The sequence below is a fragment of the Streptomyces sp. NPDC093149 genome (assembly GCF_044754145.1).
Lineage (GTDB): Bacteria > Actinomycetota > Actinomycetes > Streptomycetales > Streptomycetaceae > Streptomyces.
Genome location: NZ_JBIVON010000006.1, coordinates 383,245 through 439,458 on the forward strand (window position 1 = coordinate 383,245; position 56,214 = coordinate 439,458).

The 56,214-nt window shown below is 70.5% G+C and carries 52 protein-coding genes and 2 pseudogenes (1 of these 54 only partly in view); 24 read left to right on the forward strand and 30 right to left on the reverse strand.

Going from position 1 to position 56,214, the window contains the following annotated elements; genetic code table 11:
• Positions 1-1,549, reverse strand: a 1,549-nt coding sequence (locus ACIQCZ_RS20960; protein ID WP_402284197.1) for an SH3 domain-containing protein, incomplete at its 3' end; no start/stop codon positions are given.
• A gap of 263 nt (positions 1,550-1,812) precedes the next feature.
• Here ACIQCZ_RS20960 and ACIQCZ_RS20965 point away from each other — a divergent pair.
• Entirely contained in the window at positions 1,813-2,988 is a 1,176-nt protein-coding gene (locus ACIQCZ_RS20965) for a glycosyltransferase (protein WP_402284017.1), read from the forward strand.
• Positions 2,989-3,174: 186 nt separating this feature from the next.
• Here the strand turns inward: ACIQCZ_RS20965 and ACIQCZ_RS20970 are convergent, their stop codons facing one another.
• A complete protein-coding gene (locus ACIQCZ_RS20970; RefSeq protein ID WP_402284019.1) occupies positions 3,175-5,079 on the reverse strand; it encodes an AMP-dependent synthetase/ligase in 1,905 nt (634 codons plus the stop codon).
• Positions 5,080-5,168: 89 nt separating this feature from the next.
• Positions 5,169-6,437, reverse strand: coding sequence for an acetyl-CoA C-acetyltransferase (locus tag ACIQCZ_RS20975; RefSeq protein ID WP_402284021.1), 1,269 nt, complete (start codon positions 6,435-6,437; stop codon positions 5,169-5,171).
• 71 nt (positions 6,438-6,508) lie between these two features.
• Between ACIQCZ_RS20975 and ACIQCZ_RS20980 the strand changes: the two are divergent.
• Together ACIQCZ_RS20980 and ACIQCZ_RS20985 are read left to right on the forward strand one after the other, a co-directional pair.
• Positions 6,509-7,827, forward strand: a pseudogene (locus ACIQCZ_RS20980) (3-oxoacyl-ACP reductase).
• 6 nt (positions 7,828-7,833) lie between these two features.
• Positions 7,834-8,694 carry a MaoC/PaaZ C-terminal domain-containing protein gene (locus ACIQCZ_RS20985; protein ID WP_402284022.1) on the forward strand — a complete coding sequence of 287 codons (861 nt, stop codon included), beginning with the start codon at positions 7,834-7,836 and terminating at the stop codon, positions 8,692-8,694.
• 121 nt (positions 8,695-8,815) lie between these two features.
• On the opposite strand, the gene ACIQCZ_RS20990 is transcribed toward ACIQCZ_RS20985, so the two are convergent.
• The gene (locus ACIQCZ_RS20990; RefSeq protein WP_402284200.1) at positions 8,816-9,451 is read right to left on the reverse strand and encodes a TetR/AcrR family transcriptional regulator; all 636 of its coding nucleotides are present in this window, start codon (positions 9,449-9,451) and stop codon (positions 8,816-8,818) included.
• A gap of 282 nt (positions 9,452-9,733) precedes the next feature.
• On the opposite strand from ACIQCZ_RS20990, the gene ACIQCZ_RS20995 reads away from it, so the two are divergent.
• The 4 genes from ACIQCZ_RS20995 to ACIQCZ_RS21010 all read left to right on the forward strand — a co-directional run bounded on the left by ACIQCZ_RS20995 (position 9,734) and on the right by ACIQCZ_RS21010 (position 13,364).
• Positions 9,734-10,921, forward strand: a complete 1,188-nt coding sequence (locus tag ACIQCZ_RS20995; RefSeq protein ID WP_402284024.1) for an alpha/beta hydrolase family protein — start codon at positions 9,734-9,736, stop codon at positions 10,919-10,921.
• Between the two features lie 140 nt (positions 10,922-11,061).
• On the forward strand, positions 11,062-11,403 hold the full coding sequence (locus tag ACIQCZ_RS21000) for a PadR family transcriptional regulator (RefSeq protein WP_402284025.1): 342 nt from the start codon (positions 11,062-11,064) through the stop codon (positions 11,401-11,403).
• On the forward strand, positions 11,400-12,362 hold the full coding sequence (locus ACIQCZ_RS21005; protein WP_402284027.1) for a hypothetical protein: 963 nt from the start codon (positions 11,400-11,402) through the stop codon (positions 12,360-12,362). The genes ACIQCZ_RS21000 and ACIQCZ_RS21005 overlap by 4 nt, the downstream gene beginning before the upstream one ends.
• Before the next feature lie 93 nt (positions 12,363-12,455).
• A complete protein-coding gene (locus ACIQCZ_RS21010) occupies positions 12,456-13,364 on the forward strand; it encodes a phosphatase PAP2 family protein (protein WP_402284029.1) in 909 nt (302 codons plus the stop codon).
• Between the two features lie 154 nt (positions 13,365-13,518).
• Here ACIQCZ_RS21010 and ACIQCZ_RS21015 read toward each other — a convergent pair whose 3' ends face one another.
• The 5 genes from ACIQCZ_RS21015 to ACIQCZ_RS21035 all read right to left on the reverse strand — a co-directional run bounded on the left by ACIQCZ_RS21015 (position 13,519) and on the right by ACIQCZ_RS21035 (position 18,084).
• Positions 13,519-14,865: a dicarboxylate/amino acid:cation symporter gene (locus tag ACIQCZ_RS21015; RefSeq protein ID WP_402284030.1), complete on the reverse strand. Its 1,347-nt coding sequence runs from the start codon at positions 14,863-14,865 to the stop codon at positions 13,519-13,521.
• 433 nt (positions 14,866-15,298) lie between these two features.
• Positions 15,299-15,595, reverse strand: a complete 297-nt coding sequence (locus ACIQCZ_RS21020; RefSeq protein ID WP_376273059.1) for a DUF4229 domain-containing protein — start codon at positions 15,593-15,595, stop codon at positions 15,299-15,301.
• Positions 15,596-15,731: 136 nt separating this feature from the next.
• Positions 15,732-16,256: a GNAT family N-acetyltransferase gene (locus tag ACIQCZ_RS21025; RefSeq protein WP_402284032.1), complete on the reverse strand. Its 525-nt coding sequence runs from the start codon at positions 16,254-16,256 to the stop codon at positions 15,732-15,734.
• 111 nt (positions 16,257-16,367) lie between these two features.
• The gene (gene mqnE / locus ACIQCZ_RS21030) at positions 16,368-17,531 is read right to left on the reverse strand and encodes an aminofutalosine synthase MqnE (RefSeq protein WP_335937079.1); all 1,164 of its coding nucleotides are present in this window, start codon (positions 17,529-17,531) and stop codon (positions 16,368-16,370) included.
• Between the two features lie 97 nt (positions 17,532-17,628).
• The gene (locus tag ACIQCZ_RS21035; protein ID WP_351080104.1) at positions 17,629-18,084 is read right to left on the reverse strand and encodes an Lrp/AsnC family transcriptional regulator; all 456 of its coding nucleotides are present in this window, start codon (positions 18,082-18,084) and stop codon (positions 17,629-17,631) included.
• Positions 18,085-18,216: 132 nt separating this feature from the next.
• Between ACIQCZ_RS21035 and ACIQCZ_RS21040 the strand changes: the two genes are divergently transcribed.
• Positions 18,217-18,351 (forward strand): hypothetical protein, encoded by a 135-nt coding sequence (locus ACIQCZ_RS21040; RefSeq protein ID WP_376214175.1) that lies wholly within the window; start codon positions 18,217-18,219, stop codon positions 18,349-18,351.
• Between the two features lie 8 nt (positions 18,352-18,359).
• On the opposite strand, the gene ACIQCZ_RS21045 is transcribed toward ACIQCZ_RS21040, so the two are convergent.
• Positions 18,360-19,034: a UbiX family flavin prenyltransferase gene (locus ACIQCZ_RS21045; protein ID WP_402284202.1), complete on the reverse strand. Its 675-nt coding sequence runs from the start codon at positions 19,032-19,034 to the stop codon at positions 18,360-18,362.
• A 191-nt stretch (positions 19,035-19,225) separates the two neighbouring features.
• Between ACIQCZ_RS21045 and ACIQCZ_RS21050 the strand changes: the two genes are divergently transcribed.
• Positions 19,226-19,789 carry a rhomboid family intramembrane serine protease gene (locus ACIQCZ_RS21050; protein ID WP_402284203.1) on the forward strand — a complete coding sequence of 188 codons (564 nt, stop codon included), beginning with the start codon at positions 19,226-19,228 and terminating at the stop codon, positions 19,787-19,789.
• Between the two features lie 54 nt (positions 19,790-19,843).
• Here ACIQCZ_RS21050 and ACIQCZ_RS21055 read toward each other — a convergent pair whose 3' ends face one another.
• The 3 genes from ACIQCZ_RS21055 to ACIQCZ_RS21065 all read right to left on the reverse strand — a co-directional run bounded on the left by ACIQCZ_RS21055 (position 19,844) and on the right by ACIQCZ_RS21065 (position 23,284).
• Positions 19,844-20,509, reverse strand: a complete 666-nt coding sequence (locus ACIQCZ_RS21055) for a DUF4232 domain-containing protein (protein ID WP_402284034.1) — start codon at positions 20,507-20,509, stop codon at positions 19,844-19,846.
• 400 nt (positions 20,510-20,909) lie between these two features.
• Positions 20,910-21,830 (reverse strand): menaquinone biosynthesis prenyltransferase MqnP, encoded by a 921-nt coding sequence (gene mqnP, locus ACIQCZ_RS21060; protein ID WP_402284035.1) that lies wholly within the window; start codon positions 21,828-21,830, stop codon positions 20,910-20,912.
• Positions 21,827-23,284, reverse strand: a complete 1,458-nt coding sequence (locus ACIQCZ_RS21065; RefSeq protein ID WP_402284037.1) for a menaquinone biosynthesis decarboxylase — start codon at positions 23,282-23,284, stop codon at positions 21,827-21,829. Before ACIQCZ_RS21065 ends, mqnP begins: the two co-directional genes overlap by 4 nt.
• A gap of 247 nt (positions 23,285-23,531) precedes the next feature.
• On the opposite strand from ACIQCZ_RS21065, the gene ACIQCZ_RS21070 reads away from it, so the two are divergent.
• The 3 genes from ACIQCZ_RS21070 to ACIQCZ_RS21080 all read left to right on the forward strand — a co-directional run bounded on the left by ACIQCZ_RS21070 (position 23,532) and on the right by ACIQCZ_RS21080 (position 27,937).
• Complete coding sequence (locus tag ACIQCZ_RS21070; protein WP_351080096.1) at positions 23,532-23,936, forward strand: PLD nuclease N-terminal domain-containing protein; 405 nt, start codon at positions 23,532-23,534, stop codon at positions 23,934-23,936.
• Positions 23,937-24,216: 280 nt separating this feature from the next.
• Positions 24,217-26,385 (forward strand): hypothetical protein, encoded by a 2,169-nt coding sequence (locus ACIQCZ_RS21075; protein WP_402284038.1) that lies wholly within the window; start codon positions 24,217-24,219, stop codon positions 26,383-26,385.
• Positions 26,378-27,937 (forward strand): hypothetical protein, encoded by a 1,560-nt coding sequence (locus ACIQCZ_RS21080; protein ID WP_402284040.1) that lies wholly within the window; start codon positions 26,378-26,380, stop codon positions 27,935-27,937. The genes ACIQCZ_RS21075 and ACIQCZ_RS21080 overlap by 8 nt, the downstream gene beginning before the upstream one ends.
• A 7-nt stretch (positions 27,938-27,944) precedes the next feature.
• Here ACIQCZ_RS21080 and ACIQCZ_RS21085 read toward each other — a convergent pair whose 3' ends face one another.
• From ACIQCZ_RS21085 to hemL, 8 genes are all read right to left on the reverse strand, one after another.
• On the reverse strand, positions 27,945-28,472 hold the full coding sequence (locus tag ACIQCZ_RS21085; protein WP_402284042.1) for an SRPBCC domain-containing protein: 528 nt from the start codon (positions 28,470-28,472) through the stop codon (positions 27,945-27,947).
• Positions 28,473-28,527: 55 nt separating this feature from the next.
• Entirely contained in the window at positions 28,528-29,613 is a 1,086-nt protein-coding gene (gene ccsB / locus ACIQCZ_RS21090; RefSeq protein ID WP_351080088.1) for a c-type cytochrome biogenesis protein CcsB, read from the reverse strand.
• Positions 29,610-31,388, reverse strand: a complete 1,779-nt coding sequence (locus ACIQCZ_RS21095) for a cytochrome c biogenesis protein ResB (protein WP_402284044.1) — start codon at positions 31,386-31,388, stop codon at positions 29,610-29,612. The genes ccsB and ACIQCZ_RS21095 overlap by 4 nt, the downstream gene beginning before the upstream one ends.
• Before the next feature lie 5 nt (positions 31,389-31,393).
• On the reverse strand, positions 31,394-32,158 hold the full coding sequence (locus ACIQCZ_RS21100; protein ID WP_402284046.1) for a cytochrome c biogenesis CcdA family protein: 765 nt from the start codon (positions 32,156-32,158) through the stop codon (positions 31,394-31,396).
• A gap of 4 nt (positions 32,159-32,162) precedes the next feature.
• Entirely contained in the window at positions 32,163-32,774 is a 612-nt protein-coding gene (locus ACIQCZ_RS21105; protein WP_402284047.1) for a TlpA family protein disulfide reductase, read from the reverse strand.
• A 67-nt stretch (positions 32,775-32,841) separates the two neighbouring features.
• On the reverse strand, positions 32,842-34,095 hold the full coding sequence (locus tag ACIQCZ_RS21110) for a hypothetical protein (protein WP_402284048.1): 1,254 nt from the start codon (positions 34,093-34,095) through the stop codon (positions 32,842-32,844).
• Positions 34,096-34,667: 572 nt separating this feature from the next.
• Positions 34,668-35,360, reverse strand: coding sequence for a histidine phosphatase family protein (locus ACIQCZ_RS21115; RefSeq protein ID WP_376214152.1), 693 nt, complete (start codon positions 35,358-35,360; stop codon positions 34,668-34,670).
• Positions 35,357-36,664, reverse strand: coding sequence for a glutamate-1-semialdehyde 2,1-aminomutase (gene hemL, locus ACIQCZ_RS21120; RefSeq protein ID WP_376214180.1), 1,308 nt, complete (start codon positions 36,662-36,664; stop codon positions 35,357-35,359). Before hemL ends, ACIQCZ_RS21115 begins: the two co-directional genes overlap by 4 nt.
• A 327-nt stretch (positions 36,665-36,991) precedes the next feature.
• Here hemL and ACIQCZ_RS21125 point away from each other — a divergent pair, with 327 nt between their 5' ends.
• The 5 genes from ACIQCZ_RS21125 (at position 36,992) to ACIQCZ_RS21145 (ending at position 41,396) form a co-directional block, all read left to right on the forward strand.
• Entirely contained in the window at positions 36,992-37,582 is a 591-nt protein-coding gene (locus tag ACIQCZ_RS21125; protein ID WP_365691220.1) for a hypothetical protein, read from the forward strand.
• Positions 37,583-37,750: 168 nt separating this feature from the next.
• The gene (locus ACIQCZ_RS21130; protein ID WP_376214150.1) at positions 37,751-38,263 is read left to right on the forward strand and encodes a hypothetical protein; all 513 of its coding nucleotides are present in this window, start codon (positions 37,751-37,753) and stop codon (positions 38,261-38,263) included.
• Between the two features lie 211 nt (positions 38,264-38,474).
• On the forward strand, positions 38,475-39,008 hold the full coding sequence (locus ACIQCZ_RS21135; RefSeq protein WP_376214148.1) for a hypothetical protein: 534 nt from the start codon (positions 38,475-38,477) through the stop codon (positions 39,006-39,008).
• Between the two features lie 22 nt (positions 39,009-39,030).
• Positions 39,031-40,044, forward strand: coding sequence for a hypothetical protein (locus ACIQCZ_RS21140; RefSeq protein ID WP_402284051.1), 1,014 nt, complete (start codon positions 39,031-39,033; stop codon positions 40,042-40,044).
• A 17-nt stretch (positions 40,045-40,061) separates the two neighbouring features.
• The gene (locus tag ACIQCZ_RS21145; protein WP_402284052.1) at positions 40,062-41,396 is read left to right on the forward strand and encodes a Dyp-type peroxidase; all 1,335 of its coding nucleotides are present in this window, start codon (positions 40,062-40,064) and stop codon (positions 41,394-41,396) included.
• A 96-nt stretch (positions 41,397-41,492) separates the two neighbouring features.
• On the opposite strand, the gene ACIQCZ_RS21150 is transcribed toward ACIQCZ_RS21145, so the two are convergent.
• From ACIQCZ_RS21150 to ACIQCZ_RS21175, 6 genes are all read right to left on the reverse strand, one after another.
• A complete protein-coding gene (locus tag ACIQCZ_RS21150) occupies positions 41,493-42,026 on the reverse strand; it encodes a hypothetical protein (RefSeq protein ID WP_402284054.1) in 534 nt (177 codons plus the stop codon).
• Positions 42,027-42,165: 139 nt separating this feature from the next.
• Positions 42,166-43,416 (reverse strand): mannosyltransferase family protein, encoded by a 1,251-nt coding sequence (locus ACIQCZ_RS21155; RefSeq protein ID WP_402284055.1) that lies wholly within the window; start codon positions 43,414-43,416, stop codon positions 42,166-42,168.
• A gap of 77 nt (positions 43,417-43,493) precedes the next feature.
• Positions 43,494-43,967, reverse strand: a complete 474-nt coding sequence (locus ACIQCZ_RS21160) for a hypothetical protein (protein WP_402284056.1) — start codon at positions 43,965-43,967, stop codon at positions 43,494-43,496.
• Positions 43,960-44,457 (reverse strand): SigE family RNA polymerase sigma factor, encoded by a 498-nt coding sequence (locus ACIQCZ_RS21165; RefSeq protein WP_402284058.1) that lies wholly within the window; start codon positions 44,455-44,457, stop codon positions 43,960-43,962. Before ACIQCZ_RS21165 ends, ACIQCZ_RS21160 begins: the two co-directional genes overlap by 8 nt.
• Positions 44,458-44,866: 409 nt before the next feature.
• Positions 44,867-47,428 carry a glycoside hydrolase family 65 protein gene (locus ACIQCZ_RS21170; protein ID WP_402284060.1) on the reverse strand — a complete coding sequence of 854 codons (2,562 nt, stop codon included), beginning with the start codon at positions 47,426-47,428 and terminating at the stop codon, positions 44,867-44,869.
• A complete protein-coding gene (locus tag ACIQCZ_RS21175) occupies positions 47,425-48,189 on the reverse strand; it encodes an HAD family hydrolase (RefSeq protein ID WP_402284062.1) in 765 nt (254 codons plus the stop codon). The genes ACIQCZ_RS21170 and ACIQCZ_RS21175 overlap by 4 nt, the downstream gene beginning before the upstream one ends.
• Positions 48,190-48,479: 290 nt before the next feature.
• Here ACIQCZ_RS21175 and ACIQCZ_RS21180 point away from each other — a divergent pair, with 290 nt between their 5' ends.
• From ACIQCZ_RS21180 to ACIQCZ_RS21195, 4 genes are all read left to right on the forward strand, one after another.
• Positions 48,480-49,481: an Acg family FMN-binding oxidoreductase gene (locus ACIQCZ_RS21180; protein WP_402284063.1), complete on the forward strand. Its 1,002-nt coding sequence runs from the start codon at positions 48,480-48,482 to the stop codon at positions 49,479-49,481.
• Between the two features lie 79 nt (positions 49,482-49,560).
• Positions 49,561-50,475 (forward strand): universal stress protein, encoded by a 915-nt coding sequence (locus ACIQCZ_RS21185; protein ID WP_402284064.1) that lies wholly within the window; start codon positions 49,561-49,563, stop codon positions 50,473-50,475.
• Positions 50,476-50,612: 137 nt separating this feature from the next.
• On the forward strand, positions 50,613-51,443 hold the full coding sequence (locus ACIQCZ_RS21190; RefSeq protein ID WP_402284066.1) for a DUF6597 domain-containing transcriptional factor: 831 nt from the start codon (positions 50,613-50,615) through the stop codon (positions 51,441-51,443).
• 128 nt (positions 51,444-51,571) lie between these two features.
• On the forward strand, positions 51,572-52,108 hold the full coding sequence (locus ACIQCZ_RS21195; RefSeq protein WP_402284067.1) for a GNAT family N-acetyltransferase: 537 nt from the start codon (positions 51,572-51,574) through the stop codon (positions 52,106-52,108).
• 18 nt (positions 52,109-52,126) lie between these two features.
• Here ACIQCZ_RS21195 and ACIQCZ_RS21200 read toward each other — a convergent pair whose 3' ends face one another.
• Positions 52,127-52,564 (reverse strand): GNAT family N-acetyltransferase, encoded by a 438-nt coding sequence (locus ACIQCZ_RS21200; RefSeq protein WP_402284069.1) that lies wholly within the window; start codon positions 52,562-52,564, stop codon positions 52,127-52,129.
• A gap of 259 nt (positions 52,565-52,823) precedes the next feature.
• Between ACIQCZ_RS21200 and ACIQCZ_RS21205 the strand changes: the two genes are divergently transcribed.
• On the forward strand, positions 52,824-53,702 hold the full coding sequence (locus tag ACIQCZ_RS21205; protein WP_402284072.1) for an NAD(P)H-binding protein: 879 nt from the start codon (positions 52,824-52,826) through the stop codon (positions 53,700-53,702).
• A 147-nt stretch (positions 53,703-53,849) separates the two neighbouring features.
• On the forward strand, positions 53,850-54,593 hold the full coding sequence (locus ACIQCZ_RS21210; RefSeq protein WP_376214112.1) for a Mut7-C RNAse domain-containing protein: 744 nt from the start codon (positions 53,850-53,852) through the stop codon (positions 54,591-54,593).
• Between the two features lie 135 nt (positions 54,594-54,728).
• Here ACIQCZ_RS21210 and ACIQCZ_RS21215 read toward each other — a convergent pair.
• Together ACIQCZ_RS21215 and ACIQCZ_RS21220 are read right to left on the reverse strand one after the other, a co-directional pair.
• A pseudogene (locus tag ACIQCZ_RS21215) lies at positions 54,729-55,196 on the reverse strand (MarR family winged helix-turn-helix transcriptional regulator); the annotation flags it as partial.
• A gap of 176 nt (positions 55,197-55,372) precedes the next feature.
• The gene (locus tag ACIQCZ_RS21220) at positions 55,373-55,945 is read right to left on the reverse strand and encodes a TetR family transcriptional regulator (RefSeq protein WP_402284075.1); all 573 of its coding nucleotides are present in this window, start codon (positions 55,943-55,945) and stop codon (positions 55,373-55,375) included.
• A gap of 124 nt (positions 55,946-56,069) precedes the next feature.
• Here ACIQCZ_RS21220 and ACIQCZ_RS21225 point away from each other — a divergent pair, with 124 nt between their 5' ends.
• Positions 56,070-56,214, forward strand: partial view of an FAD-dependent oxidoreductase gene (locus tag ACIQCZ_RS21225; RefSeq protein ID WP_402284077.1) — the 5' portion only. The gene runs 1,313 nt beyond the window's last position; only the first 145 of its 1,458 coding nucleotides appear in the window; it begins with the start codon at positions 56,070-56,072; the stop codon falls past the right edge of the window.

Sequence of the window (56,214 nt, forward strand, 5' to 3'; positions counted from 1 at the left end):
CCGTGGCACCCGTCGGGCCGGCAGGACCCGTAGCACCATCAGCACCATTGGTACCAGCCGCACCCGTGGCACCCGTCGGACCCGTCGGACCCGTAGCGCCATCAACACCATTGGTACCAGCCGCACCCGTGGCACCCGTCGGACCCGTCGGACCCGTAGCGCCATCAGCACCGTTGGTACCGGGCTCACCCGTGGCACCCGTCGGGCCGGCAGGACCCGTAGCGCCGTCGGCACCGTTGGTACCAGCCGCACCCGTGGCACCCGTCGGACCGGTCGGACCCGTAGCGCCGTCGGCACCGTTGGTACCAGCCGCACCCGTGGCACCCGTCGGGCCGGCAGGACCCGTAGCACCATCAGCACCATTGGTACCAGCCGCACCCGTGGCACCCGTCGGACCCGTCGGACCCGTAGCACCATCAACACCATTGGTACCAGCCGCACCCGTGGCACCCGTCGGACCCGTCGGACCCGTGGCGCCGTCGGCGCCCGCCGCGCCGGTGGCACCGGTCGCGCCCTGCAGACCCGTCGCACCCGTCGGACCGGTCGCACCGGTCGCACCGTGAGCGCCAACAGCACCCGACGCGCCCGTGGCACCGGTCGCACCCTGCAGACCCGTCGCACCCGTCGGACCGGCAGGACCCGTCGGACCGGTGGCGCCCGTGCCGCCGTTCGCGCCGTTGGCACCAGCCGGACCCGTGGCACCGGTCGCGCCCTGCAGACCCGTCGCACCCGTCGGACCGGTGGCGCCCGTAGCACCGTTCGCACCCGTCGGACCGGCCGGACCCGTGGCACCGGTGAGACCCGTCGCACCTGTCGCACCCGTCGGACCTGTCGGCCCCGTCGACCCGTGAGCACCGGTCGGACCCGTGGGACCCGTGGCACCGGTCGCGCCCTGCAGACCCGTCGCACCCGTCGGACCAGTGGCGCCCGTGGCACCGTTCGCACCGTTGGCACCAGCCGGACCCGTGGCACCGGTGAGACCCGTCGCACCCGTCGGCCCCGTAGGACCGGTCGAACCGTGAGCACCGGTCGGACCGGTCGGACCCATGGGACCCGTAGGTCCGGTCGGACCGGTGGAACCCACACCGCCTTCACAGAACGGCACGCTGCCATGGGCGACGATGTAGCGGGCGCTCATCCAGCCGCTGCCGTTGGACAGCAGGTACCACAGCGGGTTCCCGCCGACGAACTCGCCTTCCACCTGGCAGGCGATGGACACCGTGCCGCCGGACGGCACGCTGCCCACGATCGCCGACTGGGTGTCGGGACCGCTGCGGATGTTCTGAGAGATCTGGGAGATCACCGTCCCGGACACACTGGCCGCCACCCGGGCGGCCATCGCTCGGTTGACCGCCTGCGTGTACGTGGGACCTGGCGCACCGTGAGCGACGTCCATGGGGCACAGAGCCAGGGTCAGTCCCAGCGACATGGCACCCAGGGTCGAACGGGACAGGATGTCCCAGCTTCTCGATTTGTGCATCTCGGATTCCTTAGCGGATCTACGTGGATCGGAGCCGCGACTGTGACAGGCGCAACATAGGAACGGCATATGCGCCACGCCGTTGATCTACCGACCGGGTGCAGACAGCCCCCTGTGCGGAGGAGAAATCATTCGGCCATCTGCCCCCGGGAAATGACCGGTTGATCCGTTGAGCATTCCGGACAGGCCACTCCGGGAACACCGTGTCGCGTCGCGGCCACCGGATTCCGGCGCACTAGCGTCGCTCTCCGCGGTGACCGGATCGGCTGATCCCGCACCGTGCCAATTCCCCGTGGAGTGCTACTCCATCGAAGCCAGATCGGGAAATGCATATGACAAATCTGATCGACCGTTCCACTGAAGAACGGTCACCCGCCCTGCACGGAAAGCCGTCGATCTGCCTGTGCATGATCGTCAAGGACGAGGCGAAGGTCATCGAGCGATGCCTGAACTCGCTGCTCGACCTGGTGGACACATGGGTCATCTCCGACACCGGCTCAAGTGACGGAACACAGGAACTGATCCGCGCCACGATGGAGGGGATTCCAGGGGAACTCCACGAGGACCCATGGACCAACTTCGGCCACAACCGGACCCTCAACATCCAGCGCGCACGCGGCAAGGCCGACTATCTCCTGCTCGTCGACGCCGACATGGCCGTCCGACGGGACGGCCCGCTGTCCGAACTGTCCGAACTGAGCGCCGACTCCTACATGGTGCGCCATCTCGGCCCCCTCGAGTACCGCATCCCCAGGCTGGTCAGAGGCGACCTCCCGTGGCGCTACGAGGGCGCGACCCACGAGTACCTGACCGCCGATCAGCAGCACATCGTCGCCAATCTCTCGGCGCTCAGCATCGAGCACTTCGCCGACGGCGGCTCGCGCGGGGACAAGTTCACCCGGGACGTCCGCCTGCTGCGCGAGGACCTCAAGCGCGACCCGGACAATCCCCGCACGGTCTTCTACCTCGCACAGACGCTGCGTGACATGGGCGAGACCCGAGAAGCGATCGCGACCTACGAGCGCCGGGCCGGCATGGGCGGGTGGGACGAGGAGGTGTACTACGCCCTGCTGCAGGTGGGTGTGCTCAAGGCCGACCACGGTGACTGGCCGGACGCGATGGACGCTCTCACCCGTGCGTGGGAGAACCGGCCACAACGGCTGGAGGCCTGCTACGAACTGGCCTCCCGGCTGAGGAAGATGGGCCGATATCAGGCGGCTCACGCCGTCGCCACCGCCGGCCTGGGCCGCCCCGCCCCCGAGGACTGGCTGTTCATGGAGCCCTGGGTCTACAGCTGGGGCCTGCTCTTCGAGCACTCCATCACCGCGTACTGGACCGGCGACCCGCGCGGCTCGCTGGCCTCCTGCGACCGTCTCCTCACCCTGCCCGACCTTCCGACCGCCCATCGCGATCAGACCCTCATGAACCGCAAATTCGCGGCCGACCGTGTCGCCGAACTCTCCCGCCGGTCGACGCCCGCCACTTTCGCCCGCACGAAGATCGCGTGACACACGCGCGGGACTGCCGGGCGGAATCCCCGCCGGGGCCCTTCGTTCGGATCAGACCGGATCGGGGACCGGAACACGCGAGCCCGGCCTGATCCGAACGGCAGGACCTGGGGACCGAAGGACCGGAGGACCGAAGGACCGGAGGACCGAAGGACCGGTCTCGGCGACGCCGTGCCGAGACCGCGGTCACTTCCGGTACAGCGCGTCGATCTCCGCGTCGAAGTCCCGCGCGATCACGTCGCGCTTCAGCTTCAGCGACGGCGTCAGATGCCCGCCCTCCTCGGTGAAGTCCACCGGAAGCACGGTGAACCTGCGGATCGACTCGGCGCGGGAGACCAGCCGGTTGGCCTCGTCGACCGCGCGTTGCAGTGCCGCGCGCAGTTCGTCGTCGACGACGAGATCCCGGATCGGCACGTCCTGCTTCTTCGTCATCCGCCGCCAGTGGGCGAGTCCGTCCGGCTCCAGGGTGATCAGGGCGGCGATGAACGAGCGGTTGTCGCCGACCACCATGCACTGGCTGATCAGGGGGTGGGCACGCAGCCAGTCCTCCAGGGGGGCCGGGGCGACGTTCTTGCCGCCGGAGGTGATGATGATGTCCTTCTTGCGGCCGGTGATCGTGAGGTAGCCGTCCTCGTCGAGGGCGCCGAGGTCACCGGTGGCGAACCAGCCGCCGTCCGGCACCGGTACGGCCTCGCCGCGTTCGGCGTCCCAGTAGCCCTGGAACACCTGGCCGCCGCTGAGCAGCACCTCGCCGTCGTCCGCGATCCGCACGGCGGTGCCGGGCAGCGGCCAGCCGACGGTGCCGAGGCGCGGTTTGAGCGGTGGGGTGACGGTGGCGGCCGCGGTGGTCTCCGTCAGGCCGTAGCCCTCGAAGATCTCGATGCCCGCGCCCGCGTAGAACGAGGCGAGCCGGCTGCCCAGCGGGGAGCCGCCGCAGATCGCGTACCGGACGTGTCCGCCGAGTGCGGCCCGGATCCTGCGGTAGACCAGGGGGTCGTAGAGCGCGCGGGCCGCCCTCAGGACCGGCCCGGGTCCGGGGCCCGTGCCGTGCTCGGCGGCCTCGACGGCCCGGCCGTACCGCTGGGCGATCCGCGCGGCACGGTCGAACGACGAGGCGCGGCCCATCTTCTCGGCCGTGGCGCGGCCGGTGTTGTAGACCTTCTCCAGCACGTACGGGATGGCCAGCAGGAACGACGGCCGGAACCCGGCCAGATCGGCGAGGAGGTCCTCGGTCCGGATGGACGGGGCGTGGCCGAGACGGACCCTGGCCCGCAGACAGCCGATCGCGACCATGCGCCCGAAGACATGGGAGAGGGGGAGGAAGAGGAGCGTCGACGCCGGGTATTCGCTGACCGACTTGAAGACCGGGTGGAGGAGCTCGATCGCGTTGTCGACCTCGGCGAAGAAGTTGCCGTGGGTGAGGACGCAGCCCTTGGGGCGGCCCGTGGTGCCCGAGGTGTAGATGAGGGTGGCCGGGGTCTGAGGTTCCAGTGTGGCGCGACGGGCGGTGACCGCTTCGTCGGGGACGTCCCGGCCGAGCTTCTTCAGCCGGCCGAGCGCGCCCGTGTCGAACTGCCACAGATGGGCGAGGGCGCCGAGCTGCTTGCGTTCCTGACTGATCAGCCGGCCCTGGTCCGCGGTCTCGACGGCGCACGCGACGGCGCCGGAGTCCTGGAGGATCCAGCGGGCCTGGAAGGCGGAGGAGGTCGGGTAGATGGGGACGGTGACGAGTCCGGCGGCCCAGGCCGCGAAGTCGAGCAGCGTCCATTCGTAGGTCGTCCGGGCCATGATCGCGATCCGGTCCCCGGCGCCGAGCCCCTCCGCGACGAGGCCCTTGGCGACGGCGAGCACTTCGTCGGCGAACTCGGCGGCCGTCACGTCCTGCCAGCTGCCGTCCGGCCGCTTCCGGCTGAGCACGGCGTCGGACGGGGCTTCCCGGGCGTTGTCGAACGGGATCTCGGCGAGTGAGCCGCGGCGGACGGGGGGCGCGAAGGGGGGTACGGAGACCTGTCGCACCGAGCCGTCCGCGGATCTGACCTTGGCCGGCTCGACGAGGGCGGGGACGGCGTCGGAAGTGGGTGGCGTGGACATGTGCGGCTCCTGAACGTGGGGTCGGGCGGCTTTGCCGGGTCCGTCCGGCGGCCGTTTCGTCCGGTGGCTCGTGTCGGTTTTCCGGGGTGTCACACGCGTTCGAGGATGGCGGTGACGCCCTGGCCGCCGGCTGCGCAGATGGAGATCAGGCCCCGGCCCGGCCCCTCGCGCTCGGCGAGGAGTTCGGCCAGGGTGGCGACGATTCGTGCGCCCGTCGCGGCGAACGGATGGCCGGTGGCCAGTGAGGAGCCGGCGACGTTGAGCTTCGCCCGGTCGACGGGGGCCAGGCCCTGTTTCTCCCAGGCCGCGAGGGTGGCCAGCACCTGGGAGGCGAAGGCCTCGTGGATCTCGAACAGGTCGAAGTCCTCGATGGTGAGCCCGGCGCGCTCCAGCATGCGCGGTACGGCGTACGCGGGGGCCATCAGGAGGCCGTCCTCGCCGCCCACGTGATCGACGGCCGCGGTCTCGTACAACGAGAGGTGGGCCAGCGGCTCCAGGCCGTGGGCGCGAGCCCAGTCCTCGCTCGCGAGCAGTACGGTCGCGGCGCCGTCCGTGAGCGGGGTGGAGTTGCCCGCGGTCATCGTCGCGTCGGGGTGGTCGGTGCCGAACACCGGCTTCAGCGTGGCGAGTTTCTCCACCGTGGAGCCGGGACGCAGGTTCTGATCGCGGGTCAGGCCCCGGAACGGGACGACGAGGTCGTCCAGGAAGCCCCGCTCGTACGCGGCCGCGAGCCGTTGATGGCTGGTGGCCGCGAGGAGGTCCTGGTCCTCGCGGGCGATGCCCCAGCGGCGGGCGGTGATCGCCGCGTGCTCGCCCATCGAGAGGCCGGTGCGCGGTTCGGCGTTGCGCGGGATGTCCGGGACGAGATGCCGGGGGCGTATCCCGGCGAGTGCCTTGAGCCGGGCACCTGTCGACGTGGCCCGACGGGCGGAGAGCAGCAGGGTGCGCAGCTCGTCGTTGACGCCGAGGGGCGCGTCGCTCGCGGTGTCCGTACCGCCCGCGATCGCCGAGTCGACCGCACCGAGCATGATCTTGTCGGCGGCGGTGATGACGGCCTGGAGGCCGGTGCCGCAGGCCTGTTGGATGTCGTACGCGGGGGTGCGCGGGTCGAGCTCCGAGCCGAGCACGGTCTCGCGGGCCAGGTTGAAGTCGCGGCTGTGCTTGAGGACGGCTCCCGCGACGAACTCGCCGACCCGCTGCCCCTGGAGCCCGAACCGCTCGACCAGACCGCCCAGCGCGGCGGTGAGCAACTCCTGGTTGGAGACCTGTGCGTACGGGCCGTCGGCGCGCGCGAACGGGATGCGACTGCCGCCGATGACCGCGACCCTGCGGGGCTGCGGGAGTGCGAGGGGGATCATCTCGACCAACTCCTGACTCTTGAGTAACCTTACTCTGGAGTAAATCTACGACCGAGCAGGGAGTCCGGACAATGGCCGACCGCTATCTGTACTTCACCGGCACAGCACCCGGCCGTTTTCTGACCCGGCGGCTCGGCCTTCCGCAGCCCGTCCCGTTGCGCCGCTGGTCGCCGGGGACCCCGTCGCTGGACGGGCCGTTGCTGCACCTCACCGCCGGGGAGTCCGCCGTCACGGAGGAACTCGGCGCACTTCTCACGGCGACCGGGCTCGACGTCACCGCGCACGCCGAACGCCCAGCGGGGATGGTGGTGGACGCGACGGCCGTCGGCACACCCCGCGCACTCGCCGACGTCCACGCCGCCCTGCATCCGGTGATCCGTTCGCTGGCACCGGGCGGGCGCGTCGTGGTGGTGGGGGTGCGGCCGTCGGCCGACGACCATCACCACGCCGCCGCCCAGCAGGCCCTCGAAGGGTTCGTACGCTCGCTGGGCAAGGAGATCGGCAGGGGCGCCACCGTACAACTGCTCCGTGTCGTACCCGATGCCCTCGCCTCGGCCGGGTCCACCCTCCGCTTCCTGCTCTCCCCCGGTCCGCGTACGTCAGTGGTCAGGTGATCGAGCTGACCTCGGCCGCCCCCGACCCCGTGGCCGACTGGGAGGCCCCGCTCGCCGGGCGCACCGCGCTGGTCACCGGCGCCGCGCGCGGCATCGGCGCCTCGGTGGCCTCCGTGCTGGCACGGGACGGCGCCCGGGTCGTCTGCCTCGACGTCCCGCAGGCGAAGGACGAACTGGCCCGCACCGCGGACCGGCTCGGTGCCGCGGCCCTGCCGCTGGACATCACGGCGGACGACGCCGCGGAGCGGATCGCCGCGGCGGTGCCGGGCGGTCTCGACGTCCTCGTCCACAACGCGGGCATCACCCGCGACCGCCGGCTCGCCAACATGCCGGCCGACCGCTGGGCCTCGGTCGTCGACGTCAATCTGGACAGCGTGCTGCGCACCACGGACGCCCTGCTCCAGGCCGGCACCGTCCATCGCGGCGGCCGGATCGTCGCCACCGCGTCCATCGCCGGCATCGCGGGCAACAACGGGCAGACGAACTACGCGGCCGGCAAGGCGGGCATCATCGGCCTGGTCCGTTCGCTGGCTCCGCGCGCCGCCGCCGACCACGGCGTCACGCTCAACGCGGTGGCCCCCGGCTTCATCGAGACGAGGATGACCGCGGCCGTCCCCCTCCTCATCCGGGAGGCGGGCCGCCGGATGAACTCCCTCTCGCAGGGCGGCCTTCCGGTCGACGTCGCCGAGACGACCGCCTGGTTCGCCCAGCCCGCTTCGACGGCCGTCAACGGCCAGATCGTCCGGGTCTGCGGCCAGAGCCTGCTGGGGGCGTGACGTCCGATGACGGCTGCCACCCCTTCCCGGACCCTGACCGCATCACTCGTACGGGGCGCTCTCACGTCCCCGTTCAAGCGCGCCGGCCGGTCCGGTGCCACGCTCACCGCCGACCGGCTGACGGCCGGAAACGTCCGCGTCGCCCCCGCCGCCCTCGCCTCGTACAACCGGATCTGCGGCTTCCCCGAGTCGGGTCCGCCGCCGCTCACCTACCCGCATGTGCTGGGCTTCCCGCTCGCGATGCGCCTGATGACCGCCCGGAGGTTCCCGCTGCCGGTCGTCGGGCTGGTCCACACCTGGATCGAGATCATCCGGCACCGGGCGGCACCCGTCACGGATCCGCTCGAACTGACCGTGTACGCAGACGCATTGATGCCGCACCGACGCGGCACCGAGGTCACGATGGTGACGGAGGCCCGTTCGGGCGGTGAGCTGGTCTGGGAGTCGCGCAGCGGCTATCTGTCCCGCCGTCCGACCACGACCACCTTTGCCCCCGTTGTCGGCGCAGCCCCTGCCACCGAGCTCCCCGCCGTAGCCGAATGGCGGCTCCCCGGCGATCTGGGACGCCGCTACGGTGCGGTGTCCGGTGACCGGAACCCCATCCATCTGTACCCGCTGACGGCCCGGATGTTCGGCTTCCCGAGGACCGTCGCGCACGGCATGTGGACGGTCGCCCGCTGCCTGGCCGAGGCCGACGACCCGGGCCGGATCCGTTCCGTGCGTGCCGACTTCAAGGCACCGGTCCTGCTCCCGGCGACGGTGACGTACGCGGCGGACGCATCGGGCTCCGGCTTCCGGCTCCGCAGCGGCAGCCGGATCCACCTCACGGGGTCGACGACGCGGGACGGTGAAGGAGCGGACTGCTGACCGGCCCCTGCTCCTGCGTCTTTCGTTCGGATCGGCCCGGCATGATGCGAACGAGAGGTCCTGGTGCCCCTCCTGCGTCGTAGCTGTCGTCGTGCGCCCGCCAGGGGGTACGGAACAGCCCTCAGCTCTGATCGGCGGGCCGGTTCGGCGGCAGCCACGGGCGCCCCTGCATGAGGTTTCCGAGGCCCGCCCAGGCAAAGTTCATCAGGGTGGCCGCGGCTTCCTTCGCCGAGACGCCCGGGGTGTCGTTGGCCCAGCCGGCAAGCGACTCCGCGGCCCCCACGAGGGCCTGCGCCAGACCCGCCACATCGCGGTCCGGCAGTGCCGGATCCTGGTGGGCCTCACGGGCCGCCGCACCGATCAGACCCGTCACGAACGCAACGATCTCGTCGCGCATCACCATGACCTCGGTGACGAACGGCTCCCCGTGCGTACGCGCGTGGCGGTGCAGTACCGCCCAGCCGTCCGGGTTCTCCGCGGTGTGCGTGAAGAACGCCCGCAGCCCCGCCCACAGTTGCCGATCCGCCGGAAGCTCCGGCTCCACCCCCGACCGGACCGCTGCGACCAGCGCTTTCGCCTCGCGCCGGATGCACGCGGTGAAGAGCTCCTCCTTGGAATTCAGATACAGATAGACCAGCGGCTTGGACACCCCGGCCAACTCCGCGATCTCGTCCATCGAGGCGGCCCGGTATCCGCGCTGCCCGAACGTCCGTACTGCGGCGTCCATCATCTGCTGCTCGCGCACGGCACGCGGCATCCGTTTGCTCTTCACAGCACCCACGTCCGACTTCCTCCCGCCCCCGCTGCCCCGCTCCTCGGCAAGAGTACGGCGCGGGCCCCACGCCCGTCGTACGGAGAGGGTTTCCGCGGCCACCGAGCGGCCGGTCGCAGCTCCACCCGGAAGCCATGTCCCCCGGCTCCCGGGATCGCCCTGTACCACCACGGGGTGATCCCGGGACCCGGGGTCACCCCGTGGTCGGACGGCGGTTCCCCCCTGGGTGCGATGTTCCGGCGCGGCCGGGTCCGTAGCGTCCTCACCATGATCAGTCTTCGCAGCCGGGCCACGGCCACGGCGTTATCCCTGGCCGTCCTGCTCGCCTCGCCCACGACCGCGTCAGCCGCCCCCGACCCCGCGCCCCGTCCCGATGCGGCCCCTGCGGCGCACGCCGTCACCGGACCGTCCCTCGAAGTCCCCCGGCCGACCGGACCGTACGCGACGGGCCGGGACACCCTGCATCTGACCGACCGGAGCCGGCCGGATCCCTGGGTCCCGACCGCGGGCGCACGGCAGTTGATGGTGTCGGTCCACTACCCGGCCCGGCCCGGCAGCGGCACGACGACCGCGCCGTACATGACCACGGACGAAGCCCGGCTGATGCTGGAGTCCCGCGACCTGGCGGACGTGGTCCCCGCGACCACGGTCAGCGCCACGCTCACCCACGCGCGGACGGCCGCCCGCCCGGCACCCGGCCGGTTCCCGCTGGTGGTGCTCTCCCCCGGCTTCGGCACGCCGCGGACAACGCTGACCGGCCTGGCCGAGGACCTGGCCAGCCGCGGATACGTCGTCGCGACGGTCGACCACGCCTACGAGTCCACCGGCACCACCTTCCCCGGCGGGCGCCTGCTCACCTGCGCCGCCTGCGAACAGACCGAGACGACGGGGATCGCGGCCGTGGCCACGGGGCGGGCCAAGGACCTCTCCTTCGTACTGGACCGGCTGACCGGCCGTCACCCGGCCTGGCGTCACGCCCGCATGATCGACCCGGACCGGATCGGCATGGCCGGCCATTCCATCGGCGGCAACGCCACCGCCTCGACGATGGCCGCCGATCACCGCGTGCGCGCCGGGGTCGACATGGACGGCACCTTCTTCGACCCCGTCCCCGCCGGCGGACTCGACGGCAGACCGTTCCTGATGCTGGGCACCGCCTCCTTCCACCGCCCCGGCGGTGAGGACGGGAGCTGGGACGAGGGCTGGGCGCGGCTGGACGGCTGGAAGCGCTGGCTGACCGTCACCGGCTCCGGCCACTTCACCTTCACCGACGTCCCCGTACTGGCGGACCAGCTGGGCATCGTCGACCCGGAGACACCGCTCTCCGGCGAACGCTCGATGCGGATCACCCGGGACTATGTCGCGGCCTTCTTCGATCTGCATCTGCGGGGCACGCCCCAGCCGCTCCTGGACGGCCCGACACCGGACAACCCCGAGGTCCTGTTCGAGCACTGATCCGGCCCGGACGAGGCGCGTCACGCACGCACGTGGTGCTCGGGACCCGAGGAACATCCGACGCCCGCCCGGGTGCGGAGGCACTGCCGACGACCGCGGCACCGACGGATATATCTCGTTGCTCGATATATACTCGAAGCATGACGCGCCAGAACCCGTCCTTGACGGAACCGCAGTACTTCATCCTTGCCGCGCTCATGGATGGGCCGTTGCACGGCTACGGCATCATCAAGGCCGCCGAGCAGGCCACCGACGGGCGGCTCCGGATCGCTGTCGGCACTCTCTACGGCGCGCTGGAGCGGATGGAGCGGGCCGGGCTGGTGGTCTCCGACCACGAGGAGATCGTGGACGGGCGGGCACGGCGCTACTACCGGCTCACCGAGGACGGCACCGCGATCCTCGGCCGGGAGGCGCTGCGGATGCAGCAGGCGGCGGCCGTCGTCATCGGACGCTCGCGGGATGTCGGGGTGGCCCCGGCATGAACCGTCTGCTGCTTGCGGCCTATCCCGAGCCCTACCGTTCCCGGCAGGGGGAGGAGTTGCTGACCTGCCTGGCCGAGGCGTATCCCGGCCGCTCCTGGCCCCCGCCGCGGGAAGTCGTCGCCTTGGCACGTGCCGGGGTGCAGGCCCGAGCCCGTGCCGTCGTGGACGACACGGCCCGGCCGTGGTGGCTGGACGGCATCCATCTGGCCGCCCTTGCCCTCGCCGCGCTGGCGCTGGTGCCGTACCTGCAGGATGTGTGGCACTGGGCACTGCACATCGATCCCGGCCGGCATGCCATCGCCTTCCACTTCTCGGGCTGGTACCCGTGGGCACAAGGGCCCGGCACGCAGACACGGCTCCTGCCCTACGGGCTGCTTCCGCTGGTCTGCCTGATCGCCCTGCTGCGCGGTAGGCCGTGGATCGCCCTGCCGGCCGCAGCGGCGATGATCTACATGGGTGCCGCGCCCGGCAGTTCCACGACGCTCTTCGGCAACGAGGGCAAGGCGGGCCTGGGTTACTACGGGCTGGGCGCCCCGGTGACGGCCCGTGACCTGGTGCTGTCGGGGACATTGTTCACCGCGTGCATCGTGCTGGCCGTCTGCCGTCCCGGCCGGCTGCGGCGCCACTCGTACCGCCGGCTGGTCCCCGTCGCGCTCGCCTTGTCCGTGGCCGGGGGCCTGCACATCACCTCCATCAGTCCGGCCTTCCAACGCGGCCTGTTCGCCCTCGAAGTCGCCGCGCTGATCGCCGCATGGGCGGCGACGGCCGCCACCGGGGACTACCGGTGGCTGATCCCCGTCGCGGCGGTCGCGTTCATCCGCACACAGGCGATCGTCATCCAGCCGAACTGGTTCATGAACTCCCTGCCGAGCCTGATCGTGCTCCTCCTCCTGATCGCGCCCCTCCCGGCCCTGGCGATCACCGCCCAGCGCCGACAGGAGCGGGCGCTCCTCGAATAGGAGCAGGTCCCCGGCCGGCCGGGCCCGTCGGCCGACCTCGCACCCGAAGCGGCGCGTGAGCGCACTGCTCCCCCACGAAGGCAAAGAAGAACGATGACTCAGCGAGATCCCTCGACCCTGCCCACGCACCCGAACCCCGGCCAGGTCCCGGGAACCGGGATCGAACCCGGCCCTGCGCGAACGGTACGGCTACGGGTCTCGGCTCCGCTGTGCCTCCTGGGATTCCTGGCGGTCTATCTGATCGCTGTCTGCACACCGTTCGGGCAACGGGCGGAGAACTCCCTGCTCAGCGGGGACGATGCCAAACAGGCATGGATCTACGACTGGTCGGGGGCGGCCTACCGGTCGTCGGCCCTGCCGCCCCTGGAACAGACCGCCATGCCGACCCTGCTCGTGGGCATCGGGGTCATCGCGGCCGTCACTCTGGTGCGGAGGTGCTGGTGGCGAGGGTGCGCGGCGATCGGGATCGTCTTGGTCACGGTCGGGAGCAAGGAACTCGCCGTGATGATCCTGCCCCGGCCCGATCTGGTGAACGCGCCCGTCTACCTCGTCGAGCGGAGCTTCCCCAGTGGACACGTGGCCGTCCCCGCCGCGCTGACCCTCGCCGCCGCCCTCGTCGCCTCCCCCCGCATCCGCCCCTACGTCGTCGCGGCCGGCATGCTGTGGCTCGCCGTCACCGCCGGCGCCGTCCAGGCCACCTACCACCACCGGCCCAGCGACGTGCTGGGCTCCACCCTGCTGGCCTGCGCCTGCTACGGCCTCGCAACCCGGTTGCTGCCATCCGCCGCCGCACCGGGCATCACGCGGCACCCTCGTGCGCTGCCGACGACCGCCCTCGCACTGTCAGCGGCAGGCGCGCTCGTCGCCGGCGCGCGGGACGACTCCGTCACACAGTCGCTGGTCTTCGCGGCAGCGGCCTTCCTGTGCGCCGCCCTGTTCTGGCTCACCGCAGCGCAGGGGCCCGTACACACCGCGCGCCGCACACGCCCCGCGGTGCGCTGACCGCCCGGAGGACCGCACGTCGGCACCGGCCGACGGCTACCCCGAACTGCCGCACCTCTCAGTGACCGCCGGAGCCCGCCGGAGCCCGCGCAACGCCGAGCGCCCCCGGTCCGTCCGTCGACGGACCGGGGGCGCTCGGCGCAAGCGACGGTCGTTACGCGGCGACCGGCACGCTCACCGGCTCCGTGTCGCGCACCTCGTCGTCGACCGGGGACGAGGAGGCCGAGTTGTAGGCGTCGTGGTCGAGGATCTTCTCGCGGGCCGAGACGATCACCGGGACCAGCGCTTGGCCCGCAACGTTGGTTGCCGTACGCATCATGTCCAGGATCGGGTCGATGGCCATGAGCAGACCCACGCCCTCCAGCGGAAGGCCCAGCGTCGACAGCGTGAGGGTCAGCATGACCGTCGCACCGGTGAGACCGGCGGTGGCGGCGGAACCGATCACCGAGACGAACGCGATCAGGACGTAGTCGCCGACACCCAGCTGGACGTCGAAGATCTGCGCGATGAAGATCGCCGCCAGCGCCGGGTAGATCGCGGCGCAGCCGTCCATCTTGGTGGTGGCGCCGAACGGGACCGAGAAGGAGGCGTACTCCTTGGGGACGCCGAGGCGCTCGGTGACCTTCTGGGTGACCGGCATCGTGCCGACCGAGGAGCGGGAGACGAAGGCCAGCTGGATCGCCGGCCAGGCGCCCTTGAAGAACTGCAGCGGGCTGAGCTTGGCGACGGTGGCGAGCAGGAGCGGGTACACACCGAACAGCACCAGGGCGCAGCCGATGTAGATGTCGGCGGTGAACGTCGCGTACTTGCCGATCAGATCCCAGCCGTAGTCGGCGATCGCGTAGCCGATGAGGCCGATGGTGCCGATGGGGGCGAGGCGGATGACCCACCACAGGGCCTTCTGGAGGAGCTCCAGGACGGACTCGCTGAGGGTGAGGATCGGCTGGGCCTTCTCGCCGAGCTGCAGCGCGGCGATACCGGCGACGGCGGCCATGAAGACGATCTGGAGCACGTTCAGCTCGGTGAACGGGGTGATCACATTGTCCGGGATGATGCCGGTGAGGAAGTCCAGCCAGGAGCCCGCGTGCTCCGGCAGCTTGCCGTCCTTCGGCGTGAGGCCGGTGCCGGAACCCGGGTTGGTGATCAGACCGATCGCGAGGCCGATGGCGACCGCGATCAGCGAGGTGATCATGAACCAGAGCAGGGTGCGGGTGGCCAGCCGGGCGGCGTTGTTGACCTTGCGCAGGTTGGTGATCGACACCAGGATCGCGAAGAAGACGAGCGGCGCGACAGCCAGCTTCAGCAGCTGGACGAAGATGTGGCCGACCTTGTCGAGCGTGGTGTAGAGCCAGTTGATGTCGTAGGTACGGGCGAGCCACCCGAGGACGACACCGAGGACGAGACCGGCGACGATCTGGGCCCAGAACGGGACCTTGGGTATGCGGAAACCGGAGCCGGACGGGCTGTCGGTCGCGGCGGTGGACGCGGGATTCGCGGACACGGACACACTCCTGATGTGACGCATCGGGGCGCACGGGGACGTTGTGCGGAGGGACGGGGGTGCGGCGCCCGCGTCAGGGGCGGCGCCGCTGCATGGTGCCGGTTCAGACGTTGCGGCAACAGACCGCGGACATACAGCGGCAGAGGTCGACATGCAGGCGCCCCACGAGCGCGACGCTCGCGCCGGGCCGAGGGCGCACAGTTGTCTCCATGTCGAACACGTTAACACTTGAACTTTGAGAACCTCAAAGGTCTTCTTTGGGAAGCGCCGTGCACGCCGGAGTGCCCGACACGCCCGCAGGAACGGCGAAACCCCCGCCGGAAACGACAAAACCCCAGTACAGGAGCGACTGCTCCGGTACCGGGGTTCGGTAGGGAAAGTGTGCTGGGTGTGAGGAAACTTACGCGGCCCTTATGCCACCCTCACCCGTTCGTCACGGGGTGACGTGGTCCTCGCGGGTCCGGTTCGCTTCGAGCCTCGCCTTGGTGCGGTCGACCGTGGACACGATCTGTTCGGACATCTCGTCACGCTGCTTGCGCAGCAGCACGTAGCTGAGCGGCGCGGACAGGACCAGGGCGAGCAGAATCACCCAGATGACATTGGAACCGCCCGCCCCGGAGGGCAGGAGGCCGAAGTGAACGGCCACGGCTGCGACGAAGAAGCAGCCGACGAAGATGCTGAGGCGCATCGCGGTGTACCGAATTGTCGCGCTCGGCCTGGCAGCGGACACAGTTGGCCTCTCTCTCTACGTACGACAGTCCTGCGATCCTGCCCGACCAGTGAAGCATGCCCCGGAATCGATCACTTCGGAGGGCTGCGTCAAAGGGGTTCCGACCCGCCCCCGCGGGGGCGGGTCCGGCAGGCTCTCAGCCGAGCGGCAGCAGCATGATGATGTCGTCGCGGTCGTCCCCGTCGGCCACCCGGATCGCGTCGGGCACCCGCCCGACCTCCTTGTATCCGCACGACGCGTAGAACCGGTCGACACCGGTGCCGCCCCGGCAGGTGAGCCGGATGGCCTCCACCCCTTCGATCCCCCGGGCGGCACGGGCCGCGGCGTCCATCAGATCGCGCCCGTACCCCTTGCCCTGGTGCCGGGGGTGGACCATCACCGTGTAGAGCCATATCCAGTGCGCCATCAGCCGGTGGGTGTTGAAGGCCAGGAAGGCCGTGGCGGCCACGACGCCCTCCTCGTCGTGACCGACCAGCAGCCGGGTGCGCCCCTCGGCCATGGCGACGAGGTGCTTGACCAGTTCGGGCCGGACGTCGTCGGTCGTGACGGGCGGCACGAAGCCGACCGCCCCGCCCGCGTTGGAGACATCGGTCCACAGCTCGGTGATGCCGTCCCGCAGGGTGCGGTCGAACTTGGGATCCAACTCAAAAGTAAGTGCCATAGGCGGAGATTACCTATTACCGAACTCGGGGCTCAAGCCCTGTCCGATACGCGAGAGAGCCCCGGCCGGCGGCCGGGGCTCTCATGCGGGGTGGCGCTGACGGCGTGCAGGTCAGACGCGCATCGGCTGCGGCGACTCGCGCCGCTCGGCGTCCGGGCCCGGGTACTCGCGGATGATCTCGTACCGGGTGTTGCGCTCGACGGGCCGGAAGCCCGCGTCGCGGATCAGGTCGAGCAGATCCTCACGGCCGAGCTTGTTCGGCGTGCCGTAGTTGTCCGCGTCGTGCGTGATCTTGTACTCGACGACCGAGCCGTCCATGTCGTCCGCGCCGTGCTGCAGCGCGAGCTGGGCGGTCTGCACACCGTGCATCACCCAGAAGACCTTGACGTGCGGGACGTTGTCGAACAGGAGCCGCGAGACCGCGAAGGTCTTCAGCGCCTCGGCGCCGGTCGCCATCGTCGTGCGCGCCTGGAGCTTGTTGCGGACCTTGCCGTCCTTCATGTCCACGAAGTCGTGCTGGTAGCGCAGCGGGATGAAGACCTGGAAGCCACCGGTCTCGTCCTGCAGCTCACGCAGCCGCAGCACGTGGTCGACACGGTGCCGGGGCTCCTCGATGTGCCCGTACAGCATCGTCGCCGGGGTCTTGAGCCCCTTCTCGTGCGCCAGGCGGTGGATGCGCGACCAGTCCTCCCAGTGGGTGTCGTGGTCCACGATGTGCTGACGGACCTCCCAGTCGAAGATCTCCGCGCCGCCACCGGTCAGCGACTCCAGACCGGCCTCGATCAGCTCGTCGAGGATCTCGGAGGCCGACAGCCCGGAGATGGTCTCGAAGTGGTGGATCTCGGTGGCGGTGAACGCCTTGAGGGAGACCTGCGGCAGGGCCTCCTTCAGCGCGCTGAGCGAGCGCGGGTAGTAACGCCACGGGAGGGTGGGGTGCAGCCCGTTGACGATGTGCAGCTCGGTGAGGTTCTCGCCCTCCATCGCCTTCGCGAGCCGGACGGCCTCCTCGATGCGCATGGTGTACGCGTCCTTCTCACCCGGCTTGCGCTGGAACGAGCAGTACGCGCACGACGCGGTGCACACATTGGTCATGTTGAGGTGCCGGTTGACGTTGAAGTGCACGACGTCGCCGTTCTTGCGGGTGCGCACCTCATGGGCGAGACCGCCGAGCCAGGCCAGGTCGTCCGACTCGTAGAGGGCGATACCGTCCTCGCGGGTCAGCCGCTCTCCCGCGCGGACCTTCTCCTCCAGCTCGCGCTTGAGCCCAACGTCCATGCGGCTGCCTCCCAGTCGTCGACGTGCTGTGCGTATCCCGGTGACAGGTGATACCGGGCGAAACCCCCGGTCCCCCGGGGGCCCCACCACGTTACGCCTACGCCTCTTCGGGAAGTTCCCCGACCCGGTTCTCCCACTTGGTGGAGAGCACGATCGTGGTACGCGTGCGCGAGACGCCCCTCGTGCCGCTGAGCCGGCGGATCGTCTTCTCCAGACCGTCCACGTCACCGACCCGCACCTTGAGCATGTACGAGTCGTCGCCCGCGATGAACCAGGCGTCCTCGATCTCCGCGAGGTCCTTCAGCCTGCGCGCCACGTCCTCGTGATCGGCCGCGTCGGAGAGCGAGATGCCGATCAGGGCCGTGACCCCGAGCCCCAGGGACGCGGCGTCGACGGTGGCGCGGTAGCCGGTGATGACACCGGCGGTTTCCAGCCGGTTGATGCGGTCGGTGACGCTGGGCCCGGAGAGCCCGACGAGCCGCCCCAGCTCGGCGTACGAGGCCCTGCCGTTCTCCCTGAGGGCCTGGATGAGCTGCCTGTCCACCGCGTCCATATGACTGAAACCTTCCATTGTTCAGCAGTATCGCGAGTCTACGTGTAGAATCTAAGGCATGCAGGCTTCAGGGCCTGCAAATCTTCCCGAACATCCAAAATCTGCTTTCGAATCTTCAGGAGTGAGAACACCGTGTACACGATCGAGATGGCCTACGCCCGAATGCGCGAGCTGCAGGACCTGGCCAACCGCTCGCGTGCCCACCAGCCCGCCGCCGCGCGCCGGGTCGACCGGACCCGCAACCCGCGCGCCACGAAGAAGCGCTGACCACCGGCTCAGCCCCCGGAGCCACGAGAGCCGCCACCGAGCTCTCCCTCCCACCGGCGGTACAGGTCGTGCGGAACCCCCGCCGCGTCCAGCACCCGCCCCGCGACGAAGTCCACCAGATCCTGGATGTGCGTCGCCCCCGCGTAGAACGCCGGAGAGGCGGGCAGCACCACGGCGCCCGCCTCGTCCAGACTCACCAGGTGCTTCAGCGTCTGCCCGTTCAGCGGGGTCTCCCGCACCGCGACGACCAGCTTCCGCCGCTCCTTGAGCGTCACGCTCGCGGCCCGCTGGAGCAGATCCTTCGAGAGCCCGAGCGCCACCCCGGCCACGCACGCCGTCGAAGCGGGCACGATCAGCATCCCCTTCGCCGGGTACGACCCCGAGGACGGACCCGCCGCGAGGTCACCGGCCGCCCAGTGCCGTACGCCCTCGACGTCCACGTCGAAGGTGTGCGGCTTGCCGTCCGCCCCGCGCGCCAGCCAGCCGCGCAGGTCCTCCCGCCAGTGCGCGTCGCGGAACGCGATCCCGGTCTCGTCCAGCAGCGTCAGCCGCGACGCCCGGCTCACCACCAGGTCCACGCTCTCCCCCGCGGCCAGCAGACCGCGCAGCACGGCGGCGGCGAACGGGGTGCCCGAAGCGCCGGAAACCCCGACAATCCAAGGCTGCCGCTGCTGCTGACTCACTGAAGTCCCGGAATCCACGCACCCGAGCCTATCCGGCTGCGCGGAACCGGAACCGAGTAAGGGGCCTCAGGCGTTTTGAGGGAGGGAACAGGGGCGACACGGAACGACAGGAGGCAGCGGTGGCCGCATCGTCGGATCGATTCGTATCGGCGTGGAGCACGGGCGAGCGCGCGAAGGCCGCGGCCAAGCTGATGGTGGGCTGGGTGGCGTTCCTCTGGATCCTCGAAGTCGTCGACGTGGCGACCGGCCACTCCCTGGACGCGTACGGGATCGAGCCGCGTCGGCCCGGTGAACTGCTGGACGTCGTGCCCGCGTCCTTCATCCACTTCGGCTTCGGCCATGTCGCGTCCAACAGCGTGCCGCTGCTGGTCTTCGGCTTCCTGGCCGCGCTGGGTGGCATCCGCCGCTTCGCGGCCGTGGCCGCGCTGATCATCGTGGTCGACGGCCTCGGCGTCTGGCTGGTCGCGCCGGACCACTCCAACACAGCGGGCGCTTCCGGCCTGGTCTTCGGCCTCTTCGGCTACCTGCTCGTACGCGGCTTCGTGGACCGCAGACCGCTCGACATCGGCGTCGGCCTGGCGATCGGCGCGATATGGGGCTCGTCGATCCTGCTGGGGCTCTCCCCCGCCAACACCTCGGTCAGCTGGCAGGGCCACCTGTTCGGACTGGCGGCGGGCGTGGCGGCGGCCTTCGTCTTCCGCCGCCCCGCGCGCGGCCGGAGCACGGTGCCGCCCGCCCGGCCGCTCATGCCGTAGAGCGCGTTCGGCCGCCCATGCCGTCGAGCGCGGACGGATCCCGTGGTGTCCGGGTCAGCCCTCGCCCTGACCGGCGCTCCCCATCGGGCCGACCTTCACCTGGGAGCCGGAGCCGTCCGTGACGGGCAGCGTGGCGGCGCCCGGCCATTCGAGGGAGAACGACTTCGTCTCGTTCGGCGGGGTCACCACCAGGGCCGTGATGCGGACGCCGGAGCCACCCGACTTGTTGAGCGGGTAGTTGACGCCGAAGTACACCGACTTCCCGTCCTTGAGGGTCATCGGGGTGGCCTTCTCACCGGTACGCTCCGCGGGCATCGACCCCGCGCTGGTCTTCAGGTCGACGCCCGCGTACCCGGAGAGCACGCAGTCCCGGCCGCTGCCGTTCTTGAACTCCACCGCGACGGTGCCCTCGGTGTCGCCGTCGATGGTGCTGTCCGACGCGGTGATGTCCAGGTCGTCGGTGCGGCACTTGCCGACCTTGCTGTTCGCGTCGGAGCCGGTCCCGGTGGCCGTGCCCTGCCCGCCGGATCCCTTCCCGGCGGAGTCCGTCCCGCCGCCCTGATCCGAACCGCCCGAGCCCGAACCACCGCTCGCGGAAGACGCGGTGGACGCGGACGACGGGGCGGTCTGTCCCAGGTCGTCCTCGCCGTTCTGGCAGGCCGTGAGCGAAAGGCCGGCGGCAACGGCCAGGGCGGCGAAGGTCAGCTTGCGAACGCGCATCGTGTCTTCCTCAGCATCGGTGGGGGGTGGCGTCGGCCGCTCGGCACGGTCGGTACGAGCGAGCGTCTCTGATCACCAAGAGCTGCCCGGCCCGGCAACCCGTTCCGCCCAACCACCCGCTAATACGCCCCTGTTACACGCACAGCCGGGCACAACGCGCACCACCGCCGGGCATGCCCCGCCCGCGCCCGCCCCTGCCGCGCCCGCTCCCTGCCGCCGCCCGGCAAGGGAAACAGGGGCCGGACACGGGTCGCCGCACCGCGCCGGGAAACGTCGCCGGCCGGCCGGGACGGCGGTTCCCGCCGCCGTTGCGCACCTGTTGGCGCCCGCAGTCCACTGGGACGGACCCGTGACGAGGCGGTCCTTGACCACAACAGGCGACCCGCCTCGTCGGACAGGCTCAGACGGTCAGGCCCCGCACCAGCAGGTCCAGGAGAGCGCACGCGAAGAGCGCGATCCCGATGAAGCCGTTGACCGAGAAGAACGCCCGGTTCAGCCGGGACAGATCGTGCGGACGCACCACCCGGTGCTCGTACACGAAGGCGACGGCGACGATCACCATGCCGATCCAGTAGAAGAGCCCCGCCCGAGTGGCCAGCCCGAACCAGACGAGCAGCCCGGTCGTCACCACATGGCAGACCCGCGCCCCCCACAGCGCGGCCGGAATCCCGAACCGGGCCGGCACCGACAGCACCCCGTGCGCCCGGTCCGCCTGGACGTCCTGGCAGCCGAAGATCAGGTCGAAGCCACCGATCCAGATCCCGACCGCGAGACCGAGGATCACCGCGTCCCAGGACCAGCTGCCGGTCACCGCCAGCCAGGCCCCGATCGGCCCTATGGCCTGCGCGATCCCCAGGATGGCGTGCGGGTAGTGGGTGAACCGCTTCCCGTACGGATAGACCACCATCGGCACCACCGCGACCGGCGCGAGCGCCAGGCAGAGCGGGTTCAGCAGGGCCGCCGCCCCGAGGAAGACCACGACGGCGACGAGCGCACCCGTCCACGCCGACTTCACGGAGACCGCGCCGGTGACCAGCTCCCGGCTCGCGGTGCGCGGGTTACGGGCGTCGATCTCCCGGTCGATGATCCGGTTGCAGGCCATGGCGAACGTCCGAAGCCCCACCATCGCGAGGGTGACGAGCAGCAGCGTGCCCCAGTGGATGGACCCGTCCTCCTGGAACATCGCGGTCAGCGCGGCGATGTACGCGAAGGGCAGCGCGAAGACCGAGTGCTCGATCATCACGAGCCGCAGGAACGCCTTGACCTTGCTGTTCGGCTGTACGGGCCCTGAGCCCAGTGCTGCTGCTTCGGCGGCGCTCACAGTCCGTATTCCTTCCACCGGCGGTCGACCTTCGCCGCCGTCTCGGGGTCGGACTCGACCATGTCCGGCCAGCCCCCGTCCCGGGTGTAGCCCTCCTCGGGCCACTTCTTCGTCGCGTCGATACCCGCCTTGCCACCCCAGAACTGCTGGTAGGAGGCGTGGTCGAGATGATCGACCGGCCCCTCGGTGACGGTCAGGTCCCGCGCGTAGTCCGTGTTGCCGAGCGCCCGCCACGCCACCTCGTGCAGATCGTGGACGTCGCAGTCGGAGTCCACGACCACGATCAGCTTGGTCAGCGACATCATGTGCGCGCCCCAGATGGCACTCATCACCTTCTGGGCGTGCTTCGGGTACTTCTTGTCGATCGAGACGATCGCGCAGTTGTGGAAGCCGCCCGCCTCCGGCAGGTGGTAGTCCACGATGTCCGGCACGATGATCTTGAGGAGCGGCAGGAAGAACCGCTCGGTGGCGCGTCCCAGCGGCCCGTCCTCGGTCGGCGGCCGGCCCACCACGATCGACTGCAGCAGCGGGCGCCTGCGCATGGTCACGCAGTCGATGGTCAGCGCGGGGAACGGTTCCTGCGGCGTGTAGAAGCCGGTGTGGTCCCCGAAGGGCCCCTCGGGAAGCATCTTCCCGGGTTCCAGCCACCCCTCGATGACGACCTCCGCCTGCGCCGGGACCTGGAGCGGCACGGTCTTGCAGTCGACCATCTCGATCCGCTTGCCCTGGATGAACCCGGCGAAGAGGTACTCGTCGATGTCCCCGGGCAGCGGCGCGGTGGACGCGTACGTCACCGCGGGCGGCGCCCCGAACGCGATGGCGACCGGCAGCCGCTCCCCGCGCTTCGCGGCGACCTGGTAGTGGTTGCGGCTGTCCTTGTGGATCTGCCAGTGCATGCCGATGGTGCGCCGGTCGTGACGCTGGAGCCGGTACAGCCCCAGGTTCCGTACGCCGGTCTCCGGGTGCTTGGTGTGCGTGAGCCCCAGGTTGAAGAACGAGCCGCCGTCCTCGGGCCAGGTGAAGAGCGCGGGCAGCTGGTCCAGGTCCACGTCGTCGCCGGTGAGGACCACCTCCTGCACCGGGGCGCTCTCCTGCTTCACCTTCTTCGGCGGCACGTGCACCATCGAGCCGAGCTTCCCGAAGGCCTCCCGTACCCCGACGAAGCCGTGCGGCAGCTCCGGCTTGAGCAGTCCGCCGATCTTGTCGCTGATGTCGGAGTAGGACTTCAGCCCGAGCGCCTTGAGCAGCCGCTTGTCGGTCCCGAACACATTCATGGCCAGGGGCATCGAGGACCCCTTGACGTTCTCGAAGAGCAACGCGGGCCCGCCCGCCTTGTTCACCCGGTCGACGATCTCGCCGACCTCCAGGTAGGGGTCGACCTCGGCCTTGATGCGCTTGAGCTCGCCCTCGCGCTCCAGGGCCCGGAGGAGGGAACGAAGATCGTCGTAAGCCATGCCGTCCAGTTTGTCATCACCGCTGCCGATCACCCGGGGTGCCCCACCTCCCGTCGGCCGCGCGGGGCGTACACGCCCGGATGCCCACCGACGCGCGGCCCGCGGCCCGCGGGCCCGCCCCCTGTCCGGACCTGCTCACCGCCGGTTCCGTCCGCTCGCCATGGGGTGTCGGCGGCACCGGCTACTCTGGGCCCGTCACCGGGGCGGGACAAGCCCCGCCAACTCTCCTCAGGGGGACCTTTCCAACATGTTCCGGGCCCTGATCTATCTCCTGCCTCTGGCGCTGACGATCTACGCGTTCATCGACTGCCTGAACACCCCGGAGGACGAGGCCAAGCACCTGCCGAAGATCGCCTGGGTCTTCATCATCCTGCTGTTCTGGATCGTGGGTCCGATCGTCTGGCTGGCCGCCGGCAAGATGCGCACGGTGCCCGCGGGGGGCCGTACACCGTCCGAATGGCACCGCAACCACCGCTCGCAATGGGTGGCACCGGACGACAATCCGGAGTTCCTGAAGGCGCTGAAGGAAGAGAACAAGAAGGACGAGTCGCTCCTCAAGGACTGGGAGGCGGATCTGCGCCGCCGCGAGGAGGAGCTCAAGCGCCGCGAGCGCGAGTCGGGACCGGAGGAGTCGGCGCCGCCCGCCTTGTGACCGGAAGGGTCCGGACTCCGGCCACCCACCGCGGCCACCGCACGCCACGCACGGCCACCGCCTGTCGCCCGACACGCGGTGGCCGTCGTCGTTCGCGTCCCCGAACCGGCACCGCACCGGCCCCGCCCCCGCGTCGGGCCGTCCCGGCGACGGCCCCGTCGGCTCGGACCGTCCCCTTGACACCGATCGTTCGAAAATCTTCTCCTTGCTCCAACACCCTCCCGATATGCTGGTGTTGACGATGTGACAGATCAGATCGGGCATCGGCGCTGGGGGTGCTGTGGAGAGAGAGCTGTACGGGCGCGAGGCGATCTTCGGCAACGACGGACTTGCGGCGCGTCTGACAGGTCTCACCCCTTACGGCTCCGCCGGGGTCTCCTACGAGCACCGCGACGATCCGCCGGTCGCCGTGCTGACCGGGGGCCGCGGCATGGGCAAGACGGCCGTGCTCAAGCAACTGCGCCATCTGTACCGGGAGATCACCCCGGTCGCCCTGGTCGACTGCGAGGCGGTGGTGCCGCCCGCGGACCCGGGGCCCGGCTGGACCCCGGTCACCGCGGCGCTGCCGGAGCTCGCCACCCAGCTGACCGCGAAGGTGCGTGCCGCACGGCCGGTGCAGTTTCCCCGGCTGAGCCTCGGCCTGGTGGCGGTCGCCTCGATCTCCTGGACGCGGGAGGACGAGACGCGGGCGCAGCGGGACCTGCAGTCGCTGGGCCCGGTGCTGGCGACCGTCGACACACGGGGGGACGCGGCGACGGGCTGGGTCACCAAGGTGCTGACGAAGCTGGCGGCGAGCGCCTTCGACTCCGTCGTGCCGCTGGCCGGGATGGTCGCCGAGGCCACGATCGAGACGGTGCTGGAGGAGTCGTTCAGCCGGTTCCAGCGGCGTTCGGCGGACTGGTACGGGAACTACCCGCACGCGGGCGGCAACGGACGGATCGGGCTGCGGCAGCTGGCCGTCGATTTCGAGCGCGGTGGCGATCTGCGCCGCCGCGCCGAGGACCATCTGGTGCTCGCGCTGGTCGCGGACCTGGTGCGGGCGTACGGGGGTCTGGCGCGCGGTGCCCGCCGGGGCCGCCCGGTACTGCTGCTGGACAACGCGCACACGCGGCTGGGCCGGCAGCTGGTCGAGCCGGTGCTGCGGCAGCGGGCCGCCGGGGTGCGGGACCGGATCGCCGTGTTCGCCTCCTCGCGCGCCCGTGGTCACGAGGGGCTGAGCCATGCGGTGCGCCGACGGCTGCCCGAGGTGGCGCACGGTTCGCACTGGGTCCGCGGCTCGGAGGTGACGTCCGGGATCCTGGCCGTGGAGCTCACCGCGCTGGGCCCGGCCCATGTGCAGGCGGCGTTCGACCGGCACGATCCGGTGGGCCGCGCCCCGGCCGGCCTGGCCCGCGGGGTGCACCGGCTGACGGGCGGGCGCCCGCTGGGTGTGGCGCTGCTGGCCCAGGCGGCGGGCGAGGCGTTGGCGCCGGGGTCGTCCCGCACGGGTACGCCACGACCGGGGTCGCTGGTGCCGGGGACGCTGCTGGACCGCACGGTGGAGCTGCGCGAGGACCGCGCGCCGGTGCGGGTGGCGGACGAGTTGCTGGCGCGGCTGCTGCCGGGACAGCAGCTCGACGTACTGAGTGTGCTGGCCGCCGCGCACGGCGAGGAGTCGGCGCGGCTGCTGGCCACGGCCCGGCTGCGCGGCCGGTCGCTGGACGGCGACGTGGCGTTGCAGGTGCGCGACGCGCTGCGGGCCCAGGACTGGCCGGTCGGGCCGGACCACTTCGTCGCCGATCCGCTGCTGCGCGCGCTGCTGCTGCACCGGCTGCGGTTCCAGGACGACGACCATCCGTACTACGCGGTATGGCGTGCGGTGCACGAGACGCTGCGCACGGCGTACGCGCCCGGGGGCCGCTTTCCGAGCGTCCCGCACCGGCTGCACCAGGAGCTGGTACTGGGCAGGACGAGGGACTGTGTGACGCATCTGCGGGAGCGGTTCACCGAGCCGGACGTGACGGCGTGGCTCGGCTCGCTGCGGTTCATCGCCTCGGCCCCGTATCCGCGTCCGCCCGGTTGCACCGGTCCCGATCCCCGGCGGGCGGTCGCGCTCGGCCGGGAGGCGTCCGGTTCGCTGCCGGACGGGGAGACGGGGCTCGCGGGGCTCGGCGAGCGGGCCGTGGAGCTCCAGCTGCAGCTGCGCCGGCTGCTGCACGCCGTATGGCTGCTGTCCGATCCGCTGGCTCTGCCGGACGAAGAGGTGATCGACAAGATGGCGCACGAACTGAGACAGCTGTCCGGCAGGCATCCGACGGGCAACAGCGTGCTGTGGGACGCGGCGACGCACTGGCCTCGGGACATCGGGGCCTGGCGGCAGCTCTCCATGCCGCCGGGGGCGTCGGGCACGGACGGACCGGCCACGGGCGGAAGCGGGCAGCGGCGGGGGGACGGTGGTTCGCGTGCCTAATCCACTGCGTTATCGCGTCTGGTACACGGCGAGGCAGAAGGTCGTCACCAGCGTGGTGGTGGGCGCCCTGGTCGTCACGTCCGGCTGGTACGGCATCGGCCGGCTCACCGCTCCCGAGGACCGTTCGTGCGCTCCGGGGGTGGAGCGGCCGCAGGGCAGTGACGAGTGCGTGGGGGTCTCCGGCGGCGCCTACGACTTCGGCCGGCCGAAGCTGACGGAGGTCGCTGCGGCCATCGCGCGGGAGAACGACACCCTGAAGCCCGGCCGGTACGCGACGGTCGCCCTGCTGCTGCCGCTGACGTCGACGGACGAGGCCATGCAGACGAAGATGCAGCGCGAGCTGCAGGGCGCGTTCGCCGAGCAGTACCGGGCCAATCATCTGTCGAACGATCAGGTGCCGAAGATCCGGCTGGTGCTCGCCAACACGGGGAAGAACAACCTGCTGTGGCGGCCGACGGTGGACCGGCTGAAGAAGATGACCGGGGCCCCGGACCATCTGCGGGCCGTGTCCGGGGTCGCCACCAGCAGTCCGGAGGTCGCCTCGGCCATCAAGGAGCTGACCTCCGCGCACATCGCGGTCGTCGGGACCACGATCACCGCCGACGACATCGCCAACGGGCCGGCCGGCGATCCGTTCCCCGGTCTGGCGCGGGTGTCGCCGACCAACCGGGACGAGGCGCGGGCGCTGGCGCACTTCGGGAAGGTGAAGGCGGACAAGGCGCTGCTGGTGCAGGACACCCGTACCGGCGACCACTACACGGACACGCTGCGGGCCGCGTTCGCCTCGCTGACGAAGGGCACGCGGTACGAGCCGCAGCTGTTCACCTCGCGCAAGGACCCGAACGACGAGGGCACCACGGCCAATACGTTCCAGCAGATCACCCACCTCATCTGTGACACGGACGCGGAGACGGTGTTCTTCGCCGGACGCCACACCCAGCTGCGGCAGTTCATCAACGCGCTCGGGGCCCGGGGCTGCCAGAGCCGCCCGTTCACGATCCTGACCGGCGACGAGGGCTCGTACCTCGGCAGCGACAAGAAGCTCGACCGGGGCGCGCTGCGCCGCAAGGTGACGGTCCGCTATGCCTCGCTGGCGCACCCGGACGCCTGGGCGGCGGCGAGGGGCGGGGCGGCGACGGGCGGCTCCCCGGCGGACTACCGGAGCCTGCTGGATCTGCTGACCACGATCGGGAAGAAGCCCGTGGGCCCTGTCGGTCCGACCGGTCACCAGGAGCTGACCGACGGCCAGGTCATTGTCGCGTACGACGCGATGTCGCTGGCGGTGCACGGCATCCGGCAGGCGACCCCGGAGGGCAAGCGGCTGCCGCAGCCCGCGGACGTGGGCGAGCAGTGGCCACGGGTGAAGGGGTCGCTGCGGGTGTCGGGGGCCGGCGGCTGGATCTGCCTGGACAACCACGGGAACCCCTACAACAAGGCGGTGCCGGTGGTAGAGCTGGCGCCCGAGGACGCCAGTCAGCGGTTCGTGACGATCGCCTGGCCACAGGGCGCACCGCCGGACCCGAAGTGCCTGCCGCCGTCCTCGGCACCGTGACGCCGTGTCATCGCTCGGGCGCGGCGTACTCCTCACGCAGCCCCGCCCACCGGACCGGGGTCCACTTCGACCAGTCGGCGGGGTAGCCGTCGAGCGCGTCCACGAGGTACTGGAAGTGGTCGTGCCAGCCGGCGAGGCAGTCCAGCCGCAGTGCGTCGTCGCCCCGGAACTCGTTGGTGAAGCGCAGCAGCACATGGTCGCCGCGCGGTGGCTCCAGGTGGAAGCGGATACGGCCGTGGAGTCCTTCGAGGGTGTATTCGGCGACTCGTTCGACGTCCCAGGCGGTGACGGTGCCGCAGGCGACCGTGGCGTTCCCGTCCCGGCCGGTGTTCAGCCAGCGCAGCGTGACCGCTCCGCCGACGCGCGCTTCGAACGGGTCGGCGGCGGCGAGCCAGCCGGGCAGTCCCTCGGAACTGGCAACGGCTGCCCACACCCGGGGAACGGGGTGGGGCAGCCGTAGCGTGAACCGCAGAATGTGCCGGTCACCGTGGGTCTCGCTGGTACCACGCTCGATGACGGGGGTCGCGTCGGTCATGGTTCCAGCGTGGCCCGGAGGTGCCCGATCCGCACCCGTACGGGCGCGGGGCCGGTCAGACGCCCGCGTAGGAGTGCTTGCCGGTGACGAAGATGTTGACGCCGTAGTAGTTGAAGAGCCAGCAGCCGAAGGCGATCAGTGCCAGGTAGGCGGCCTTGCGTCCCTTCCAGCCAGCGGTGGCGCGGGCGTGCAGGTAGCAGGCGTACGCGACCCAGGTGATGAAGGACCAGACCTCCTTGGGGTCCCAGCCCCAGTAGCGGCCCCACGCGTCGCCCGCCCAGATGGCGCCCGCGATGATCGTGAACGTCCACAGCGGGAAGACGGCGGCGTTGATGCGGTACGAGAACTTGTCGAGCGTCGAGGCGGCGGGCAGCCGGGAGAGCACGGACTGGGCGAACGAACCGGGCTGCACGCCGGCGGCGAGCTTGCTCTCGTAGCTGTCGCGGAAGAGGTAGAGCAGCGTGGCCACCGCGCCGATGTAGAAGACGGCACCGCAGATGATGGCGGTGGAGACGTGGATCCACAGCCAGTACGAGTGCAGCGCGGGGACCAGCTGGTCGCTGGAGGTGTAGAGCACCGTGGTCGCGATGCCGAGGTCCAGCAGGACGGTGGTGACCAGGAGCAGCCCCATCCAGCGGACGTTCTTCTTCAGCGCGAGCAGGACCAGGTAGGCGCCGACCGCCACCGTGGAGAAGGTGATGGAGAACTCGTACATGTTGCCCCAGGGGGCGCGCTGCACGGAGAGCGCACGCGCGAGCACTCCGCCGGCCTGGACGAGGAAGGCGAGCACGGTCAGGGAGATCGCCATGCGTCCGTACAGATCGCCCTTGAACGTGCCGCCGGCCGCGCCGGGCCCGTCCGGGACGTCGCGGGAACCGGCCGCGGAGCGCGTGACGATCTTCGGGCGGTCGAGTACGGCGGTGCCGCCGCCCTTCTGTGCGACCTGCACCTTCACCGAGGCGCCGGCCCCGGCATCGGCCCCGGTCAGCGCGGCGGCGGTGCGGCCGACCTTGCTGCGGCTGCCGAACACCCATTCCGCGATGTGCGCGAAGAAGGCCAGGGTGTAGACGGCCATCGACGAATAGATCAGCACATTGCTGGTGTGCGCCAGGTTCTCGTTGGTTGCGGCGGCGAGATTCACTTCTCAGCCCCTTCGGCAGGTTCTACGGGGGATTCTCCGACAAAACCGGCATCGGATCCGGGGTCGGTGTCAGGGCCGGGCGCCGTGGGCGCCACGTCGTTGAGCGTGACCGCGAGATCGGCCAGCTCCTCGGGAAGCTTCGCGGACTCGCTGCGGCCGAGACCCGCCATTTCGACGACGGTGACGCCGTCCGCGCCGCGCACGGCCCGCACCCAGACCCGGCGCCGCTGGATGAACAGCGAGCCCGCGAGCCCGGCGATGGCGGCGACGGCTCCGGTGAGCGCCCAGCCGCTGGCGGGCTGCTCGGAGATCTGGAAGCTGGCCCACTCCTCGACACCCTCGAAGGTGATCGAGCCGGCTCCGTCGGGGAGCTTCATCGTGTCGCCGACCGCCAGGCGCTGCTTGAGCGGATCGCCCTTGCTGTCCTTGAACGCCTTCATCTTGGTCTTGTCCAGCTGGTACACGTTCTGTGCCAGCCCGGAGTCCGGCCCGAGGTAGCCGTGGTAGCCGTTGAGGGCGAGCACGGGCATGTCGGCGGCCGGGAACTGCGAGAACATCGTGCCCTTGCCGTTGCCCGCGAAGGTCGGCACGAAGAAGGCCTGGAAGCCCAGCTGGGTCTTCTTGCCGTTCTTGTCGCGGTAGCCGTCGAAGACCTTGATCGCGCCGGTCGAGGTGACGTTGTTGTCGATCGGCAGCAGCGGCACGGCGCTCCGGTAGACCTCCTTGCCCTTGCCGTCCTTGACGGAGACGACGGGCGCGTAGCCGTGCGCGTTGAGGTAGACCTTGGTGCCGTCGATGACGAGGGGCTCGTTGACCTTGATGACGTCCTTCTGCGGCTTGCCGTACGCGCCCTTCTCGTACGTCACATGGGCCTCGTACGTCCGGGGCGTACCGATCTGGGGGCCGTTGCGCTCGTACGTACCGATGAACTTGTCGAGCTTGAAGCTGAACGGTGCGAGCGAGTCGTAGTCGAACAGCGAACCGGACTTGAAGTCGTCGTACTGGGTGAGCGTGTTGGAGAAGCCGTCGCCCTCGACGATCAGCTTGCCGCCCTCGGACTTGAAGAGCTGGCCGAAGGCGAAGGCCACCAGCATCACGATCAGGGCGATGTGGAAGACCAGGTTCCCGGCCTCGCGCAGATAGCCCTTCTCCGCGGCGACCGCGTCGCCCACGGTGTGCGCGCGGTAGCGCCGCTTGCGCATGATCGCGAGCGCGGCCTCGCGGACCTGCTCGGGCTCGGCCTCGGTGCGCCAGGTGGTGTACGCGGGCAGCCGGGTCAGGCGCTTGGGGGCGCCCGGCGGACGGCTGCGCAGCTGGCCGATGAACTGGCCGGTGCGCGGGACGATGCAGCCGATGAGCGAGATGAACAGCAGGATGTAGATCGCGGAGAACCACACCGAGCTGTAGACGTCGAAGAACTGGAGCTTCTCGTAGATCGGCGCGAGGGTGGTGTGGGCTTCCTTGAAGGTCCGCACCTTCATTTCGTCCACGCTGTTCTGCGGGATCAGCGAGCCGGGGATGGCGCCGAGCGACAGCAGGAAGAGCAGGATCAGCGCGACCCGCATCGAGGTGAGCTGCCGCCAGAACCAGCGGGCCCAGCCGATGACGCCCATGGCCGGCAGATTGGCCACGCTCTCCTCGCGCGGGGCGGTGGAGAGCTGGGAGCCGGCCGCACCGAGCTCGCGGGCGTTCTCCCGGTCCTGTTCGTCCCGGATCTCCCGCTCGTCCGGGCGCTCGCGCTCCGGGGCGGGGGGGTTGGACTTGGTGTTGCTCATGGAACTCAGATCCCCACCGTGAAGCCGTTGGACCAGCCCTGCAATTGCTGCATCATCGTGCCCCACACGCCGGTCAGCAGGAGAAGACCGGTCGCGATCATCATCACGCCGCCGATGCGCATGACCCATGCGTAGTGCCGCTTGACCCAGCCGAAGGCGCCGAGCGCCTTGCGGAAGGCGACCGCCGCGAGCACGAAGGGCAGGCCGAGTCCGAGGCAGTACGCGACGGTCAGTATCGCCCCGCGCCCGGCGGTGCCCTGCTCCATCGCGAGGAGGCTCACCGAGCTGAGCGTCGGGCCGAGGCACGGGGTCCAGCCGATCCCGAAGAGGGCGCCCAGCACGGGCGCTCCCACCAGCCCGGTCACCGGCCTCTTGTGAATGCGGAACTCGCGCTGCGTCATCCACGGCATCAGGCCCATGAAGAAGATCCCCATCAGGATCATCAGCACACCGAGGATCTTGGAGAGCGTTCCGCTGTGCTCCTGGAGGGTCTGTCCGAAGAAGCCGAAGAGCGCGCCGCCGGAGACGAACACGGCGGTGAAGCCGAGCACGAAGAGCGAGGCACCCGCCACCATCCGCCCGCGCCGGGCCTGAGCCAGGTCCGTGCCGCTGACCCCGGTGACGTAACTGAGGTAACCGGGGACGAGCGGCAGGACGCACGGCGAGAAGAACGAGACGAGCCCGGCGAGCACGGCGACGGGCAGGGCGACGATCAGCGCCCCGTTCACGATGGTCAGGTTCTCGCCCTGGAGCGCGGCAAGGGTGTGCACGGAATCACTTCTCCGCGATCAGCGGGTCGATCATCTTGTGCAGCTTGTCGGAGTCCAGCGCGGTCAGGGAACGGGCGGCGATCCTGCCGTCCCGGTCCAGCACCACGGTCGACGGAATGGCCTGCGGACGCAGCGTGCCCTTGGGGAAGCGGAGCATGAGCTTGCCGGTCGGGTCGTAGAGGCTCGGGTAGGGGACTCCGTAGTCCTTCTCGAAGCTCCGCGCGGGGCCCTTCTGGGGGTCGCGCGTATTGATCCCGACGAACTGGACGCCCTTGTCCTTCGTCTCCTTCGCCACCCTCGCGAAGTACTGGGCCTCCAGACGGCAGGGCCCGCACCACGAGCCCCACATGTTCAGCACGACGACCTTGCCCTTGTAGTCGGCGACGTCGAGCTGCTTGCCTTCGAGGGTCTCGCCGTCGAGCTTCGGGGCGGCCTTGCGTTCGCCCTTGGCCACGGTGGAGATTCCGCCGCTGCCTGTGACGAAGTTCGTATTGCCGCCGCCACCCGCCTTGTTGTCGTCGCCCCCGCACGCCGTCAGCGTGAGGGCGAGCGCGACGACCGCTGCGGGGGCGGCGAGCAGGGTGAAGCGGCGTCGAGATGCCCGGCCATAGCTCATGTGAAAAGTTTCGCATGACGGTTCCGGCGATCTCGGGCACCCCCCTCGGTGCCCGTAAAGCCCGTTGTCAGGCTTGTTTAAAGAAGGCGTTCCAGCCGCCTTCGGGTGACTGTCCGACGCCCAGCGTCCGGAGCTTGTCGAGCACGGCCGGGGTCTGGACATCGAGCCAGTCGACGAACTGCTTGAAGGAGACGAGCCGCACGTCCGGCTTCCCGGCTATTTTCTTGATCGCTTCCTCGACCGCGTCCATATAGATGCCGCCGTTCCACTCCTCGAAGTGGTTTCCGATGTAGAAGGGCGCGCGATTCGTCGTGTATGCGCGGTCGAAACCGGCGAGATACGACTTGGCGGCCTGCTCCCGCCAGCCCGGATAGCGCGAGGGCATGCCCTTGGTCGAATTCTGCGACTGGTTGGCGAGGATGTTGTAGTCCATCGAAAGGACTTCGAAGGTGTGCCCCGGGAACGGCATGCCCTGCAGTGGCAGATCCCAGATGCCCTGGCGCTTCTGGGGCCACACCTGGGTACCGCCGGGCGAGCTGGCGTCGTAGCGCCAGCCCAGCTTGCTCGCCGTGGGCAGCAGATTGTCCTGGCCGAGCAGACAGGGAGCGCGGCCGCCGATCAGTTCCTTGCGGTAGTCGAACGGCAACGGATCGAGATCGGTCCACCCGGTGTTGGTGCGCCATTCGGTGACGAAGGAGACCGCCTGATCGATTTCGCTCCGCCACTGGGCGGGCGACCAGTTCGCGACCGATCCGGAGCCGGAGCAGAAATGCCCGTTGAAGTGAGTGCCGATCTCATGCCCGTCCAGCCAGGCCTGACGGACGTACTTCAGCGTCTGCTTGATGTGGTCATCGGTCAGATATCCGATGTCGGAAGCACCGATCGGGTTGTTGGGCGGGCGGTACATGGACTTCTTCGACTCGGGAAGCAGATACAGGCCGGAGAGGAAGAACGTCATCGCCGCATCGTGATTCCTGGCGAGTTCCAGGAATCGCGGGAAGAGGCCGTTGCCGACCTCGCCCGCCCCGTCCCAGGAGAAGATCACGAACTGCGGCGGCGTCTGCCCGGGTTCGAGCGGAACCGGCGCCGAAGGCTGGTGCGGCTGCTTCCCGGTGTCGGCGGTGGAACCGTCCCCGATCTTCCGGACGTCCTTCTTCGCGGGCCCGGTCCCCCGGGTGTGCCCGTCGGCACCCTTCTCCCCCGCGGTCCCCGCGCCCTCCCCCGGCCGGCCGCTATCGAAGGAACCGCAACCCGCCAGACCGATCGTGGCCGCAGCCCCGAGCCCGGCTCCGAGCAAACCCCTTCGACTGATCTCGCGCATGCGTTCCCCATCTGCGGTCGTTTTACCTTAATTCCATACAAACTGACAAAGGTTTAGATGATGGAAGCAACCCAGGGGTTCCGCGATTAGCACAAGTTTCTGTGTGTGACCAGACCGGTACGCACGCGAACGTATGACTGATAGGTCACCCGGAGCGGCGGCATGATCGTCGCGTTGGCCTCGGTCCCCGCCCCGCGACGGCGCCGGTCCCGTCGCGGCGGCACGGTCGCCGGACGGGCGGGAGGATCACGCCCGTCCGGCGACCGAGGACAGCACGGCAAGAGAAGGCCACGGTCCGGCGGCGGACCGGTGCGGCCGGGGCGCGGAGGAACGGTGAGAGGTCCCGGGGCGCGGAGGACCGGCGGGGCGCCCGGGGGTGCGGAGGACCGGCGGGTATCGGAGAACCGATCAGGCACGGAAAACCGGCGGGGAACCGGGAAGGCCGGTCAGACGCGGAGGACCGGCGGGGCCGGGGCGCAAAGGACCGGCGGGGCGCGGGGGGCCGGTGAGAGGCCCCGGGGTGCCGCACCCGGGCCGGGGGACGCGCACCGCGTCCCCCGGCCGAGGGCCCGCTACGCGCCGAACGCCTTCGACTTCCCCTTCACCGGCTTCGCGCCCGCCCGCAGATGCGCGGGCACCAGGTCACGCGCCGGCTCCGTGTACCCGACCGAGACGATCTTGTCGCCCTGGTACGTGAAGCTGGTCAGCGACGCGAGCGTGCACTGCCGCTTGCGCGGGTCGTGCCACAGGCGCCGCCGCTCCACGAAGCTCCGCACGATCCAGATCGGCAGCTGATGGCTGACGCACACCGCCTCGTGACCGCGGGCCGCGTCACGCGCGGCGTCCAGGGCGCCCATCATCCGTACGACCTGCTCGATGTACGGCTCGCCCCACGACGGCCGGAACGGATTCGTCAGGTGCTTCCAGTTGTCCGGCTTGCGCAGCGCCCCGTCGCCGACACCGAAGGTCTTGCCCTCGAAGACGTTGGCGGCCTCGATGAGCCGTTCGTCGGTGGCCAGGTCGAGGCCGTGCGTCTTGGCGATCGGCGTGGCCGTCTCCTGGGCGCGCTCCAGCGGGGAGGCCACGACATGGGTGATGTCACGGCTCTCCAGGTGCGCTGCGACCCGGTCGGCCATCTGCCGGCCGAGCTCGGAGAGGTGGTAGCCGGGACGGCGTCCGTAGAGCACGCCCTCCGGGTTGTGCACCTCTCCGTGCCGCATCAGATGGACGACGGTGATGTCCTTGGGGCTGCTGTTCTCGCTCATGCGGTGGCCTCCGAGGCGGCGCGGGCAGCGGCGGGCAGGGCCGCGGCGATGCGCTCGACGGCCTGCGTGTCGTGGGCGGTGGAGACGAACCAGGACTCGAAGGCGGACGGCGGCAGGTAGACGCCCTGCGACAGCAGCGAGTGGAAGAAGGCGGTGAAGCGGAAAGCTTCCTGCTGCTTTGCGTCCTCGTAGTTCCGCACCGGTCGGTCGGTGAAGAAGACGGAGAACATGTTGCTCGCCGCCTGCACGACGTGCGCCACGCCTTCCTTGGTCAGCGCCTCGCCGACCAGGCCGCGGATCTCCGCGGAGACCGCGTCCACCTTCGCGTACGCGGCGTCGTCGAGCAGCCGCAGCTGGGCGAGGCCGGCGGCGGTGGCGATCGGATTGCCGGAGAGGGTGCCCGCCTGGTAGACGGGACCGGCCGGGGCGAGGTGCGCCATCACGTCCGCACGCCCGCCGAAGGCCGCGGCCGGGAATCCGCCGCCCATGACCTTGCCGAAGGTCATCAGGTCGGGCCGCACTCCGTCGACGCCGAACCAGCCGGCCTTCGAGGTACGGAATCCGGTCATGACCTCGTCGGAGATGTAGAGCGCACCGTTGGCGGCGCAGATCTCCTTGAGTCCGGCGTTGAAACCGTCCAGCGGCGGCACCACACCCATGTTGCCGGGCGACGCCTCGGTGATCACACAGGCGATCTCGCCGGGCTGCGCGGCGAACGCCTCCCGTACGGCCTCCAGGTCGTTGTACGGCAGCACGATCGTGTCGCCGGCCTGCGCGCCGGTGACCCCCGGGGTGTCGGGAAGGCCGAAGGTCGCGACCCCGGACCCGGCGGCGGCGAGCAGCGCGTCGACATGGCCGTGGTAGCAGCCGGCGAACTTCACCACCTTGGCGCGGCCGGTGAACCCGCGGGCGAGACGGATCGCGGACATGGTCGCCTCGGTGCCGGACGACACCAGCCGCACCTGCTCCACGGGCTCGACCCGGGCCACGATCTCCTCGGCGAGCGCGACCTCGCCCTCGCCGGGCGTACCGAACGAGGTGCCGCGGGCCACGGCCTCCTGGACCGCGGCGACGACCTCGGGGTGGGAGTGACCGAGGATCATCGGCCCCCACGAGCACACCAGGTCGACATACTCCCGGCCGTCGGCGTCGGTGAGGTAGGGACCGGTACCGGACACCATGAAGCGCGGCGTGCCGCCCACGGCCCGGAAGGCCCGGACGGGAGAATTCACGCCGCCGGGCGTCACGAGGGACGCGCGGTCGAAAAGCGTCTGCGAAACTGGGGCTTCATATCGATAAGGCAGTTCGGTCATGACCTGCGACTTCTCCGACTCCGGGGGCTAGTGACCTCCCCAGGGTAGGTCAGCCCTCCCGAGCGGCCGGGAGCGGAAGATCCCGGCCACCGAAAGCCCCGCGAGCAACTCCGTCGCGTAACGACCGGGCGCCGGCCCCCTCACATCTGCGAAACTGGTGACTTCAAGGGGAAAGCTCACACACGCCATGGTGCCGGGGTCACGGACGGTCTTGCGGGCAGGTGTTTCACCGCACGCCCGCGGGGGAGGTCACTGACACGATGATCGGGTTGCGCGGCGGGGGCTGGGTCTCCTAAGTAGTAGTCGGGTGGATGAGATATGCATCGCGGTGGCGGAGTGGGCGAAGGGACCGACGACCTGGGGCCCGAGCCTGCCCGGCGGGGTCGGCACCGGCGTGAGGCGGAGCGCAGACAGGGCACACAGGCCAATGGTGCGCAGGGTGGCGGAGCCGGAAGCAGGAGTGGTGGCCGGGTGGGGGTGACCTACAAGTACTTCGGGGCCCCGGACGGGGCCACGGCCGCACGCGTGCCCATTTCGATGCGTCCCGAGGAACTCGGCGGCGACGAACTGGGCATGGGCGGCATGTTCACCAAGATCAAGCCGGAGACGGTCGCGGCGATGGTCCTCACCGGCATCCAGGGCATACCCCTGCACAGGGTCCCCCCGCTGGAACTGGTCGTGCTGCACCCCGACTACGCGGTGGTCAAGCTTCCGATGACGGTCGTCGACCCGCTGCGCGGCGTGGGCGAGGAGTCGGTGGGCGCCGCGGCCTTCATCTGGTCCACGGTCCCGGATCGGGGCGGCCCGCGCGACGCGTTCAACGTCTACCAACTGCTGCACGAGTGGCAGGACTTCTCCCACCGGCTGCACGACGCGGGGCACCAGGCGTACTGCCTGGTCTGGCCCTGACCCGGGGTTTTGATGGGTGCGGGCCCGGGGTTCTGATGGGTGCGGGCGGGGCTTTCGGGTCCTGCCTCCGCACCTGACCGGGGAGGCGGCCGACAGGAGACCGAACGCGTCCGGGTACCGGAGGCGTGTGGCCGTGCGACACACAACAGGCGTGCCCACACTGGAATCATGGACGGTGGACCTCCCGCACAGGATCCGCACGCGGACGCCACGGAGCGGCGTGATTACACGGGCGCCGTGTACGGCTCGCTGCTCGCCGCCTCGGTGGTGGTCGGAGCCGGATCGCTCAGGTATTTCCCACGGCTGGAACTCGTTCTCCTGCTGCTGGGCACCGGGGTGGTGTTCTGGGCCGCCCATGTGCTCACCCGGCTGCTCGGGGAGCGGATCATGTACGCGCCGTTGGACGGGAGGGAGATCCGGCGGGTGTGCACGGCCGAGTGGCCCATCGTCAAGGCCGCCGTCCCACCGGCCGTGGCGGTCGCCGTCACGCCTCTGCTGGGCCTCGGCCCGGAAGGGGCGTTGTGGCTGGCCCTGGGCGTCGCGCTGGCCGGTCAGGTCGGCTGGGCCTCGGTCGCCGCTCTGCACGCGGGGGCCACGGGCCGCGTGGTGGTGGCCGCCGGGGCGGTCAACCTGGCGCTCGGCCTGCTCATCGTGCTCCTCAAGGTCGCCCTGACGCACTGACGTCGTCCGTCACCGCGGTCCGAGTCGTTGACGAGCGGCGTTGCTCAGCCGTCGCACGCCGGTGCCCTCTCGCAACTGTGCCGCGCAGACCGCCCGGCTTCCGTGGTCGGCACCGGAGCCGTCGGCTCCGTCCCGCCCAGCAGGCACGGCCGGGCATCCGGTGCAACGCTGGAAGTGAGTCCCCACCTCTGGAATGCGGAGAGGAGCGGACATGGAACTCAAGCCGCAGGCCGTCGTCATCCCCAAGGAGACCGACCAGCTGGAACAGGGGAAGTACGGGCCTGTCTTTCCGAGAACTCCGGCCTGTTACGGGTTCACCGTCGTCGCGAGGGTGAAACCGGGCAGGGCCGACGCGATGCGCGAGTACGGCCGTGCCCTGGCCGAGGCGCTGGAGCAGGATCCGTATCTTCTCGCGCCGTTGAAGCTGCACTATCTGCGCTGGGTTCTCTTCGACGACGACACGCGCTTCATGTACCAAGGCATCTTCGACACCGACTTCGACCAGTACACGGAGGACGCCATCGCGCTGTTCTCCAAGGCCGGCGTCAGCACCGCCTTCGAGAACCTCGAAGGGTTCCCCGAGGACTGGCGGACGAACCCCGAGGCGTTCATCCGATTCGTACGGAAGCACCAATGTCCGAGCTTCATCGAGTACGGGGAGTACCCGTACGTGACGTCGGACGAGATCAAGAAGGCTCTGCGGGTCAAGAGCGCCCTGTCGGAGATGCTCGACCAGATGCAGTGAGACGAGCAGTGAGACGATCGAAATGAGCGAGGTCAAGACCGCGCGCACGTACAACCAGAGGCACATTCCGCGGGAGTACACCCCTGGTGGGCGGCGAGTGAGCATCTACGTCTCGTGGAGCTATCCGGCCGAAGCCGGTCGCAACACGGCCGAGCTGGACAACCGCTTCTCCACGATGACCGAGGTCAGGCGGGTCACATGGCCGGCCTACGAGGACCCCAAGTGGTCGGATCCGTACCGGTTCCAGCAGGGCATCGCCGGGTCACTGGAGCTGTTCTTCTGGGCATGGGTGCCGTTCCAGGAGTTCGTCGAGGAGGTCACCGGGCATCCCGTCCCGGTGTATCAGCGCATCGACCAGGCGGGTTTCCAGACCCCGCTCGACGAGCGGGTGCTCGACGACACGGACGTCATGTTCGTGTTCGGGCTGGACCACGCGGTCACCGAGCAGGAGGCCCGCCCCGGGGAGATCGAGGCCCTGCGGGCGTTCCTCGGCCGGGAGAACACCTGCCTCGTCCTGGGCCCGCACCACGACGTCGGCGCATCGGACGACCTGTCGGTCCGCGAGATGGAGTACCGCCATCACGGCGACCCCCTGGTGCCCCGGCAGCAGCGATTCGCCACCTATGTCAGGGACTTGATGCAGGGCCTCGGCGTGCCGGTCATGAACCGGTACGGGCTGCGCCCGGCGACGCACGAGGACAACCGGATCGCTCCTCTGTCCACGGTCAGGGACCTGGATCCGAAGGGCTGGCTGGACGGGGTGACGAACTTCAACTTCCACATGCATCTGCCGCACTACGACGTGACGACCGACGAACCGGACGCCGTCCGCGTGCTGGCCAGGCAGCCGATCGACATGTCCAGGCCGCATCCGTTCACCGAGGCCGGCAACACCGAGTTCAACATGTTCCTGTGGATGCCTCCCGACGGTGACCGCGCGGCCGACCTGCTGCTGGCGGACTCGACGATCTTCAGCTCCTTGTTCGGCGGGGACGAAAGCCTGCGGAACTTCTGGCGCAACCTCGTCTCCAAGTAGGGCCCGGGAGGTCAACCGTGAGCGTGCACACGGAGGTCGAGCTGGAGCTCGACGACATCCAGCGTGGGGTTCTCAGCCCCCGGCCGACACCGTACGCGGCGACCTACCTCGCCTTCCGCATCGACGACCCGGGCCCCGGACGGGAGTTGATGCGGCGTGCGAGTACGGCGGTGACCTCCGCGGCGGACCCGGTCAGCCCGTTGGGGGACACCTGGGTGAGCGTGGCCCTCACCTGTCGCGGACTGGAGGCGCTGGGGGTACCGCGCGCCTCGTTGGACACGTTCGCCTGGGAGTTCCGGCAGGGGATGGCGGCCCGCGCCGAAGCGCTGGGCGATGTGGGCGAGAGCGGCCCGGAGCACTGGGAAGCGCCGCTGGGCGGCCCCGATGGCCATGTGGTGCTCACAGCGGTCGCGCCCGACCCCGCGCAGCTTGAAGCGGCCGTCGACCGCGCCCGCCCCACGTACGAAGGGCTTTCCGGCGTGACGGCGATATGGCGGCAGGACTGCTACGCGCTTCCCACCGAGGCCGAGCATTTCGGCTATCGCGACGGGGTCAGCCATCCGGCCGTCGAAGGCAGCGGCATACCGGGATCCAACCAGTTGGAAGTACCTCTGAAGGCCGGTGAGTTCGTCCTCGGCTACCGGGACGAGATCGGCGGCATCCAGAGCACACAGCCGACGGCACTGGGACGCAACGGCAGTTACGCGGTCTTTCGCAAGCTCCATCAGAACGTCGCCGAGTTCCGGCGCTATCTGAAGGACAACTCCACCGGGCCCCAGGACGAAGAGCTGATCGCCGCGAAGATCATGGGGCGCTGGCGCAGCGGCGCCCCCTTGGCGCTGGCTCCGCAGCACGACGATCCCGCGCTCGGTGTCGACCCGCAGCGCCGCAACACCTTCCTGTACGAGAGCAACGATCCGGCGGGTTTCAGGACGCCGGGCGGCTGCCACATCCGCCGGGCCAACCCCCGCGACGCCGCGGTGGCAGGAGAGGTGCGACTGCACCGCATGATCCGGCGCGGCGCGGTCTACGGTCCGCCGCTGCCCGAGGGGGTACTGGAGGACGACGGAGCCGACCGCGGCCTCATGTTCGCTTTCATCGGCGCGCATCTGGGGCGGCAGTTCGAGTTCGTCCAGTCGCAATGGATGAACGACGGCGTCTTCTTCGGCGCGGATGACGCCAAGGACCCCGTCACCGGATCCCACGACGGCTCCGCCGGCTTCACCATTCCCCGCCGACCACTGCGCCGACGTCTTGCCCCACTGCCACGGTTCGTCGTCACCCGAGGAGGCGAGTACTGCTTCCTGCCGAGCCTGACCGCCCTGCGCCGGCTCGGCGACCTGCACGACTGACAGCATGGCGACGGGCGCCCCGGCATCGGCACCGCGCCTCGTCCCTCCCCGACAACCGCCCCGTGTCCCCCGGTGGGCCGGAGCGCGGGGCAGCCCTCAGGGCCTCTCGATGAGATGTTCCTTCAGGAAGGCGCCCGCGTGGGCCGCGGCCTCTTCTTTCGCGTCGAAGGAGAGCGAGCCGTCGGTTTCGCCACGCGTTCCGTCGGCCCCCTGCCCGGTCCACCGCCAGCCGCTCAACGACGGCTCCCAGTACAACTCGGCAAAGCCGCCGAACAGTACGACCGTGCTCGGCTCCGGCTCGGCGGCCGTCGGCCTGCTGATCGCGCCGGGCCACTTCTTGCGGGCACCCTGCCTGGTCATCCCCCAGGCGGCTCCCATCTGCTCATAGCTCGCGCCGTAGGAACCGGCGGTCCGTGCGGCATTCGCCGTCAGCCGCTCGACCGTCTCGTCCACCACCTTCCAGCAGTGGAGGATCGACAGCGTCACGTCGACGGGATCCGCGTCCCACATGCGCTGCTCGGGAAGTCCGGTCTCCCGGGCGCGCATGGCCGAGGCGAGAGGATTCAGGGCGTCGTAGAGGGCCTTCTCCAAGGCTGCCACTTCGGTGTCGGTGACCTGAGTTCGCGTCATGGCGACAACTTTAGTTACCGAATCGCGATTACGGAAACAAAAGTTACCGATTGGCATATGCCAATCCGGGGATCCTGGAGACCACGGCAGGAGCCGCGACAGGGCCCTGTGCGGGGCGGACCGCCGGGCGGAACGAGGGTCAGCCGGCCCACCGTCCCGAGAGGAACGTGACGGCCAGGACCGTCATCACCGGTGCCACGACGGCGAGATAGGCGGTCCTGACACGGGGACTTCGCAGGCTCCAGGCGGCGAGACCGGTCCACAGGGGCCACCACAGCAGGGTCGCGCGGGGGATGGAGGTGTACCAGTAGGAAGTGCCCAGGGCCCACAGGCTGAGGCCGATGTACACGGCCTCGGCCCAGCGGCGCCGCAGGAGCAGCAGCGCGCACAGACCGATGCCGACCAGCATGGCGAGGAGTTCGGCCTGGAACATCAGGGCGTACCCGGTGGTCTGGGAATGCCCGAACGCGGCGTGCCAGGTGTTCTGCCAGGCCTCCCAGGGGGCATGGAAGTCGCGGTACCAGCCGCGTTCCTCGGCGTGCTTCCAGGCCATCCAGTCACCGGTGTGCGCATGCAGGTACCAGCTGTGGAGGAAGGGCGGGAGGGCGGGCAGCGCCAGCCAGGGAAGAGCGCGCCACTGGGCGGTGGTGCGGGCGGTGACCAGGAAGTGGACCGCGACGGCCGCGGCGAGGAAGAGGCCGCTGACCCGGACGGTGGTGGCCAGGCAGGTCAGAGCGGCCGCGAGCGGCCAGTTGAGGCGCTGGGCCGCCAGCCAGGCCGGCAGAGCCAGGGCGAGGAAGAGCGCTTCGGTGTACCCGGCGGCCAGGAAGACCGCGCAGGGGGAGAGCAGGAAGAACAGGGCCGTACGCTGCCCCGCTTCGTCCTGCGGCAGATGCAGCCGGGCGATCCGGGCCAGGGCCAGTACGGCGACACCCCCGGCGACGAAGGAGATCAGCGCACCGGCCGCGGGCCAGCTCGGGACGACGGTGTGGACGGCCCGCAGCAGGAACGGGAAGCCGGGGAAGAAGGCTTCTCTGTTGTCCCAGCCGGACGTCCAGGGGCCGCTCGCTCCGGGGAAGTATCCGTCCTGGGCTATGTGCAGGTAGTGCCACCAGTCCCACCGCTGCCACGGGGAGAAGAACGAGTCGGGGTGGTGGGCCTTGCGGTCGTCGGCGAACAGCCAGCGGGTGCAGTAGGCGGTCACCCAGATGCCTGCCCGGGTCATCAGGTACAGCCACAGCACCTCGCGGTCGGCGGGCTTGAGCCGGAGCAGCAGCCGGGCGAGGAAGGTCGTGCCCGATGACGTGGCCTCATGGGGCGATTGCCCGGAAGCGGTTCCGGTGGGGCCGGGCGGACACTCGCTCCTCCGGTGAGGGGACGAAAGGCTCACAACAAAGTCTCCTGGGTCGGATGTGCGCGTGCCGGACCGGCCGGGCAGGCGCCGCTGGGGCACGGAAGGCGTGGAGGTCAGCCGGGCGAGCTGTTGCCCGGCGTGGGTGTGTTCGATGTCCGCGAAGGGCTCGAACCGGGGAGGGCCGGTGTCTCCGATGCGCTCCGGTCGGGGAACGCCGGTGTCTCCGATGCGGTCCGGCCGGGGAACGCCGGTGTCTCCGATGCGCTCCGGCCGGAGGAGGGAGGACTCGTCGACGCCGAGCCGGTGCGGGGCGAGTCCGGCAGGGAGGACGCGGGAGAGGGCCGGGGCGGGGCGGGGGTCGTGGCCGGGACGGCGGCGTCGGGGCTCGCGGGCAGCAAGGAGGCTGCGGCCGCGCCCGCGCCGGAGAAGACCAGGCAGGCTCCGACAGCCAGCGCGACGATCCGGCGCCTGTGCACTCGCTCCCCGCGCTCGGTGATGAACGAGGGCGGGGCGGAACGGGCGCGGGACCGGCCCGCGGCGGCGGCTTCCTTGAACAGTGACCGCAACGGGTCGTGGGGTTCAGACACAGGGCCCCTCCTCGGTACGCGGATCCTGCAGACGGTGCGAGAGCGTGGCCCGCCCCCGGGCGAGATGCGTCTTGACGGTGCTGGCCGCCAGACCGGTCTCCGCGGCGATCTGTTCGACGGTCAGATCGCATACGTAGTGCAAGGCCAGCGTGCGGCGCTGTTTCGGCGGAAGATCCCGCAGCATTTCGACGAAGGCCACCGAATCCGGGCCGGGCACCTCCACATGAGGCGGGGCGCCGCTGCGCCGCCAGGCGTCCGCCGTACGGCGCCGACCGCGCCACCGACTCACCGCCAGGCGCCAGGCGACCGTGCGGATCCACGCCTCGGGCTGCCCGTCGCGGTTGAGCTGACGCCGCCGGTTCCAGCCCTTGACGAAAGCTTCCTGCACCACGTCCTGCGCCTCGTGCTGGTCTCCGAGCATCACAAACAGCTGCCCCGTCAGCCGGGCAACGGTCTGCGCATAGAACTCTTCGAACTCCTCGACGGTCAAAAACAGCTCCTGGATCTCTTCGTTCCCCCGGGCATACGCCCGGCACCCCGTGTTCGGACGACACCGGACCCGAAGAAACCTGAGTGACGGTCATCACACAGGCCCCCGGACCGGCACACATCCCTGCCGAACTGCCGACGCGCCTCAACCGTCAGGTCCCGGAAAGCAGGTCCCGGAAAGCAGGTCCCGGACAGCAAGTCCCGGACGGCAAGTCCCGGACAGCAAGTCTCGGACAACAGGTCGAAGAAATGATCGCCTGTGTGTCGGTGAACGTCCCGGGCCCACCCCGATCCCTCAGGCGGCGGGCGCCGACGAGCCGCGGCGACAGCTGTCCGAGCGGTCTCTCACGCGTGGCCCCGGTCCACCACGGCCGCAATCGCGGGAGGGCTGCTCGGACCGGCAGCCGCGGTCACGGGGCGGGGCAGTCGCACCTCGCGTGGCCCGGCGGGAAGGAGCCGTGCCCGGCCTGCGGCAGATCGAGCCATCGGGCCGTACCCGGGGCGATCACATGGGTGTGGCCTCCCAGCACGACCCGGACGGCCGGGTGCGACGAGCCGGGTACGGCGATCCGGACGCGCTGGGCGCGGAAGCTCAGGTCCACGTCCCAGTGCCGGCGGAATCTGACGCGTATCCCGAACTTCGAGAGCTGGGGCAGCGTGGCGGGCGCGAGCCACAGTGCGCGGTCGCGGGTCTCCAGCCCCGTCATCCCGCGCTGCACGAAATCGAGGGTGCCCGCCATCGCCCCCAGGTGGATGCCTTCCTCGGTCGTGCCGCCCTGGATGTCGGCCACGTCCCCGATCAGTGCTTCCTCGCAGTACCTCCACGCCTCCTCGCGGTGCGCTCGGGCCAGCACCCACGCGTGGACCAGGGAGCTGAGTGTGGAACCGTGGCTCGTACGCGCGAGGTAGTAGTCGACGGTGGCGCGCCAGATGTCGTCGTCCAGCACATGCCCGAGCCGCCGGAAGAGGCCCGCCAGTTCCTGCGGCGAGAAGAGGTAGCCGAGCATCAGCACATCGGCCTGTTTGGACGCCTGGTAGCGGTTGACGGTGTCGCCCTCCGCCTCCAGGATGCGGTCCAGCCGACGGATGTCCTCGTACCGTCTCCGGTACCCCTCCCAGTCGAGCTCGGCCAGTTCCCCGTAACCGGCGAACTGGCTGATGACACCCCGGTGGTACGGCACATGCAGTCGGCGGGAGATGTCCTCCCAGCGTTCCGGTTCGTCGCGGCCGAGCCGGATCCGGTCGAGCAGCCGGCGTCGCCGCGCCTCGGGCAGGGCGCGGTAGAGCTCCGTCGCACGTGACAGGACCCAGGCCGCTGTCACGTTCGTGTACGTGTTGTCGTCGAGGCCCGCGGACCCCGTGTCCGGGTATGCGTCGTGGTACTCGTCCGGTCCGACGACCCCGCGGATGCGATACCGGGCCAGTGACTCGTCCCACTCGGCGCTGTCCGCCCAGAACCTGGCGATCTGTACCAGCATTTCCGCGCCTTTGGAGTGCAGGTACTCCGTGTCCCCGGTGGCCTGGCAGTACTGCCACACGTTGTACGCGACGGCCGAGCCGACATGGTGCTGCAGTCGCGAGCGGTCGGGCAGCCAGCGCCCGGAGTGCGGATTGAGATGGAGTTCCTGGGTCTCCTCATGTCCGTCGTCGGCGCTCTGCCAGGGGTACATCGCCCCGGCCCTGCCCGCCTCGTGTGCCGCGTGACAGGCCGCGGGCAGCCTCCTGTAGCGGTAGTCGAGAAGCCCTCGGGAGACTTCGGGAAGGTGCAGGTTCAGGAACGGCAGTACGAACAGCTCGTCCCAGAAGACGTGGCCCCGGTACGCCTCGCCGTGCAGCCCTCTCGCCGGTACGCCCACGTCGAGTTCGGCCGTGTGCGGGGAGAGCGTCTGCAGCAGGTGGAAGAGGTGCAGCCGGAGAACGCGACCCGCTTCGCCCGGGACCTCCAGCCGGACCTGCCGCCACAGATCGGCCCAGGCCCGCTGGTGCGAGGACAGCAGACGTGAGAAGTCAGGGGCGTCCCGCACCTCGGCGACGGCTGCCCGCAGCGGACTGCCGATCGCGGGGTCCCGGGTGGTGTGAAGGGCCACCGTCTTGTCGACGACGGCGTCGGAGTCCGGGCTCAGCGGCAGCACCAGCCGCCGGAAGACCGCCTTCTCCGTCTGCCGGAAGCGAGGGCCGGGATCGGGATCGGGGCCGGGACCGGGACGGGGACGGGGACGGGGACGGGAACCCGGTTCGGGTTCGGGTTCGGGTTCGATGCCGGGGCCGGGTCGGGGGACCTGTCGGCCCTCGTCACCGCACCCCGCCAGCGTGCGGGCCGCCAGCGCGACACCGACGTCCGACTCCACCGTGCGGCACCGCAGCGACACCACACCGTCCTCCTCCGTGCCGGTCACCCAGCCGGTGAGGTGCCGGTTCGACAGATCCCGGTACCGCGCGACGCCGGAGTTGCGGACGTCCCCGTCGATCCCCGCCTCCACCTCGACCACACCCGTCCACCCCTGTGCCCGGAACACCGTGTGCAGCGCGGCGAGACGCGGGTCGCCCATGTGCACCAGACGGCACTGCTCCACCTTCAGCCGACGGCCCGCCTCGTCCTCGTAGACGGACCGGCGGGACAGCGTGCCCCCGAGCAGATCGAGTGACTGACCGTGTTCCACGAGGTGCGGGTGGTCCGGGGTGAGCCATGGCCCGGGGGCCGTGCCCGCAGGGTGGATGCGGTAGCGCAGCGGCAGCCAGTTCGGCAGATTGACGAGGTCCTCGTTCTCGACCCGGCGGCCCCGGACCGACGAGGTCAGCCGGTTGTAGCAGCCCGCCACATAGGTGCCGGGGTAGTGCGAACGGCTCTCGGACGTCTCGGGTGCGGCCCCACGCGTGGCGAAGCGGCCGTTGCCGAGTGTGCAGAGCGCCTCCCGCAGCCGTTCCTCCTGCGGGTCGTACCCCTCGTACGACCAGGTCCAGGCCCGGGTCATACGCCACCCCCGGCCGTCAGCAGGTCCCCGGGATCGGACACCACGACGTCGGCGCCGTGGCGGCACAGTCCGGCGGCGTGGGCCGGGTCGCCCGTACGGTTCACGCCGACCACGAGGCCGAAACCGCCGCGACGCCCGGCCTCGACCCCGGCCAGCGCGTCCTCCACCACCGCCGTGTCCCCGGCCGGGACCCGCAGCCGCCTCGCCGCCTCGACGAACAGCGCGGGGTCCGGTTTCCCGGGCAGCCGCAGCCGGCGGGCCTCGTTCCCGTCGACCACGGCGTCGAACCGGTCGTCGAGACCCGCCCGCGCCAGCAGTTCCGCCGCGTGCCGGGACGCGGAGACGGCGGCGCAGGGCACCCGCTCGGCGCGCAGCACGTCGAGAAGGCGGACCGTGCCGGGCCATACGTCGACCGGCTCCGTGCGCAGGCTCTGCGTGAAGAGCTCGTCCTTGCGGGCGGCGACCGCCCACACCGTGCCGGTTCCCGGCGGGTCGTCGGGGCGGCCCTCGGGAAGGTCCAGCCCCCTCGACCGCAGGAACGCCGCCGCGCCGTCCCTCCGCGAGCGGCCGTCGACATGGCGCAGATAGTCGTCGACCTCGTCGAACGGCCGCTGGCCCCCGGCGGCCGAAAGACAGGCGTCGAACGCCTTCTTCCAGGCCGCGGCGTGGCGCCGCGCGGAGTCGGTGATCACTCCGTCGGTGTCGAAGACCACGGCCCGCACGGAGCGCAGGCACGGTGCCAGGGGCGGTGCGGCTGCCATGACCGGGCGGTCCCTTCGTCAGGGGCTCTCCTTCATGGCACCACGGTTCCGGCCCACGGGCGCGGCGTGAACGGTCGATTCCGGTTCGGCCGCGGGACGGCCCGCGGAGCGGAGACCCGGTGGCGGGCCGGCAAAGCCGCAAATGGACCACCATGGCCATGAGAGGACAAGCAGGACCACGATAAAAGGTCACAATAAAGGGATAAAAGACCCATGACATCGAGGCACTGTCCGTTCCGTGCCGACATGCTGAAGAGACCATCGACCGTTCCCGACCTCCGGGAGTTCCGATGCTCAGCCAGTCTCTCGACGACGCGACGCTCTCCGCCCTCGTCGCCGACGCCGGCGCCGCCCCGTCCATGCACAACGCCCAGCCCTGGCGGTTCCGCTACACGCGCGCGGGCCGCACCCTCACACTTCTGGCGGAATTCGGCCGCGCGATGCCGGAGGCCGACCCCACGAACCGCGCACTGCACGTGGGCTGCGGCGCGGCCCTGCTGAATCTGCGGGTGTCCGCCGCGCACCGCGGTCTGGACGCGGTCACCACGCTGCTGCCCGAACCGTCGGACCCGGCGGTACTGGCCACCGTGCGCCTCGGGATCCGCCCCGACACCGCGCAAAGGCCCGAGGACGGAGCCCTCGCCGCTCTCCACCGCGCCATCCGGGACCGGCACACCAGCCGCTATCCATTCGATGAACAGGTGATCCCCGAGAACGTCCGCGCGCGCTTCACCGAAGCGGGACGTGCCGAGGGTGCGGACTTCACGTTCCTGGCCCCGCCGCATCTGGAGACCGTGGTCGAACTGATCCAGGACGCCGAGGGATACGACCGCGGGGACCCGGCGCGGAAGGCGGAACAGGAGCGGTGGACCCGGAACACGAGGACCGAGGCTCCCGTGGACGGAATCCCCGACTACGCCTTCGGCCCCCGCGACACCTCCGAACGGGCGATCACTCGCGATTTCGCGCGGCCCGGCGCCATCCCCGGCCGGGCACGCGTCCCGTTCGAGAAGCAGCCGCAGATCGCCCTGCTGAGCACCCCGGGCGACCACGCGACGGACTGGCTGTGTGCGGGCCAGGCGCTGGAGCGCGTTCTGCTCACCGCCACGATCCACCATGTGTCCGCCTCGTTCGCCACGCAGCCCGTCGAATGGCCGGACCTGCGATGGCTCCTGCGCGACCCGGTCTTCGGCTCGGGGTACGCACAGATGATCGTCCGCATGGGATACGGGCCCACGGGACCGCGCACGCCGCGCCGCCCGTTGGACCACGTGCTGACGATCGATCCGTAGAAGCACCCCGGCGTACGCCGGGACGATGCGCCCGAGCCCGAGGTGGAGCGAGCACCCAACACGGAAGGCGGTGGGAGCGATGCCGCTCCCCGTAGTGGTCGGAGTGGACGGATCGGAGGGCAGTCTGCGCGCCCTCGACTGGGCAGCGGCCCAGGCGGCACGCTCACGGCTTCCCCTGCGCGTCGTCCACGCGTCGCTGTGGGAGCGCTATGAAGGCCTGCGCCTCGACTCCGACACCGAGCGCCCCACCGAGCAGGTCCTGGCCGAGCATCTTGTCGCCACCGCCCGGGAACGCGCGCAACGGCTCGGCCCCGAGCTGTCCGTGGTGACCGAGGTGCAGCCCGAGGACCCGGTCGCCGCGCTCGTCAGGGAGAGCCACGAGGCGGCCCTGATCGTCCTCGGCTCCCGCGGCCGGGGCCATATCGTCGGGATGCTCCTGGGGTCCGTCAGTCTCGCGCTCGCCGACCGCTCCCACTGCCCGGTCGTGGTGGTCCCGGCGAGGAAGCCGAGCACCCCGCCGCGGCCCGGTCGCGTCGTCGTCGGGATCAGCGACGCCGAGAAGCCGTCGGCGGCCGCGGTCTTCGCCCTCGACCAGGCGGCCGCGCGCGACGGCGAGCTGATCGCCGTACGGGCCTGGCGCTGCCCCGCCCACGAGGCCATGAGTCATCCGCTCCTGTCGGGGTCCCCGGCTGCCGCGCACCGTCGGCGGGCCGAGGAGCACCTCGAAGACGTCCTGGCGGGGCTGGACCGGTCCGGCTCCCCCGATGTCGTCATCCACCGCTCGGTGGTGCAGGGTCCGGCTCACCAGGAACTGCTCGAAGCCGCCGAAGGTGCCGAACTGCTGGTCGTCGGCACCCGGCGGGCCGGTGGTCGGCACGGCTTTCACCTGGGCCCGGTGAACCACGCGATGCTGCACTACGCGCCCTGCCCGGTCGCCGTCGTCCCCGACTCGTACGGCCGCCCCGTACCCGATTCCTACGCGGGCCCGGACTGACTCCGACCGGGGCGGCGCGGCGCCCCGTCGGCCGCCCACGCCGCGAGGAGGGCCGACGTGGGCATGGGAACGGGCCTGCCGACGGCCGGTCCCCCAGCGACTCGCCGACGAGTTCCGCACACCATAGGATCGCCGCCATGGCTGGTCCGCGACGTGACACCCGAGGCATCGTCGACGCCTCCGAACTCTTCGCGCAGGTACGTTTCCGCCGCCACGAGCCCTGCCCCGAACTGCGGCCGTACCTGGAGCACTACTGGCTCATCGACTGGGACCTGCGGGAGCCCTACGCCTCCCATCTGGTGCCGCACCCGTCCGTGAACCTGGTCTTCCAGCGGTACGAGGACGGCCGGGACGACGACGCCGGGTTCGTGGAGGTCTCGGGCATCGGCCTGGAGCTCTTCACGCAGAAGCTGGAGGGCCGGGGGCGGGTCTGCGGGGTGCAGTTCCGGCCCGGCGGATTCCGCCCGTTCGCACCGGACCGGCCCGTCTCCCGGTGGACGGGGCGACGGCTGCCCGCGGACGAGGTCTTCGCCCCTTCCGCATCGTCCGCCCCGGCCGCCTCGCCGTCGACCGTGCTGGACCCGGTGGACGAGGACGCGCGGGTGGCCGCCCTCGACGCGTACCTGTTGGCGCTCGGCCCGGAACCGGACCCGCTGGCCGACCGCGCCATGGCCTTGGTCGACCTGGTCCGTACGGACCGCACGGTGCGCCGTGTCGACCGACTCGCACGCGCCGAGGGGCTGTCGCCGCGCTCGCTCCAGCGGCTCTTCGCCGCATACGTCGGCGTCGGGCCGAAGTGGGTCATCCTCCGCTACCGCATCCACGAGGCACTGGAGCGGGCCGAATCCGACCCGGAGGTGGACTGGGCGGCGCTTGCCGCGGAGCTCGGCTACAGCGACCAGGCCCACCTGGTCAGGGACTTCACGGCAACGGTCGGCGTTCCTCCGACGGCGTTCGCCCAGCACTGACCACCGGGCCCCCGGACGACTGCCGGCCCTGCCGTCCGCCCGGTGAAGAGGCGGTCCGACCGGCGAGTCGACCGTCCGGCCGGTGACGGGGCCGTCCGGGTGTCAGTGCCGCGTCCTACAGTTCCGGCATGGAACACACCGCTTCGTCGTCCGTACGGATCGAGGCCTGGTCGGACACCGACCTGGAGCTGCTCCGCCGCGCCAACGCACCGGAACTGATGGCCCATCTCGGCGGCCCCGAGTCGGAGGAGCAGCTCATGGCGCGCCACGAGCGCTATGTGGCGTTGAGCGCGGACCGGACGGGCAGGGGCAGGATGTTCCGCATCGCCCTGGCCGACGGGGACGAGGCCGTGGGCACCATCGGCTTCTGGGAGCGGACCTGGCAGGGCCGGGAGGTGTACGAGACGGGGTGGGCCGTCCTCCCGGGGCACCAGGGCCTGGGCATCGCGACGGCCGCCACGAAAGCCGTCGCGGAGCTGGCCCGCGCCGAGCACAAGCACCGCTGTCTGCATGCCTATCCGTCCGTCGACAACGGCGCGTCGAACGCCGTGTGCCGCAAGGCGGGCTTCACCCTGATCGGTACGTGCGAGTTCGAGTACCCGCCCGGCCATGCGCTGCTGACGAACGACTGGCGGCTGGATCTCGCTCCGGACGGGGCAAGCTGACCTCGGGACCGGACCGAGTCACTTCGGATCAAGGACCTTGTCGAAGTTGAACGCGACGATGTTCAGCCGTTCCCGCAGGTAGAAGCGGTGGGCTTCGGTGCGTTGCGTGCCCGAGTCCAGAGTGAGGTGCAGACAGCCGGCCTCCCTGGCCCGCTCTTCGAGATGTCCGAGAAGCCGGCGGCCGACGCCGGTGGAACGGGCGCCGTCCGCGGTGACCAGATCGTCGACGTAGAGCATCCGGATCTGGCTGGTGTTGTCGATGACGCGCCAGCCGGCCGCGCCCACGCAGATGCCCTCGTCGTCGTAGGCGGCGCTGAACCGGAGGCCCTGCACGTACCCCTTCTCGTACACCTCGCGGAAGAGGTTCTCGGTGAGGTGCGGGCGGAGTTCACGCAGGACGGGAAGCAGGTCTGCGGCCAGTCGGGCATCGCCGGGTTCGAGGTCGAGGATCTTCATGCGGGAACTGTAGGCGCCGGGACGCTGGCCGACCACCAACCTCGGGGTTCATCCCTGAGCTCATTCCTGAGCTCATCTCGGAGTGTGTCCAGGAGTCCGTCTCGGAGTCCGTCTCGGAGTCCGCCTCGGAGTCCGCCTCGGAGACCGCCTCGGAGACCGGGGGAAAACGTTTGACGCGCGACACCGGCTTGAGGATATTTATCTGCGTCGCGCAGCTTATGCGCATCACAGGTAACAACAACCCGGAGGAGACCCACCCGTGCCCACTCTCGTCACCGGATGCCGTGGAAACGTCGGCTCCACGCTCACTTCTCTGCTGCACCGGGGCGGCCACGCCGTACGCGCCGCCTCACGCAACCCCGAAGAACTCACCCGCCGGCACACCAAGGGGTCCACCGCGGCGTCCGCCCGCCTGCCCACCGGTGTACCGGTCGTCGCCCTGGATCTCCGCGATCCGGCCACGTTCGCGAACGCTCTCGACGGGATCGACTCCGTCTTTCTCTACGCCGAGGCGTCCGCCATCGACGCATTCCTCTCCGCGGCCGAGGGCGCCGGGGTCGGCCATGTCGTGCTGCTGTCCTCCAGTTCGGTCCTCGCCCCGGACGCCCACGACAACCCGATCGCCGCCTCCCACCACGCGGTGGAACAGGCCCTGATGGCCTCGCCCCTCACGACGACACTGCTCCGGCCGGGCGCCTTCGCGAGCAACGCGTACCAGTGGGCGGAGTCGGTACGGACCCGCGGCTCCGTCGACCTTCCCCACCCCCACAGCCACTCCAGCCCGATCCATGGGACGGACATCGCCGAGGCGGCCCTCGCCGTTCTCACCGACCCCCTGCTGCGGGGCACGGCGTACCACCTGACCGGGCCCGCATCACTCACGGCCGCTGAACAGGTCGGCCTGCTTGCGACGGCATCCGGGCATCCCATCACCATCAACACCGTGACCGGAGCGGCCTGGAAGAAGTCGGTGGCGCCCTTCGTCCCGGAACCGGTCGCCGATGCCCTGCTCGCCTACGCGGCCGCCACGGACGGCACCCCGGCCGAGGTGACCGGTGACACGGAGAAACTGACCGGCCGCCCGGCCCGCACCTTCGCCGCCTGGGCCGAGGAACACGCAGCCGCCTTCCGCCCCTGAGCCCGTCCCTCTGCGCCCCGAACGCCCCGCGCCTCCGTACGCCCCGGCACCGGAAGCCCGAGCCGAGGCCCCGGCAGCGCATCCCCGGAGACATGGCGGCACCGAATTCCCTGGCCGAGGCACCCCGCCCGATGACATCCTGACGAGGTGAACGGACCGGAGATCCACCTCGAAGTCGCCCCCGAGCTGCGGCTCTTCGTCGCCCATGAACGCCGCCGGGGACGGTCGACCGTGGCCACCGACGGCTTCTCCACGCTCGGCCACGTCGTGGAGTCGCTGGGCATCCCGCTCACCGAGGCCGGACAGATCCTGGTCGACGGCCGTCCCGTAACCGTCTCGCACATCCCGGGGGCGGGCGAACTGGTCGAGGTGCGCGCCGTGGAACGCCCCCAGCGCGTCCCGGGCGCGCCCCTGCGCTTCCTGCTCGATGTCCACCTCGGCACGCTCGCCCGGCGCCTGCGGCTGCTGGGTGTCGATGCGGCGTACGAGAGCGAGGACATCGGCGATGCCGCGCTGGCCACCCGGTCGGCGGACGAGCGCCGCGTGCTGCTCTCCCGGGACCGCGGGCTGCTGCACCGACGGGAGCTCTGGGCCGGGGCGTACGTCTACAGCGACCGCCCCGAGGACCAACTCCGGGATGTGCTGGAGCGGTTCACACCGAGCCTGGCGCCCTGGACCAGATGCACCGCCTGCAACGGGCCGCTGAAGGCGGCCGACAAGGACTCCGTCAGCGACCAGCTGGAGCACGGCACCCGGAGCTCGTACGACGTGTTCGCGCAGTGCACGGAGTGCGACCGCGTCTACTGGCGGGGCGCCCATCACACCCACCTGGACGCGATCGTCACGAGGGCGCTCCGCGACTTCGCGCCCACTCCGCCGGACGCTGCCTGAGGGAGCGCCCAGGACGGCAAACCGTCAATCCCGCCCGGAGCCTTCGGGATCCCCAGTACTTCCGGGGCTCCCGGGGCTTCCGGGGCTTCCGGGGCTTCCGGCATCCCCGGGGCCGGAGACCGACGGGCCGGACTCCCGCAACGCCGCGACCTGCAGCGCACTCAGCTCGACCGTTCGCCGCATATGGGCGATGAGCAGGGCCACTTCGTCATCGTCGTACGCCTCGAACATCGCCGCCCATGCCCCGCCCAGCCGCTCCCACACCGCGCCGATCTCAGCCATCCGCTCCGGCACGGTGGCGACGAGCACCCGCCGCCGGTCGACCGTGTCCCGCTCGCGCGTCACATAGCCGCCCCGCTCCAGCCGGTCGACCAGCCGGGTCGCCGACCCCGTCGTGAGCCCGGTCAGCTCCGCGATACGGCCCGTGGTGACCGGCATCGTCTCCAGACCGAGCAGGTTGAGGCACTGCAGATCGGTCGGGTGAAGCCGCAGATGATCGGCGACGGCCTGGTTGAAAAGGGCGTACGCGGCCATGTAGCGGCGCGACTCGACGGTCAGTTCGGCCATCAGCGCACTACGCCGGGCCGGGGACTTCTGCGGCATGCGGAAAGTCTACGAAGCGGATACTGCCGGGCATCGCGCGTCACCGGCCCGGCACAACGCACCCGCCCCGCACCGCACCGCACCGCACCGCACCGCACCGCACCGAGACATCACGCCCCACGCGCCCGCACTCCCCGCTCTCCTACCTCCCGCTCTGCCGCTCTGCCACCTCCGCGCTACGGCTGCTCGGCGGTCAGATACCGCTGGATGGTGGGTGCGAGCCAGGCGATCACTTCCTCGCGCGACATCGAGACCGCGGGCGGGAACCGCAGGACGTAACGCGCGAGCGCCATCCCCAGGATCTGCGAGGCGACGAGGGCCGCCCGGCGCGGGGCCTCGGCCGGGTCGGGGCAGACACCGGCCGTCATCGCACCGAGCTGTTCGGCGAAGACCGTCCTCATCCGCTCGGCGCCGGCGTCATTGGTGGCACCGACCCTGAGCATGCCCGTGAGCACGTCGTCGCCCTCCCAGCGGTCCAGGAAGTGCGCGACGAGGGCGGCACCGATGTGCTTGCTCGGCATCGCCCCCAGCTCCGGTATCTGCACGTCGATCCTGGACGCGGCGGCGAACAGCCCCTCCTTGTTGCCGTAGTAGCGCATGACCATCGACGGGTCGATGTTCGCGTCGCGGGCGATGGCGCGGATGGTGGCCCGCTCATAGCCATCGGTGGCGAACCGCTCGCGCGCCGCGTCGAGGATCGCGGCCTTGGTGGCATCCGAGCGGCGGGACTCGGCGGGCTTCGTCGTCATGCCAACAACTGTAGGCCAACACTCGTTGACATGCCAGTCGAGCCGCGCCTATCGTTGCCAACAAGCGTTGACCAACACCTGTTGGCGCGAAGGTGACCGCTGATGACGGGCCCAGGAGGCAGACATGACCACCAACCCGAGCACCGCACCCGACACCGTCGACGTACTCGTCGTGGGCGCAGGTCCCACCGGCCTTCTGCTCGCGGGCGACCTCGCCGCCCAGGGCCTTTCGGTCACGCTCGTGGAGCGCCGCCCGCGCGAGACCAGCA

Bases quoted from the DNA above. Each gene is read 5' to 3' on its own strand.
- mqnE (WP_335937079.1), bottom strand. From the start codon at position 17,531: ATGGACGTTGGGCTCAAGCGCGAGCTGGAGGAGAAGGTCCGCGCGGGA.
- ACIQCZ_RS21065 (WP_402284037.1), bottom strand. From the start codon at position 23,284: ATGGCTTACGACGATCTTCGTTCCCTCCTCCGGGCCCTGGAGCGCGAG.
- ACIQCZ_RS21070 (WP_351080096.1), top strand. From the start codon at position 23,532: ATGTTCCGGGCCCTGATCTATCTCCTGCCTCTGGCGCTGACGATCTAC.
- ACIQCZ_RS21050 (WP_402284203.1), top strand. From the start codon at position 19,226: ATGGTGGGCTGGGTGGCGTTCCTCTGGATCCTCGAAGTCGTCGACGTG.
- ACIQCZ_RS20995 (WP_402284024.1), top strand. From the start codon at position 9,734: ATGATCAGTCTTCGCAGCCGGGCCACGGCCACGGCGTTATCCCTGGCC.
- ACIQCZ_RS21185 (WP_402284064.1), top strand. From the start codon at position 49,561: ATGCCGCTCCCCGTAGTGGTCGGAGTGGACGGATCGGAGGGCAGTCTG.
- ACIQCZ_RS21055 (WP_402284034.1), bottom strand. From the start codon at position 20,509: ATGCGCGTTCGCAAGCTGACCTTCGCCGCCCTGGCCGTTGCCGCCGGC.
- ACIQCZ_RS20975 (WP_402284021.1), bottom strand. From the start codon at position 6,437: ATGATCCCCCTCGCACTCCCGCAGCCCCGCAGGGTCGCGGTCATCGGC.
- ACIQCZ_RS21135 (WP_376214148.1), top strand. From the start codon at position 38,475: ATGGAACTCAAGCCGCAGGCCGTCGTCATCCCCAAGGAGACCGACCAG.
- ACIQCZ_RS21170 (WP_402284060.1), bottom strand. From the start codon at position 47,428: ATGACCCGGGCCTGGACCTGGTCGTACGAGGGGTACGACCCGCAGGAG.
- ACIQCZ_RS21025 (WP_402284032.1), bottom strand. From the start codon at position 16,256: ATGGCACTTACTTTTGAGTTGGATCCCAAGTTCGACCGCACCCTGCGG.
- ACIQCZ_RS21095 (WP_402284044.1), bottom strand. From the start codon at position 31,388: ATGAGCAACACCAAGTCCAACCCCCCCGCCCCGGAGCGCGAGCGCCCG.
- ACIQCZ_RS21125 (WP_365691220.1), top strand. From the start codon at position 36,992: ATGCATCGCGGTGGCGGAGTGGGCGAAGGGACCGACGACCTGGGGCCC.
- ACIQCZ_RS20990 (WP_402284200.1), bottom strand. From the start codon at position 9,451: ATGCCGCGTGCCGTGCGCGAGCAGCAGATGATGGACGCCGCAGTACGG.
- ACIQCZ_RS21010 (WP_402284029.1), top strand. From the start codon at position 12,456: ATGACTCAGCGAGATCCCTCGACCCTGCCCACGCACCCGAACCCCGGC.
- ACIQCZ_RS21035 (WP_351080104.1), bottom strand. From the start codon at position 18,084: ATGGACGCGGTGGACAGGCAGCTCATCCAGGCCCTCAGGGAGAACGGC.
- ACIQCZ_RS21110 (WP_402284048.1), bottom strand. From the start codon at position 34,095: ATGCGCGAGATCAGTCGAAGGGGTTTGCTCGGAGCCGGGCTCGGGGCT.
- ACIQCZ_RS21180 (WP_402284063.1), top strand. From the start codon at position 48,480: ATGCTCAGCCAGTCTCTCGACGACGCGACGCTCTCCGCCCTCGTCGCC.
- ACIQCZ_RS21195 (WP_402284067.1), top strand. From the start codon at position 51,572: ATGGAACACACCGCTTCGTCGTCCGTACGGATCGAGGCCTGGTCGGAC.
- ACIQCZ_RS20965 (WP_402284017.1), top strand. From the start codon at position 1,813: ATGACAAATCTGATCGACCGTTCCACTGAAGAACGGTCACCCGCCCTG.
- ACIQCZ_RS21005 (WP_402284027.1), top strand. From the start codon at position 11,400: ATGAACCGTCTGCTGCTTGCGGCCTATCCCGAGCCCTACCGTTCCCGG.
- ACIQCZ_RS21150 (WP_402284054.1), bottom strand. From the start codon at position 42,026: ATGACGCGAACTCAGGTCACCGACACCGAAGTGGCAGCCTTGGAGAAG.
- ACIQCZ_RS21105 (WP_402284047.1), bottom strand. From the start codon at position 32,774: ATGAGCTATGGCCGGGCATCTCGACGCCGCTTCACCCTGCTCGCCGCC.
- ACIQCZ_RS20985 (WP_402284022.1), top strand. From the start codon at position 7,834: ATGACGGCTGCCACCCCTTCCCGGACCCTGACCGCATCACTCGTACGG.
- ACIQCZ_RS21200 (WP_402284069.1), bottom strand. From the start codon at position 52,564: ATGAAGATCCTCGACCTCGAACCCGGCGATGCCCGACTGGCCGCAGAC.
- ACIQCZ_RS21140 (WP_402284051.1), top strand. From the start codon at position 39,031: ATGAGCGAGGTCAAGACCGCGCGCACGTACAACCAGAGGCACATTCCG.
- ACIQCZ_RS21220 (WP_402284075.1), bottom strand. From the start codon at position 55,945: ATGACGACGAAGCCCGCCGAGTCCCGCCGCTCGGATGCCACCAAGGCC.
- ACIQCZ_RS21085 (WP_402284042.1), bottom strand. From the start codon at position 28,472: ATGACCGACGCGACCCCCGTCATCGAGCGTGGTACCAGCGAGACCCAC.
- ACIQCZ_RS20970 (WP_402284019.1), bottom strand. From the start codon at position 5,079: ATGTCCACGCCACCCACTTCCGACGCCGTCCCCGCCCTCGTCGAGCCG.
- ACIQCZ_RS21175 (WP_402284062.1), bottom strand. From the start codon at position 48,189: ATGGCAGCCGCACCGCCCCTGGCACCGTGCCTGCGCTCCGTGCGGGCC.
- ACIQCZ_RS21130 (WP_376214150.1), top strand. From the start codon at position 37,751: ATGGACGGTGGACCTCCCGCACAGGATCCGCACGCGGACGCCACGGAG.
- ACIQCZ_RS21000 (WP_402284025.1), top strand. From the start codon at position 11,062: ATGACGCGCCAGAACCCGTCCTTGACGGAACCGCAGTACTTCATCCTT.
- ACIQCZ_RS21190 (WP_402284066.1), top strand. From the start codon at position 50,613: ATGGCTGGTCCGCGACGTGACACCCGAGGCATCGTCGACGCCTCCGAA.
- ACIQCZ_RS21115 (WP_376214152.1), bottom strand. From the start codon at position 35,360: ATGAGCGAGAACAGCAGCCCCAAGGACATCACCGTCGTCCATCTGATG.